Annotated in this window: 41 protein-coding genes, 1 tRNA gene and 3 pseudogenes; 15 read left to right on the top strand and 30 right to left on the bottom strand. The window is 71.4% G+C overall.

Going from position 1 to position 57671, the window contains the following annotated elements:
• Positions 1–102 precede the first annotated feature (102 nt).
• Entirely contained in the window at positions 103–663 is a 561-nt protein-coding gene (locus ACWZEH_RS30215) for an ATP-binding protein (RefSeq protein WP_456194231.1), read from the top strand.
• Here ACWZEH_RS30215 and pglX read toward each other — a convergent pair.
• On the bottom strand, positions 590–4207 hold the full coding sequence (gene pglX, locus ACWZEH_RS30210) for a BREX-2 system adenine-specific DNA-methyltransferase PglX (RefSeq protein WP_456194230.1): 3618 nt from the start codon (positions 4205–4207) through the stop codon (positions 590–592). The genes ACWZEH_RS30215 and pglX overlap by 74 nt on opposite strands.
• Positions 4204–8874, bottom strand: coding sequence for a BREX system serine/threonine kinase PglW (gene pglW, locus ACWZEH_RS30205; RefSeq protein WP_456194229.1), 4671 nt, complete (start codon positions 8872–8874; stop codon positions 4204–4206). The genes pglX and pglW overlap by 4 nt, the downstream gene beginning before the upstream one ends.
• 610 nt (positions 8875–9484) lie before the next feature.
• Here pglW and ACWZEH_RS30200 point away from each other — a divergent pair.
• The gene (locus ACWZEH_RS30200; protein WP_456194228.1) at positions 9485–9622 is read left to right on the top strand and encodes a DUF6408 family protein; all 138 of its coding nucleotides are present in this window, start codon (positions 9485–9487) and stop codon (positions 9620–9622) included.
• A 60-nt stretch (positions 9623–9682) separates the two neighbouring features.
• Here ACWZEH_RS30200 and ACWZEH_RS30195 read toward each other — a convergent pair whose 3' ends face one another.
• The 4 genes and pseudogenes from ACWZEH_RS30195 to ACWZEH_RS30180 all read right to left on the bottom strand — a co-directional run.
• Positions 9683–11797, bottom strand: a complete 2115-nt coding sequence (locus ACWZEH_RS30195) for a DUF2075 domain-containing protein (RefSeq protein ID WP_456199918.1) — start codon at positions 11795–11797, stop codon at positions 9683–9685.
• 202 nt (positions 11798–11999) lie between these two features.
• Positions 12000–13889: a DNA/RNA helicase domain-containing protein gene (locus ACWZEH_RS30190; RefSeq protein ID WP_456194227.1), complete on the bottom strand. Its 1890-nt coding sequence runs from the start codon at positions 13887–13889 to the stop codon at positions 12000–12002.
• Between the two features lie 251 nt (positions 13890–14140).
• Entirely contained in the window at positions 14141–15214 is a 1074-nt protein-coding gene (locus ACWZEH_RS30185; RefSeq protein WP_456199916.1) for a Kelch repeat-containing protein, read from the bottom strand.
• 132 nt (positions 15215–15346) lie between these two features.
• Positions 15347–15501: pseudogene (locus ACWZEH_RS30180) on the bottom strand (beta-glucosidase); the annotation flags it as partial.
• Between the two features lie 255 nt (positions 15502–15756).
• Between ACWZEH_RS30180 and ACWZEH_RS30175 the strand changes: the two are divergent.
• Positions 15757–17181: an MFS transporter gene (locus ACWZEH_RS30175; RefSeq protein ID WP_456194226.1), complete on the top strand. Its 1425-nt coding sequence runs from the start codon at positions 15757–15759 to the stop codon at positions 17179–17181.
• A 150-nt stretch (positions 17182–17331) separates the two neighbouring features.
• On the opposite strand, the gene ACWZEH_RS30170 is transcribed toward ACWZEH_RS30175, so the two are convergent.
• Positions 17332–17484: a hypothetical protein gene (locus tag ACWZEH_RS30170; RefSeq protein ID WP_456194225.1), complete on the bottom strand. Its 153-nt coding sequence runs from the start codon at positions 17482–17484 to the stop codon at positions 17332–17334.
• Between the two features lie 167 nt (positions 17485–17651).
• Here ACWZEH_RS30170 and ACWZEH_RS30165 point away from each other — a divergent pair, with 167 nt between their 5' ends.
• From ACWZEH_RS30165 to ACWZEH_RS30135, 7 genes are all read left to right on the top strand, one after another.
• A complete protein-coding gene (locus ACWZEH_RS30165; protein WP_456194224.1) occupies positions 17652–17780 on the top strand; it encodes a hypothetical protein in 129 nt (42 codons plus the stop codon).
• Positions 17781–17918: 138 nt separating this feature from the next.
• Complete coding sequence (locus ACWZEH_RS30160; RefSeq protein ID WP_456194223.1) at positions 17919–18698, top strand: hypothetical protein; 780 nt, start codon at positions 17919–17921, stop codon at positions 18696–18698.
• Positions 18699–18978: 280 nt separating this feature from the next.
• Positions 18979–19503: a hypothetical protein gene (locus tag ACWZEH_RS30155; RefSeq protein WP_456194222.1), complete on the top strand. Its 525-nt coding sequence runs from the start codon at positions 18979–18981 to the stop codon at positions 19501–19503.
• Between the two features lie 542 nt (positions 19504–20045).
• Positions 20046–20810, top strand: coding sequence for a hypothetical protein (locus ACWZEH_RS30150; protein ID WP_456194221.1), 765 nt, complete (start codon positions 20046–20048; stop codon positions 20808–20810).
• Positions 20811–21532: 722 nt separating this feature from the next.
• The gene (locus tag ACWZEH_RS30145) at positions 21533–22669 is read left to right on the top strand and encodes a hypothetical protein (protein WP_456194220.1); all 1137 of its coding nucleotides are present in this window, start codon (positions 21533–21535) and stop codon (positions 22667–22669) included.
• A 226-nt stretch (positions 22670–22895) separates the two neighbouring features.
• A complete protein-coding gene (locus ACWZEH_RS30140; RefSeq protein WP_456194219.1) occupies positions 22896–23246 on the top strand; it encodes an ATP-binding protein in 351 nt (116 codons plus the stop codon).
• A gap of 428 nt (positions 23247–23674) precedes the next feature.
• The gene (locus ACWZEH_RS30135; RefSeq protein ID WP_456194218.1) at positions 23675–24748 is read left to right on the top strand and encodes a hypothetical protein; all 1074 of its coding nucleotides are present in this window, start codon (positions 23675–23677) and stop codon (positions 24746–24748) included.
• A gap of 19 nt (positions 24749–24767) precedes the next feature.
• On the opposite strand, the gene ACWZEH_RS30130 is transcribed toward ACWZEH_RS30135, so the two are convergent.
• The 21 genes and pseudogenes from ACWZEH_RS30130 to ACWZEH_RS30030 all read right to left on the bottom strand — a co-directional run bounded on the left by ACWZEH_RS30130 (position 24768) and on the right by ACWZEH_RS30030 (position 50751).
• Positions 24768–25193, bottom strand: a complete 426-nt coding sequence (locus ACWZEH_RS30130; protein WP_456194217.1) for a hypothetical protein — start codon at positions 25191–25193, stop codon at positions 24768–24770.
• A gap of 723 nt (positions 25194–25916) precedes the next feature.
• Positions 25917–26001, bottom strand: a tRNA-Leu gene (locus ACWZEH_RS30125).
• A gap of 301 nt (positions 26002–26302) precedes the next feature.
• On the bottom strand, positions 26303–27526 hold the full coding sequence (locus ACWZEH_RS30120) for a sugar phosphate isomerase/epimerase family protein (RefSeq protein ID WP_456194216.1): 1224 nt from the start codon (positions 27524–27526) through the stop codon (positions 26303–26305).
• Positions 27527–27649: 123 nt separating this feature from the next.
• Entirely contained in the window at positions 27650–29116 is a 1467-nt protein-coding gene (locus ACWZEH_RS30115; protein ID WP_456194215.1) for an alkaline phosphatase family protein, read from the bottom strand.
• Positions 29113–30282 carry a metabolite traffic protein EboE gene (gene eboE / locus ACWZEH_RS30110; protein ID WP_456194214.1) on the bottom strand — a complete coding sequence of 390 codons (1170 nt, stop codon included), beginning with the start codon at positions 30280–30282 and terminating at the stop codon, positions 29113–29115. The genes ACWZEH_RS30115 and eboE overlap by 4 nt, the downstream gene beginning before the upstream one ends.
• A 3-nt stretch (positions 30283–30285) precedes the next feature.
• Positions 30286–31179 carry a TatD family hydrolase gene (locus ACWZEH_RS30105; protein ID WP_456194213.1) on the bottom strand — a complete coding sequence of 298 codons (894 nt, stop codon included), beginning with the start codon at positions 31177–31179 and terminating at the stop codon, positions 30286–30288.
• Positions 31179–32000: an EboA domain-containing protein gene (locus ACWZEH_RS30100; RefSeq protein WP_456194212.1), complete on the bottom strand. Its 822-nt coding sequence runs from the start codon at positions 31998–32000 to the stop codon at positions 31179–31181. The genes ACWZEH_RS30105 and ACWZEH_RS30100 overlap by 1 nt, the downstream gene beginning before the upstream one ends.
• A gap of 389 nt (positions 32001–32389) precedes the next feature.
• Positions 32390–33340, bottom strand: a pseudogene (locus tag ACWZEH_RS30095) (sugar phosphate isomerase/epimerase family protein); the annotation flags it as partial.
• Entirely contained in the window at positions 33337–34416 is a 1080-nt protein-coding gene (locus ACWZEH_RS30090; protein ID WP_456194211.1) for an SCO3242 family prenyltransferase, read from the bottom strand. The gene ACWZEH_RS30090 and the pseudogene ACWZEH_RS30095, both read right to left, overlap by 4 nt.
• Positions 34413–35588 (bottom strand): inositol-3-phosphate synthase, encoded by a 1176-nt coding sequence (locus ACWZEH_RS30085; RefSeq protein WP_456194210.1) that lies wholly within the window; start codon positions 35586–35588, stop codon positions 34413–34415. The genes ACWZEH_RS30090 and ACWZEH_RS30085 overlap by 4 nt, the downstream gene beginning before the upstream one ends.
• 132 nt (positions 35589–35720) lie before the next feature.
• A complete protein-coding gene (locus ACWZEH_RS30080) occupies positions 35721–39434 on the bottom strand; it encodes a ThuA domain-containing protein (protein WP_456194209.1) in 3714 nt (1237 codons plus the stop codon).
• A 265-nt stretch (positions 39435–39699) separates the two neighbouring features.
• The gene (locus tag ACWZEH_RS30075) at positions 39700–40698 is read right to left on the bottom strand and encodes a sugar phosphate isomerase/epimerase family protein (protein WP_456194208.1); all 999 of its coding nucleotides are present in this window, start codon (positions 40696–40698) and stop codon (positions 39700–39702) included.
• Positions 40699–40721: 23 nt separating this feature from the next.
• A complete protein-coding gene (locus tag ACWZEH_RS30070) occupies positions 40722–41939 on the bottom strand; it encodes a Gfo/Idh/MocA family protein (protein WP_456194207.1) in 1218 nt (405 codons plus the stop codon).
• An 80-nt stretch (positions 41940–42019) separates the two neighbouring features.
• A complete protein-coding gene (locus ACWZEH_RS30065) occupies positions 42020–43069 on the bottom strand; it encodes a substrate-binding domain-containing protein (RefSeq protein WP_456194206.1) in 1050 nt (349 codons plus the stop codon).
• A gap of 17 nt (positions 43070–43086) precedes the next feature.
• Positions 43087–44106 (bottom strand): ABC transporter permease, encoded by a 1020-nt coding sequence (locus ACWZEH_RS30060; protein ID WP_456194205.1) that lies wholly within the window; start codon positions 44104–44106, stop codon positions 43087–43089.
• Positions 44103–45620 carry a sugar ABC transporter ATP-binding protein gene (locus tag ACWZEH_RS30055; protein ID WP_456194204.1) on the bottom strand — a complete coding sequence of 506 codons (1518 nt, stop codon included), beginning with the start codon at positions 45618–45620 and terminating at the stop codon, positions 44103–44105. Before ACWZEH_RS30055 ends, ACWZEH_RS30060 begins: the two co-directional genes overlap by 4 nt.
• A gap of 325 nt (positions 45621–45945) precedes the next feature.
• Positions 45946–47127, bottom strand: coding sequence for an ROK family protein (locus tag ACWZEH_RS30050; RefSeq protein WP_456199915.1), 1182 nt, complete (start codon positions 47125–47127; stop codon positions 45946–45948).
• A gap of 194 nt (positions 47128–47321) precedes the next feature.
• Complete coding sequence (locus tag ACWZEH_RS30045; RefSeq protein ID WP_456194203.1) at positions 47322–48008, bottom strand: GntR family transcriptional regulator; 687 nt, start codon at positions 48006–48008, stop codon at positions 47322–47324.
• A gap of 184 nt (positions 48009–48192) precedes the next feature.
• Positions 48193–49140, bottom strand: a complete 948-nt coding sequence (locus ACWZEH_RS30040) for a beta-ketoacyl-ACP synthase III (RefSeq protein WP_456194202.1) — start codon at positions 49138–49140, stop codon at positions 48193–48195.
• A 140-nt stretch (positions 49141–49280) separates the two neighbouring features.
• A complete protein-coding gene (locus ACWZEH_RS30035; protein WP_456194201.1) occupies positions 49281–49436 on the bottom strand; it encodes an MFS transporter small subunit in 156 nt (51 codons plus the stop codon).
• On the bottom strand, positions 49405–50751 hold the full coding sequence (locus tag ACWZEH_RS30030) for an OFA family MFS transporter (protein WP_456194200.1): 1347 nt from the start codon (positions 50749–50751) through the stop codon (positions 49405–49407). The genes ACWZEH_RS30035 and ACWZEH_RS30030 overlap by 32 nt, the downstream gene beginning before the upstream one ends.
• 173 nt (positions 50752–50924) lie before the next feature.
• Here ACWZEH_RS30030 and ACWZEH_RS30025 point away from each other — a divergent pair.
• From ACWZEH_RS30025 to ACWZEH_RS30005, 5 genes and pseudogenes are all read left to right on the top strand, one after another.
• Positions 50925–51086, top strand: a pseudogene (locus ACWZEH_RS30025) (2Fe-2S iron-sulfur cluster-binding protein); the annotation flags it as partial.
• Positions 51087–51115: 29 nt separating this feature from the next.
• The gene (gene fdhD / locus ACWZEH_RS30020) at positions 51116–51964 is read left to right on the top strand and encodes a formate dehydrogenase accessory sulfurtransferase FdhD (protein WP_456194199.1); all 849 of its coding nucleotides are present in this window, start codon (positions 51116–51118) and stop codon (positions 51962–51964) included.
• A 236-nt stretch (positions 51965–52200) separates the two neighbouring features.
• Positions 52201–53403 (top strand): DUF4185 domain-containing protein, encoded by a 1203-nt coding sequence (locus ACWZEH_RS30015; protein WP_456199913.1) that lies wholly within the window; start codon positions 52201–52203, stop codon positions 53401–53403.
• 91 nt (positions 53404–53494) lie between these two features.
• Positions 53495–53683, top strand: coding sequence for a hypothetical protein (locus tag ACWZEH_RS30010; protein ID WP_456194198.1), 189 nt, complete (start codon positions 53495–53497; stop codon positions 53681–53683).
• A gap of 43 nt (positions 53684–53726) precedes the next feature.
• A complete protein-coding gene (locus ACWZEH_RS30005; RefSeq protein ID WP_456194197.1) occupies positions 53727–54554 on the top strand; it encodes an aldo/keto reductase in 828 nt (275 codons plus the stop codon).
• Positions 54555–54651: 97 nt separating this feature from the next.
• Here the strand turns inward: ACWZEH_RS30005 and ACWZEH_RS30000 are convergent, their stop codons facing one another.
• Complete coding sequence (locus tag ACWZEH_RS30000) at positions 54652–55581, bottom strand: class I SAM-dependent methyltransferase (protein WP_456194196.1); 930 nt, start codon at positions 55579–55581, stop codon at positions 54652–54654.
• Between the two features lie 217 nt (positions 55582–55798).
• Complete coding sequence (locus ACWZEH_RS29995; RefSeq protein ID WP_456194195.1) at positions 55799–57520, bottom strand: glycoside hydrolase family 6 protein; 1722 nt, start codon at positions 57518–57520, stop codon at positions 55799–55801.
• Between the last annotated feature and the right edge of the window lie 151 nt (positions 57521–57671).

Raw genomic sequence — 57671 nt, 5'->3', positions numbered from 1 at the left:
GCGTGTACAGCCCGTACCCGTCAGTGCATCGCTCCTGGTCAACGCTACGCAGAGTCCGTGATCGTTGACCCTATGAAGTCAGAAACTCTCCCGAATGGGCATATGCCGCAGCACCCCGCACCCAAACGCGAGTTCACCATGCGCTTCACCTCGACGTCGCGCGGCGCCCGCCTCGCCCGCCGACTCGTCTCGCACCGTCTGGACGACTGGGGGCACCCCTACACGACCCCGGTCAACGAGACGCTCACCCTCATCACGTCGGAACTCACCGCCAACGCCGTACGCCACGGCCACGTCCCCGGCCGGGACTTTCACGTCCAACTCACCCTGACCGATGACACCTTCCGTATCGAGGTGACCGACACCCGCGACGAGAAACAGGCCCCTGCCAGTCCCCCGGCGACCGACCCGCATTCCGAGTCCGGCCGGGGCCTACTCCTCGTCGCCGCCCTCGCAGACGACTGGGGCGTCACTCCTCGCCAGGCCGCCCCGGGCAAGACCGTGTGGGCGGAGCTGCACGTGCGGGCAAAGGGCCACCCGCTCACGCACCGGGTGGCCCCTGAACCGACGGATCTCGATCTGCTCCTGGCTACTGCTTCGCTGTTGCGCGACGACCTCGGGTCGCGGCCGGAGGACGCCAGCCACGGAGGTCGTCGTCGGTGAGTCCGTGCTCGCCCTGCTTCTGCTGGCGGTAACCGGCGAAGAAGTCCGCCGGGGAGCCGCTGTAGAGCATGTCGAACTCGTTGTGCCACTGGGACAGCCACGGCTGGAGTTCCAGCAGGCCGGCGAGGAACGGAGTGATCTCCTCGGTGGACAGCGCGGTGTTGGTGAAGTAGGTCGCCAGCGCCTGCGCCTGCTCCTTGTGGTCCCAGCCGGCCCACCCGTACAGCTCGGGGGTGGCGGCGTTGGTCTGCCCGTAGGAGATGAACCGCTCCTTGGGCACGTCCAGCTTGCCGCGCGCTCGCCAGTAGGAGGGGCGCAGGAAGTCGGCCGAGGTGTACTTCGGCGGCACGGGGATGGATTCCCGAATCTTCCGCTTGGCCTGCTCGTCGGGCGCGGCGTCCTCCTTACGCTGGAGGTCCCACACATCCTCCCAGTCGGCACGCTTCTTCAGCCCGGCGGGCTTGTAGCGCAGGGCGGTCAGGAACGGCACGTGCTCGCCGCTGATCAGCTCCGCGACGACCTGCACAAGCTCCTTGCGGGGCGCGTAGAGCTTGGCGACGGAGGCGAAGTCCTCGTCACGCGAGAGCGCGTCGGTGAGGCGGGCCAGGGTAAGCATGGTGGGCTGGCCGTTCTCGTCGAACCACAGATCGCGGTTCTCCATGCGGTCGAGCAGCCAGGAGCGCAGGGCCTTCTCCTGGAGGGCGTCCCAGCCTTCGGTGGCCCAGCGACGCTTGTACTCGGGGCGCTCGACCATGCCGATGGCACGGTTCGACTCGATGGCGTCGATGCGCTTCTGGACGACCTCGCGGTAGGGCGCAGGCCAGCGGGCGGGGATCTCCGTGATGGGCGTGGAGCCGTGCCGCCTGAACCACTCGTCGCTGGCCTCGCCTGCGGCCACGCGGCGCGCGAGGACGATCTCGAAGGCACGCTCACCGAGAGCGAGTTCAGGAACGGATCCCTCAGGAGCACGCAGGTCTTCGTTGTGCAGGGCGTAGAGGGAGTAGACCTGCCAATCCAACTCTTCCTGTGTAGCGATTATCTGGGCACGAAGGGACGTCCAGCGAGCATTGGCCTCGCGAAGAACGAGAGCGGTAGGGATCTTTTTCTCAATGAGGACAGGCGGAGAATTAGCGGAAAGACGCTGAGCGAGGGTGTCGAGGGAGAGGGCGAGGGAGGTGGGGTAGGAGGAGGGCAAGGGGAACTCTTCCAGCTTGGTGCCGGTGAACTCATAGGTCCATGACCAAGGCTGGTCAGACTGACCTCCACCAGACTCGGGGCTACCACCCTTCTTATGGCTCACCATTTTCAGCCAGAACCCGGTCGTGGAACTGTTGAGCAGCCCGAGCAACCGCAGGTGCTCCTCCTCACTCGCCCCCTCCCGCAACTTGATCACCGGAGCGGAACGGTTGAACACCTTCCCGCCCCGATCCAGCACGAAATGGTTGTGCGTAGCCACAAACGCGAAAGAAATGGCCCACGGATGCGCTCCCTGGTCCTTAGGGAGCTGATGCCACTCCCACCAAGGCCTGCCATCCCTGAAATATGTTCCGCCCGAGAAAGTGGCACGTCCTCCCAGCTCGGTCCGGTATGACCACAGCCAACTGGCTAGATTGGGAAACAGTTCCGGGCGAGTCAGGTTGCGTCGACTGTCATACGGATGAAAAGCTTCGTTCCCTTCTCCGAATTGGAAGTCGCGCACCTCGTCTCCCACAACAAGGCGTCGGACATATTCCGACTCAGCTTTGATTCTGGTGAATGCGCGCGGAACGGCGCTCATGGCATCGTCCGACCCCATGACACCGTAGAACCCGATTCGATGCAGATTCTGCTTCAGGATCGCCTGCCGGACCATGTTGATCTGCTCCAGCATCTCTTGGCCGCCATCGGCAAGGACCCATGGTTGTTTACTGAAGTACTTTTCGCGGTTCAAGTCATCAACCGACACCCACTGGCTCACCGAGCCAGGCTTGTCGATTTGCTCGACGATCGCCCTCCAGACCAAGCCCTCCTCGGCGTGCTCCGGAGCGGCAGGTTCACCTTGGACACTGCGGACGGTTCGAATGACTAGCGAGCGGCTGTCCCCACCCCTCCGCCTACCGATCAGGATGACTGTCGGCGTCCCATGCCCGGGGATATAGGCGCCCGAGGAGTCGATGACCTCAGTGAGCTCCACCGCGTGCCCGAAATACCCCTCGATGAGTTTCGTCCCGAACTCCCGTTTCATGAAGGAGTTGGCAGTGATCTGCCCGACCATGCCGTAGCCGCGACCCTCGGCGTCTCCGCGCTTGGCCAGTTCGAAGAACCGCTGAGCAAACGGAACCGAGAGCGCATACTTGCGTGCACAGGCCGAATATAGCTGTCGGTACAACTCGTTAAGTTTCTTGTCCTTTACCGTGATGTAGGGCGGGTTGCCCACCACCACGTGGTACCGCCCTGGTCGCAAAATCTCCGGATGTTCGTGCACGTCCTCTGTGGCGTATTTGAACTCGGCCAGCTCGTCTTCTGCGTCTTCGCCCTCAGTGTCGAACAGGTTTTCCTGCTGGGAGTGGCGGGCCTTTATCAGTGAGTCTCCGACCGCCAGGTGAATCGGCCACTCGTACTTCGACGCCTCATCCAGCTTCCGCACACCACTCGCCGCCATGGCCGCAACCAGCAGCCGGAACCGAGCGATGGCCACCGCGAACGGGTTGATGTCCACGCCGTGCACCGAGTTCAGCGCTTCCCGCACCCGCTCGTGCACGTTCTTGCCCGGCTGGTCCCCGGCCCACAGCCGCACGAGCCGCCGGAACGCGCCCAGCACAAAGTGCCCCGATCCGCACGTGGGGTCGATCATCTTCAGTTCCTCGTACCCGAACTCCCGCACCGCCGGGTTCATCGTCCGGTCGAGAATGAACTCCTCCACGAACTCCGGTGTCTGGAGCAGCGCATACGTCTCCCGCGCGGCCTCGCTGAGGTCCTGGTACATGTCGCCCAGGAACCGCGTGTCCCAACCCTCCGTACCGTCCTCGTTCAGCGGGTCTGTGAAGTTGTGGACGAGGACACCCGCCTCATCCCTCTGCCGCCAGAACTCGACCAGTTCCCGCGCACCGTCGTGCGACAGCGGAATCTGATACAGCGGGTTGTGCCGCTTGTCGAAGAGGAGCCGGCCCGCCTGGCCCTGGCCCAGCTCGTCGAACGCCTTCTCCAGCCAGCCGCGGTAGGTCGGGTCGTCGTCCGACTCCACGTACGCGTCGTACCGCGACTCCGCCAGCTCGCGCCGGTCGCCGTCCGCCCCCGTCAGGTACGGCTCGGGGATCAGCCGGTTGTCCTCGCAGAACCGCACGAAGACGGACCCCAGCACCCACGCCACCGCGACCTGCGTGACCCGCTCGTCCAGCCACGAGGTCCACGTCGCCGCCGTGCGCCCGAGCTTGCGCGCCTGGTCGTACTCAGCCCGCAGCCGCGTACCGACCTCACCGAGGGCCTTCACCTGCTTGCCGAGGTCGGCCTCGACCGCCTTGACCTGCTGCTTCAGGTCGTTCAACAGAGCCTTGCGGTCGATCATTTCGCGTCTCCCTCGACACCACTTGCCACAACCTCGCCGGACCCGCGGTGGACGTTGCCCACCCACGTGTCCGGAAGCTGGATCCACTCCCCCAGGCCGGCCTGGTACGGCACGGCCACCTGCCCGAGCCGGGGCTCGCGCGAGGGGTCGTTCTGCGGGACCAGGAGCCACAGCCCCCGCCCGCCCCGCCGGGCCGCCGACGCCAGCCGGTCCAGGACACCCATCGCGTCGTACCGGGCGAACACCCCGGCCTCCGTCAGCAGGACCGGACCCGCACCGTCACCGCCACCCAGCAGCCCGGCGATCCGGGGTTCGACCGAGCCCCACGCCGTGCGCGCGTACTCCGCGAACCGCACCGCACCCTTCGAGCCCGGCTCGGCGGCGTCCGCCTTGAGCAGGGTCTCCCAGGTCGGCTTGGTGCCCGGGGTGACCTGCCCGTGCAGGGCTTCCAGGAACAGCTCGGTCACCGACAGGGCCTGTGCGCCCAGCCGTTCGGCGCCCAGTTCCCGCACCGCGTCCCGCACGAGCTGCTGCCGTACGGTCAGCACCCGGTACCCGTCCCGGCGGGCCGAGGCGAGCAGGCGTTCCTCCGCGCGCACCGCGCCCGCGAGCTGCGGGTCGTCCGCGTACCGCGTCACCGTGCCCGTGCGCGTCGACTGCCGCCACGCGCCCGTCGTGAGGTAGCTGGACGCGTCCTCCACCCGCGTCGGCAGGTAGCGCAGGGTGCCGGTGTCCTCGCGCATGCTCAGTGACAGCTCGAAGCCCGCGTCGCGCAGCGCCTTGGTGAGCGGGCCGCCGGTCGGCAGTTCGTGGGCCGTGCCGCCGCGCCCGTCCACCACGACCAGCTCGGGGAAGCGGGCACGGACCCGCTCGTGCACGTCCTCGCCGGTCAGACCGGGCTGCCGGCCCTCGGACTGGCCCGGGATCCAGCGGACGAGTCCGGCCTGGGTGAGGCGCAGCGCCCGGACGAGCGACAGGTCGCGCGGGTAGATCTCCAGGCGCGGGGTGGCGGCGGCGTTCACGGACGCGGCGGCGGCCAGCTCCACCATGCGCCGCTCGTCCCAGTCGACGGCGCCGGGCGGGACGGTCAGCGCGCCCAGTTCGGCCAGGACGGTCGCGGCCGTCGGCAGGGTGTCCAGCCTGGCGAGCCGGTCGGCGGTCCTGCCGAGGCGGGTCGCGTAGTCGAGCAGGCCGGGTGCGGTCGGGGTGTCCGGGGCGTCGTTCTCGCGGACGTCGAGGGCGAGGAGGCCGGCGCCCAGGGACTCGTCGGTCGCCTTGCGGTTCGGCTGGTGCTGGAACTCGGCCTCCTGCGGCACCAGTTGCTCGGCCTCGACAACGGCGCGTACCGCCGCCAGGGCCATCGCGCGTCGCTGCTCGCGTCCGGCAAGGTGCGTGCCGCGCCGGACGGCGAGGGCGTCGGCGATCTCCACGGCGGAGGCGACGCGCCCCATGCTCACCAACAGGTCGATGATCTCGGCACGCAGTGCCTGGACGGCGGGCTCCGCCTTCCAGCGCTTGCGCTCGTCCTTGAGCAGCTGCGGGATGCGGCCGTGGCTGAGGCCGAGCGCGTCGGCGACGTCCTTCTGCTTCGGCCAGACGCCGATGCCGGGCAGGACGCCGTGCTCGTCGGGCAGGCGCAGCAGCAGCCGCACCATCTCCGCCTTGTTGCGGTTGGAGCCGTTCTTGTAGACGGCAGGCACGAAGACGGTGGCGAGGGTGTCGAGGCTGACCGAGCGCAGGGTGCGGGCGGACAGCGTGCCCGCCGACTCGCCCGTCGCGAGCTGCCCGACGAGGGCGGACTCGGCGGCGGTGAGCTGCTCCAGTTCTTCCTTCGCCTCCGCCCGGCCCTTCGGCGTGAGCGGGGAGACGGGGATCTCGCGCAGCAGCTCGCCCCATTCCCGCTGCCGCTGCTGGACCTCGTTGCGGGTCTTGGCGCCGAGGCCTGGGGCGTTGACCAGCTTGCGGCGGCTGTGGTCGAGGAGTTCGCCGACCGTCGTGATGCCCAGGCCGTAGAGGAAGGACTGGGCGGCGGGCGTGAGGCCGGAGACGGTGAGCGGGGTGTCGCGGGTGACCTCGGCGGCGAGGCGGTCGCGCTGCTGCTCGGCGGTCTCCGGCTCGGCGTCCGCGATCCCCGCGGCGGCGCCCTCGGCGGGTGCGGTCCCGTCGGCGGGGGCGGCGGGGCGGGTGCGGTGGCTGGAGGGGACGGTCTGCGAGGCGTCGAGGAAGACCTTGCGCCAGGCGTCCCGCATCGGCTTCAGCTCGGGGAACCGCTTGCCCGCGTCGCGGTGCAGGGCCTTCTGGAAGAAGGCGACGAGCCCGTCCCGCACAGCCGGGTCGAAGGCCTCGGCCGCGATCGTCGGGTGCGGCCACTCCTTCGCGTCGGTCATGCGGGGCAGGACGCTGCCGTCGCCCCACTTGGGCAGCTCGCCGGAGGCCATCTGGTGCAGGGTGACGGCGACGGCGTACCGCTCGGCGTGCGAGTCGTAGGACCCGCGCGTGATGACGTCGACGAAGGGGTCGAGGTAGCCGTCGGTGCCCGCGTCGGTGCTCTTCGCCGGGTAGCCGGCCAGCGAGAAGTCGATGAGGACCAGCTCGCGGGTGCGGTTGGGGCGGACGCGGACGGCGATGTTGTCGGGCTTGATGTCGCGGTGCCAGACGCCCTCGCCCTCCAGGAAGTCGACGGCACCGAAGAGGTAGTCGCCGTACGCCTCCAGCTGGTCGACCGGGAGGCGGCCGTGCTCGCGGAGCTGGCGGGCGACGGTCTCCTCGCGGCGGCGCGGGCGGGACGTGCCCTCGGCGCCCTGGCCGCCGTCGTCGCGCTCGTCGCCGACGTACTCCAGCGCCAGGACGGTACGGCCGCCGATGTGCAGCGGCTCGGGCTCGACGAGGCGGATGATGCCGGAGTGGGGGCGCAGGCGGCGCATGGCCTCGGCCTCGCGGACGAGGATCTCGCCGCGGCTGTCGGACAGGGCGACCTTCAGCACGGCCAGCGGGCGTGTCCTGCGGGTCTCCGCCTCCAGGTCGCGGACGAGGAAGGCGCGGCTGGTGGAGCCGGTGCCGAGGCGGCGGCGGACCTCCCACCGGCCGGCGAGCAGGTCGCCGGCGATGACCTCCAGCGGATCCTTGTCGGCGGTCGCCCCGGTCTCCTCCCCGGCGTGCCCGTCGAGGGCCGCGGCGGGGGCGGTGAGGGAGTCCTCGACGACCTCCAGCAGTTCCAGGAACTCGTCGACGCTGGAGAGCCGCTGGCCGGGCCGGTAGGCGGTGGCGGCCTGCACCAGGAAGTCCACGTCCTCGGACAGGCCGTCGACCAGGGAGCTGGGGCGCAGGCCCTCCCCCGCCTCCAGGCGGGCCAGCAGCTCGGCCTGGCTGGCGGCCGGGGCCTTGCCGGTGACCAGCAGGTAGGTGAGGACGCCGAGCCCGTACACGTCGAGGTGGACGGGGTCGGGGCTGAGCGCGGTGAGTTCGGGCGCGAGGTAGGCGTCGGCGTCGTCGGACAGGTGCAGGACGGACAGGGCGGTCGGCGCGAACCGGGTCATGCCCTGGCCCTGGGAGGAGTCGCCGCTGCGCTGGGTGGCGATCTGCCAGTCGGAGACCTGCAGCTGCGGGGTGAGCCAGGCGGCCTCCTCCCCGACCGCCCGGCCCTTCCCGCCGCGCGGGCGGGGGACGACGAGCACGGAGCGGGCGGCGAGCGCCCGGTGGTGGATGCGGCTGGCGTGCGCGGAGCGGATGGTCTCGGCGAGCTGGCGCACCAGCGCCATCCGGCCGAGGATGTCCAGCTTCCTGCCGTACTGGACCAGGTACTCGTCCAGCTTCAGGGTGTTCGGGTGGTAGTCGAAGATCAGCGCGGGTCCGGCGGCGTGGCCGGAGGGGAAGTACTGCTTGAGCTGGACGGCACCGGGGTGCTTGAAACGGCCGAGGACGGCGGCCTCGCGCCGGGCGGCGTTCTCGACGGACTGGCGCAGGGAGGCCTCGGAGCCGCGCTCGCTGAGGTAGATCCGCACGCGGGCGGCCTCGGGCAGGTCGCTGTGGCGGGCGAGGTAGTCCGCCCAGGTGGGCCCGGAGTCGAAGGACTTCCGCTCCAGCTCGTAGGGGCCGACCTTGTACTGGGCGTCGCTCTTGCGGATGCCGATCTTCTTGAGGGCTCCCGCGATCTCGCGGGAGCCGATCGCAGTGATGCGGCGGCGCTCGTCGGGCGGGGGCTGCTCGAGCATCTCGACCAGCTCGTCGACGGTGTGGACGCCGTTCTGGTCGTGGGCGGGCAGCCGGACGCGCAGGCCGTGGTCGGTGAAGCAGACGGCCTCGGCGACCCAGACCCGCCTGCCGCCGGGCAGCGCGAGCAGGCCGGCCAGCTCCTTGGCCTTTCGGTTGACCAGGTGCAGCGGGTTGCCGTGGGTGCGGCGGTGCCCGCCTGGAGTGGTCTGGACCCAGGTGCCGTTCTCGGAGGTGACCGAGCCGTGCCAGTCCTTGAGCTCGATCATGCAGACGCCGCCGGGGGCGACGACCAGCAGGTCGACCTCGCGGACGTGGCCGGTGTTGGCGGTGAAGGTGAAGTTCGACCAGGCCCGCCATGGATCGGCGTCCGGCAGCTTGCGGCGGATCGCCTCCAGGCCGCGGCGTTCGTGCTCGAACTCGGACTCGGTGACCGTGGCCCACCGGCCTTCCCGCATGCCTGTTCCCCGCTCCTCGTGTCCTTCAAGGGCCGCCGTTCCCCATGGTCAGGCCCTCGGGCAGATCCTAGTGGCTGCCTGTGACATGAGAAGAGGCGGTGAAGGACGGGACTACAGGACATACGGCCCGCATGATCACAAGGGGAAGCCGCGCTTCACACCGGCGTACGGCAATGACGGCGGTCCGGTTTTCCGCATATCGAGCCGAACCGGGCCAGGCTGGTCCGACCTCGCGCGTCGAGGACCGCCCCGCTCCCCACTGCCCTGGCCGTGCACGGCTCCGAGAGCGTGCGCGACCTCCACACAGTCGTTACTCCCGTGCTCTCGGCCGTCACCCGTGCGCCGCGGGAACCCGTCGACGCACCGGTGTGCGGGAAGGACCGCATCCGAACGCACTCCGGCGGTGGCCGAAAAGCACGAGCGCGCAACAGTGGTGCACTACCGTCGCTCCCGCTGCGCACCTTCCCGGAGGGTACGTCTGCGGTGTTCGGATGCCGGTTCCCGGCTGTGACTGACGAGTGGTCTCCGCTGCGTGTCGCACGCGGCGTGACTGCGGATGCCCGGAAGGGCGGTCCCGCCATTCCCAGCTCACGCCAAGGAGCGGACATCCATGAACCCCGTTGAGTACAAGCCCGCACGTCGTCACCGGCTTCGCGAGATCCTGGTCGACGTCGCCGCCGGTGTCGCCACCCAGCTCGTGGTGGCGGCACTGGCGGCACTGGCGGCGGCAGCGCGCCTGCTCTTCTGACGCAGGCCTGTGGCGGGCCCGGAGAGCCCGCCACTCCTCATGCGAGCAGTCCGCGCCGCGTCAGAACAGAAACAGGTCGGGCGAGTGCGGGCCCGTGCTCTGGCGCTTCCTGCGGGAGCGCCGCCCTCGGCGCGGCCGGGGCAGGTGCGGCACACGTGCTTCCTCCGGCAGGTTCTCCCAGGTGGGGCGCAGCCCGTGCACCTGGAGCCCGCCGGCCCTGTCCTTCAGGTAGCTCCGGGTCTCCTCGTCCGTGGAGTAGAGCACCGTCGCCCGGCTCGCCCGGGTCATCAGCACGTGGTAGGCGTGGCGGACCAGCCGGGCGAACTCCTGCTCGTCGACGCTGCCCGCCCTCACCTTGGGGTCGAACGAGCCGGGTACGGCGACGCGCTTGACGCCGGACTCCGGGTCCTTGCGCTCCTTGCCCCGGCGGAACACCCACCGGCCGTCCCGGCGCACCATGTCCTCACCCAGGATCACACCGCACCAGTCCCACTCGAGACCCTGAGCCGTGTACACACAACCGATCTGATCAAGCCCTTTCTCGTGCACGGACCAGATCCTGGACGGCGGCGCCCCGTTCTCGCAGACCGCGTCGCTGTCCGCGTTCCACGGTCTGTGCCAGTCACCGATCCGCACGTCGGCCTCCAGCCGTCTCTCCTTGCCGATCGGCTTCGTCCAGGGCCAGCAGTACCCCGCGACGAGACGGGCGGACGCCCCGGCCAGCGCTTCGGTGCGGATGATCCGTTCGAGTTCCTCCGGGCTGTCCGCCACCTCCACGTGCATCAGTCCGTCCGGCGTCCACTGCTCCGGTTCCTCGTCCGCCACTCCGAGCACGGCGCGCACCCAGCGGATGTAGGCGTCGCTGCCACCGCAGCGGAACTGTTCCCGGAGTCGGTAGCGGACAAGAGCGGCGCCGTGCCGTTGCGCCGCGTTCTCGATCAGATCGACGGTGCCGACCTCGTTCGGCCGCACGCACTGGCCCTCGTCGAGGAAGAACACGGTCAGACGGGACGCGTCGAGCAGCTCGTCGACCTGGGGCTTGGTCCCCTGGTGCTCGGGCTTCCAGAAGCGGTTGGTCGAGCGGTCCCGCAGGCGGTGTGCCTCGTCGCAGATCAGCACGTCCAGCGGCGGGTCCGGTGGGGTGACGAAGTTGCTGAAGTAGGTGAAGGTCTCCTTGAACTCCCGGTCCCCGTACCCGACGTGCTCCTGGATCGCGCCGTTGAAGGCTCTGCTGCCGCTGGCGTACTTGACCGTGTGGCCGCCTGCCTCCAGCTCCGCCTTGATCTGGAGGCCGATGGCACTCTTCCCGGTACCGGCACCGCCGGTGACCAGGAAGACCACGCGCCGCTCGTCCGGCACGAGGGCGGGGCGCCGCGGATCCGGGAGGACTTTGGCCGCGGTGTCCAGGATCTGGTCGGCGACCTTCTTCTGCCGGCCGCGCAGGGTGAACACCGTGTCCTCTCCGCGGGAGCGGATCATGGCGTCGAGCAGGGGTGTGTTGCGTAAGCCCATGCTCTGCAGCAGTAACTCGGCCGCGGACGCGCCGCCTTCCTCGGCGAAGCACTTACGGAGGTCGGAGATCAACTGATCGCGCCGGTCGTTCGTGTAGACGCGGGCGTAGGCGCCGGTCGGAGCGTCCACGTCGACCAGGGGCCGGACGGAGGCGTCGGTGGCGTTGTGCAGGTAGGCGAACCCGCCGCATTCGAAGTCCAGTCCGTGCAGCGGTCCCCTGCCGCCCGTGAACGCCTCGTAGTACTCGCGCAACTGCAGGGCGGGGTGCTTCTTCCTGCCCATTCCCGGTACGTGGACCAGCTCCGCGGTGGCCCGTTCCACCCGGGTGACCGTCGACCAGCGCTTCAGCTCGACCAACTGGACGGACGGTCGCCTCTCTTCCGGGTGATGGCCCACGAGGACGACGTCGATGAGCCTGGGGTCGCCGGGGCGGTCGGCCTCATCGAGGGTGGCGGCGCACTCGACGATCATCTCCACGTTCCCGCGCCCGGCGGCGACCAGGTCCCGCGCGAGGCTCACGAGGCTCTCGGCCCACGCGGAACGTTCCGACAGCGAGGCGTCGGCGCCTCGGAAGTGCCGCCATCTGGCGGCCAGGTGCGGCACCATACGGCGCCTCGAGTTCAGGGTCAGCAGATCCTGTGCTGCCAGCCTCAGCAGGAGCATGGACACGAGGTGGGTCCCCCAGAGCACGAGTGACTCGTGCGGGTGGGGGCATGTCCTCGCGTGAGGAAGCCCGTCGGGCCGCAATCAGTACTCGGGATCTTAGGGAGACCAGCCGTCCTACGGACGGTGACGACGCGGTGATCGACGCGAAGCGCGGCCATCATGGCCGGATCGCGTGCTCCGTGGCGAGGACCTGCCCCCGTCACACCGCGGAAGCTCGCCGTTCCAGCCGGCCGCCCGCCAGCTCCCGCAGTTTCTCCCGCGTCTCCGGGTCCGTCGAGTACACGATCGTGCCGACCATCCCCCGGGTCAGCAGCACCTTGTAGGTGTTGCGGATCAGCCGGTCGACGTCGTCGTCCGGGGTCGACCTCCTGAAGACCGGGTCCTTGGAGGCCGTTCGGTCCGTGACCCAGCGGTCGCCGCGCCAGAGCAGGTCGGGGCCGATGATGACGCCGGACCAGTCGTACTCGAAGCCCTGGGCGGTGTAGACACAGCCGACCTGGCCGAACCCGGCCGGGTCGGTGGCCCACAGGGCGGACGGAGGCGCACCGGAGACGGAGCGTTCGCCTCGCAGGTTCCAGGGGCGGGACCAGTCACCGATGACGACGTCGGCCGGAAGCGGGTTACCGGGCTTCGGTTCCGGAGACCAGGGCCAGCAGTAGCCCGCGGACATGCGAGCGCCGTAGCCCTCGCTTCGGCGGGCTTCCAGGAAGGCCTCCATCGCCTGAGGGCTCTCGGCGACGAACAGTCGCATGCGGTCGTCGGGCTCCCAGACGACCGCGCCGCCGGGCTCCAGACCCAGGAGCCGCACCACCCAGCGCAGATAGGCGTCACTGCCACCGCAGCGGAACTGGCTCTCCAGCGGCACGACACTGCACTCCAGGCCCTTGGCCGCCGCGGCCGCTTTTATCTCCCGCACCGTTCCCATCTCCCCCGGGCGCACCACCTGATGCTCGTCGAGGAGGAAGACGGGGACGCGGGCGACATCGATGAGTTCCTCTATCTGCCGTTTGCCCGTGCGGTGTGCGGCCGGTGTGTAGCGATTGGCGGACGTCTCGCGAATCCGGTGGGCCTCGTCGCAGATCAGGACGTCCAGGGTGTTCTTCTCGGTCGTCATGAAGCTGTTGAAGTACTTGAAGAGCTCCTGCACCTCGCGCTTGCGGGTGCCCGCGACCTTGCGCATCGTCTTGGTGAAGGACTGGGAGCCGGTGGCGTGCAGGGCGGGAACTCCCTGACGGTACAGCTCGCCGAGCAGGGAGAGCGCGATGACGCTCTTGCCGGTGCCGGGGCCGCCGGTGACGACCACGACTTCCTTGTGATCGGACTGCTTCGCCCTGCGTACGGCGTTGAGCACCATGCGGTACGCGACCTGCTGTTCGTCCAGGAGGACGAACTGCTCGCGCTCACGGACCTCCTGTGCCGCCACCGACATGAGCTGTCTGGACGGCACCGTCCTGCCCGCCTGAAGCTCGTCGGCGGCCCGGGCGCCCGGGTGCCGGCCGCTGAACCGGGCACGGAGGTGGTCGATGAACTCGCCGCGCCGCTCGCCCGTGAACAACCGGCCTTGCTCGTCGAGTTCGACCGCTCGCAGTCCGCTCACACCGAACTCGGTCGCGTTGTGCAGGAACGCCACGCCGCTGACGCGATCCGGGTGCTCGGCGACCGCTCCGTTGAAGTTGACGAGGTACTCGCAGTAGCGGCGTACCTGCTCGATCGGGTTGAGGACAGGATGCGTGTAGGCGTCGATCCGGCACAGTGCCGGATCGTCCTCGTCCGGCTCCGCCTGACTCCACTGCTTCAGCTCGACGACGACGTACGACGGCGCGCCCGTGGCCGGATGAACGCCGGCGAGCACGGCGTCGGCGCGCTTGCTGTTCAGCGGGAGCGCGTACTCCAGCATCATCTCCACGTCGCCCAGACCCGCGTCGTTGAGCGCGGCGGCCAGGACGGGGAGGCTGCGTTCCCAGGAACGGGTCTCCGAGGTGCCGGGCCGGTAGCCGTGCATGTGGACGAACTGGTCGGTGAGGTGCAGGAACAGCGAACCGTCGAGCGCCATGACGGCGACCGTTTTCGCGGACGCGCGGAACAGCAAGGACTTCCCCCAGGCAGCACGAAAGACTCGTGCGGGTGGGGGCATGTCCTTCGAGACTCCACCGGGGTGGAGCGGAAGCCCGTCGGGCCGCGTTGACGACGCGTCCGAGGTTACCTGGCGTCACTGACAACCGTGCAGGTGGCATGGAGCGAGAAGGGCCCCGGAGATGTCCGCGCCCCGGAGGGGGCCGGGGTCGTGCCAACAGTGACCGTGAAGGAGCCGGCCGGCCGCCCGGGGTGCTCGACAAAGGCTCACCGGTGGGCGGGACGGTAGGCGTCGTTGACGTCCACCGGGGCGGCGCCGCCCCGGACACCGCCACCGGGGATGTGGACGGTGCCGCGTACGGCGACGGCGGCCGTGCCGTGGCGCGGTACCGGCATGGGAGCCAGACGTTGCCAGCGGTCGCGCACGGTGTCGTACGCCTCGGTCTCGTCGAAGACCGTGTTCGGGTCGGTGCCGTCGTGCCGGCCCTCACCCCCGAAGGTGTAGATCCTCGTCCCCACGGCCGCGGCGGCGATGCCGCCGCGGGCGGTGGGCATCGGCGCCCGCTCGGTCCAGCGGCGGGTGCGCAGGTGCAGTGCGTAGACGGTGTCCCGCACGTTCACCTGCCCCCGGTCCCGGCCTCCCAGCACGTAGAAGGTGCCACCGACGACGGCCCCGCCCACGTGGTCCCGGGCCTGCGGCAGACTCGGCAGGGTCTCCCAGCGCCGCGTGATCACGTCGTACGCCGACACGGTGTCCACGGTGTCCTGGAGGCCGCCCGCGCCCGGCACGAGGACGCGCATACCGCCGGCGAGAAGGACCGTCGTCCCGTGCACCCCGATCGCGGCGCTGCCCCGTGCCACACCCGCGGGCAGGGGCGGAAGCCGTCGCCAGCGGTCGGCACGCGGAGAGTAGACGAAGCAGTCGCGGAGGGCCTGCCATTCGGCCCCGCCGGACAGCCCGCCGAGAACGTAGATCCTGTCTCCGACCGCCGCCACATTGGGGTGGTTCATCGCGACGGGGAGCGGGGCCGCGTCCGACCAGGTGTCGCGCCAGGTGTTGTAGACCTCCACCCGTCCGGTGGTGGTGACGCCGCCGGACGGGCCGTCCCCGGGGAGGATGCCGCCGATGACGTACACGTCGTCGCCGACGGCGGCGACGCTGTGCTCCTGCCGGGGGCCGCCGGCGATCGGTGCGCGCCGCTGCCATCCCCCGCAGTAGGGCCCTTGCGGTGCCGTGGGCGCCCCTCCAGGGGATGTCGGGTGGCCGGGATGCGCGTGGGCCCGGGCGGCCGGGGTCACCGCCAGGGCGGCACCGAGGAGCAGAGCTGTCCGCCGCTTCATGAGGAACTCCTTGTGACGTCGCCTGATGTCCACCCGGGGCAGGTGGCTTCGCCGTCGAGTGTTCCTGTCCGCGGAAGGGGCAACCAGGGGATGTGATCCCTGGTGTCGCGAGCACCTGGCTCGGCCGATCGGGCCCTCGAGGTGACCGGTCCAGGCCGAGCACAAGGGCTCGTCGAGGGTCGCCCGGTGGTGCAAACGCGGCCGCCGAGGCGTTCGGCGACGGCGGAGGCGTACGCGGCGAAGTGCCAGGCGAAGTGCTCGGCGGTGCCGCGCTCCGGCCGGCCCCCGACGGGGCGGGGAACGGGGAGCGACAGCAGCGGCGCGACGACGCACGGCCGGTCTCCCCTCACTGGTCATGGATGCGCGGCCCGGGGGCGGGCGGCGCCTGCCCGGTGAGTGCAGGGAGGGAGGGAGGAGGGGGCGGAGCCACGTATTTTCCACGGGCGCCGACAACCATGAGGTCTCACATCCTGACACGGCATTCCTGAGAAGTGAGATGCCTGAAAGCTTTGGGCAACCGTTCTCCGTGGAAAGACCGTGACATGCCCGCACCAGCCACCAGCACAGCCCAGGCACCCGCCAACTCCCGCTCCCGGGTCCTCATCGCGAGCCTCATCGGCACGACGATCGAGTTCTACGACTTCTACATCTACGCAACCGCCGCGGTCCTGGTCTTCCCCTCGCTCTTCTTCCCGGACAGCGACCCGACCACGGCGCTGCTGTCGTCGTTCGCGGTGTTCGGTGCCGCGATGGTCGCCCGCCCGATCGGCGCGGTCGTCTTCGGGCACCTCGGCGACCGGCTGGGCCGCAAGGGCACGCTGGTGGCGTCGCTCCTCACCATGGGCATCGCCACCTTCCTCATCGGCATACTGCCCACCTACGAGCAGGCCGGCTGGATCGCCACCGCGCTGCTGGTGGTGATGCGGCTCGCCCAGGGCTTCGCGCTCGGCGGTGAGTGGAGCGGCGCCGCCCTGGTCGCCACGGAGAACGCCCCGAGGAACAAGCGCGCCCTCTACGGCACCTTCCCGCAACTGGGCGCCCCGCTCGGCTTCATCATCGGCAACGGCCTCTTCCTGGTCATCGGCGCCCTCCTGCCGTCCAGCGCCGGCGCCGACCCCTCCCAGCCCTCCGAGGCTTTTCTGACCTGGGGCTGGCGCATTCCGTTCCTGTTCTCGGCGGTGATGGTCGCGATCGGCCTGTGGGTGCGGATGCGCCTGGTCGAGGCGCCGGTCTTCTCCAGGACCCGTGAGGCGGGGCTGGTGCGGAAGCTGCCGCTGGCCACCGTCTTCCGCAGTCACGGGAAGCAGCTGGTCCTCGGCACCTTCTTCATGCTGGCGACGTACGTGCTCTTCTACCTGATGACCACGTTCTCGCTCAGCTACGGCCGTACCGCCGAGGACGCCGCCGTGCCGGGCCTGGGGTACAGCTACACCACCTTCGTCCTGATGATGATCTTCGGGGTGCTGTTCTTCGCCGTGTTCACCCTGGTCTCCGGCCCGCTCGCCGACAAGTACGGCCGCCGCTCCACCCTGATCTGGGTCACCTCCGCGATCCTGGTCTTCGGGCTGGTGTGGGTACCGCTGATCGGCATGGGCACGCTCGGCGTGGTGCTGTGGCTGGTGCTCGGGTTCACGCTGATGGGCATGACCTTCGGCCCGATGGGCGCGCTCCTGCCCGAGCTCTTCCCGACGAGCGTGCGCTACACCGGCTCGGGCATCTCGTACAACGTCAGCTCGATCCTCGGCGCGGCCGTCGCCCCGTTCATAGCGGTGGCGCTGTGGGAGGCCGGTGACGGCTCGCCGTGGCTGGTCGGCGTCTACCTCTCCTCGATGGCACTGCTGACCCTGGTCGCGCTGATCGTCGGCAAGGAGACGAAGGACGTCGCCCTCGACGAGGGCGAGGCCCCTGCCGGCGCCGGCACCACCGCCGACCGGGACGGGTCCCCCGCCTCCACCATGGCCCCCTGAGCCGTACGCGTCCCACCGTGTCCCCCTCCCCCGCGCGGGGAGGGGGACACGGCGCTGTCTTCACGGCTGCTCCGTGACCACGGCGAAAGGGCCGTCGAGGGCGGCTCCTGCTTCGCATCGTGGGAGCGGGCGGCCGAAGAGCGGGCGGCCTCAAGCGAGGGGTGTCCGGGGCTCCACGTCCTCCACTTGCGGGAGCACCTCACTCGCGAGGAGTTCGAGGTGGTCGAGGCCGGTGAAGTCGGCCGGGAAGGACCCAGCGGCTGCCGACACCTGCCGCAGCAGTGGAGCGAGCTGCTGGCGCACCCGGAAATTACCCAACAGAGTCCAGAGGCTGGTCAAAGTCCCCTCGTGACCACGCCCTGCGGCTCGCCGTTGACCGTCACGGCCGGATCGGCCTCCACTACACGCACGGACATGTCGATAGGTGCGGAGCGGGCGTTGGCCGTTTCGGCTGCCGAGAGGTGCCGGACGTGGGAGGAGCCGTCGGCGAACGGGCGGACGATGTGGGCCAAAAGACGGGTCAGCTCATCGTCGAGACCGTGCTGCGGTGGGGTGCCGTCGGGGCCGAAGGAATCGATCTCGCGCAGGGAGGTGGCTGATCATCGGCCCGGCCGTCGGGATGTGCCCGTCAAGCCCTTGACCGGATGCCGCTTCGACGGAGGATGGGGGAAGAGAGCGGATCTGCGTGGTGAAGTATGGGCCTCTGATGACTCCGACAGCAGGGAGCGTTTCCTCCGATGCCCGCACAGCCCGCACGCTCTGAGCGCAGCGGTCCTGAGACCGCCTCGGTCATGGATGTCCCGCCGTTCAAGCCTTCTCTCGTCAGAGCGGTGTTCAGGGACATGACCCCGATGCACGTCTCCCGGCCGGCCGCGTGGGCCGCCGCGTCGGTGACGCGGACAGTGCTGACGGAGATCATCGACGGCGCGAGGAGAGCGGCGGCGGAGGAGGCCCGGAGGAAGCTGATTCCCGGGGACCTTCTCTCGGCGATCGACCGGAACGTCGAGCTCGAGGTGGGGAGCAGGTGGTACGACCACAGCCCGACGTTTCGAGGCCTGACCGGTGTCCTGTACGACGCCGAGGGGGTCGTCGTGCCTTCTCGTAAGCGCAGCGGGTCGCGCAGACCGAGTGCTGTGGTCGGCGCCCACAGGTTCGAGGCCGGGGTCAGGAAGCTGCTGCGGAGTCAGGGGGTGACGGCCGTCCCGGCGATGGTCCGCGACCTGGACGGAATCGCGAGCGTGTTCCTGACGGACCTCGCCCGGGACGCGGCCATGGTCGTCCGCGAGGGCGGGGTCAGACGTTTCGGTACGGTCACCCTGGCGATGCCGGGCGAACCGGCCCCACCCCCGCTCCTCAAGGATCCCCTCCTGGCCCTGTCCACCCGCAGGGGGGACGGGCGGACCATCGGCGGGGACGACGTCCTGGCCGCCACCACGATGCAGTTGTTCGGCGGCACCCTCAGGCAGCGGGCCCTCACCGAAGCACGCGCGGCGACACAGAACACCTCGGCCGGCTGAGCGGGTGCGACCCACATCACCGCCCGCACCCTCATCCGCTACCGCGGACTCGCCCCATGAGAGGGCCGCCAAGGGCTGCCCCGCACCTGTTGGTCACGCGTGGGACGAGCCCGCACGGCTCAGTCGCCACCGGGCACTTGGCTCCTCGGCCGTACACATCCCAGCTGACGCGGGGGCCCGCACGCCGCCTCCGGGCAATGCACAGGCGTCCCGCCCCGTGCCTGTCCTGTCCTGACCGCTGCCGTCCATGCCGGGACCGGCTCGACGGAGGGGCAGCGGAGTGCCGGACGTGTACGAGATCATGCTGGACGCTGAGCTGAGCAAGGCGTTCGACGTGTGGTCCGGCTGTCTGGACGCCCGGACCTGCGAAGACCCCCAGGCCCGTGCACGACTGCGTTCCGCCCTGCGATCGGCCCGCGAGGCGGCTGCCGCGGACGATCCCGAGTCCGCACGCGCCTTGGTGGCGGAGATGTACGACGACGCGCGAGAAGCCGGCCTTCCCTGGGCTCCCGTGCTGCCTGGCCCCTGTGCGGCGGACCGGGAGGCGCGCGACTACGCCAAGGACGAGTTGCGGGAGGTGCTGCCGGTGCACCTGCGTGACGAACTCGACGGCATCGCGATCTTCCTGAGCGTCACGGGCCGCCGCCTCCGGAACGCCCCCGGTCTGGACACCGCCACCCGCCAGGACATCCTCTACCTCACGGCCCGCGCCGGCATGGCCCTCGACCTCGCCCAGTCGACAGCAGCACGACGGGAACTCGAACGCCTCGAAGGAATCGCGCGACGCTGTGGCGTGGAGCCCTGAGAGCCGAGCGACAACGGCCGCGAGCTTTCCCCGGCCGCCACGACCGAAGCCGCTCGGAGAGCATTCACCGGACAGCCCTGGAGCAGCAGGACCGGCATCGCAGGGCGCCGACTGCGATCACACGGGGTACGAGCAAGCGGCCTGGGGCCGCACCCCGCGCTGGGGGGGCGGCCCCCGGTGCGTGTGGTGAGGGGACTGCTTCGGCAGCCCCTGCTTCCTGGCGGGCCGGCCGCCCGCCGTGGCCCTCCTCAGTCGGCCTCCCGCACGCGGGCGGCGGTCCGCCCGGTGAGCTCGCGGACGCCCTTGGCGGCGTTGTCCGAGAGCTCGCCGAGTACACGCTGCTCTCCATTCGAAGATCCTGCCCAGGGGGTCGGTGCTTCGCCCGCCGCCCCGCCGCACCGATCTCTCCGCCTCGCGGAAGGCGGGGTTGGTCTGATGCCCCATCGTGATCCGCGGGTGTGCAACCCCGTGTGGATGCCGGCTGTCTGTAAGGCGCTGGAGGGATGAGCCTCCGGTGCCTTTCCGTACAGATTGGGGACCAGGTGGGAAAGCAGGTCTGGAGAGTCGTCGTGGCCGGTGGTGCGGCGGCGGCGTTCACGGCCGTGGCCGCGGTGCCGGCCGGGGCGGCCGAGGGTGGGGTCTCGTTCAGCCGTGTCCAGGTGAACGGCGGCAAGCCGATCGTGATCGGGGTGTCGGGGGAGGTCGCGGCGCCCGCCTCCTTCCGGATGGCGACCACTCACAAGTGGAAGTGGCCGGCGGTGTTCCTGTACCGCAAGGGTTCGGGTGACCGGCTGTGGCACGCCATCGAGACGAGCGACTGCATCAAGGTGAGCTCGGGCGTCTGCGACTTCAACGAGACGATGTACTTCGACCCGAGCGTGTGGGACATGCACAACAGCGAGGCCGGGGCCTGGAAGGTCGGGGCCGAGGTGTACTTCAAGGGCGGCGGTGGTGACGTCGACGCCAAGGGTCTGACGGTCCACGTCAAGCGCGACTCCCGCCTGACCGTCAACGCCTCGCCCGAACCGGTGTCCAAGGGCAAGACCGTCACCGTGACCGGAAAGGTCACCCGGGCCAACTGGGAGACCAGGAAGTACGCCTCCTACGGAGGCCGCCGGGTGACCCTGCAGTTCAAGCCTGCCGGCACCACCTCCTACACCACGGTGAAGAAGGTGTACGCGAACGGCTCGGGCAACCTCAGGACGACCGTGAAGGCGTCCAAGACGGGTACGTGGCGATGGCTGTACTACGGCAACACCACCACCGGATCGTCGAAGTCGTCCGGGGACCACGTCGTGGTGAAGTGATGTCCGCGGTACCGGCGGGCCGGCAGGGGCCGCGTCGGCCGTAACGGCTGCGACGGTCAAGGCGTCGGGTCCGCCGCGATCGGGCGGACCCGACGCCTTGCGCCCTGGCCGACCGCGAGGGTCCGTGCACGGGCCTCAGTGCGACGTGAGCCGGCGCGCCGTGCGGACCATGAGGCCGGTCACCGCTCCGGTGGGCGGGGCCGGACCTCGATGAGGCGGACGAGGACCACGGCCCTCAAGGCCGTCCCCGCCGTACGGGGTCGGACGTGTTCGACCCCGTGGGTGTACCGGCGGAGCCGGGCTGGTGAGCTCGGACGACCGTGGAATCGACCGTCCGGAGCCTCATGGCCTCCCTGCGGCTCGATGTCCGATCAGGCGACGCGGGGCCGGCGCCGACTCGCCCTGCCCGACGGCAGCGGCGCCGTGGTCGACTGACGAAGTCCACGATGCCCCCGGCAGTTCCCGCGACATCGAGCGCTTCGGCGACGGCGGGGCCGAGCGCGCACGCGTGCCTGCCCTCGTGTGTGCGACGCCCACCTGTACCCGCGCCCCCGTCTCCCGACCCGGCGCCGATCGCGTGACGAGACGTTAAAGTTGCGCCTCAAGGGGAGGACGTCGAGTGGCCGTTGTGCCGCTCGCCGAAACAACGCGCGGAGAAACGGCAGCCGGGGCCCAGGCCTCGCAGTTCGGCGACCGCGGAACAGTCTGGGGGGAAACGCGCCATGACGGACGCGCCGACGCACGCTGCCGACACCGACACGAACGAAACCGGCGACGCCGCCGACCGGAAGGTCGTCGAGCAGGAGCAGGCCCAGATCAAGGACTTCGTCAAGGGCCTGAGCGCGGACGACATCAAGTCGGGCAACTGGTTCACCAAACTCGCCGCTCACGCCATGAACGCGTACACCGAGAAGGTCGACTGGCAGTACTTCCAGGACCGGTACGCGGGTGTGCCCGCGGACGCCGTCGTGGATCAGCGGATCAAGATGGCGGCCCGGTACGCAGCCCTCGAAGGCGGGCTCTCCGCCGGGGCGTACACGGCGACCGTCGCCGCCACCATCGGGAGCCTCGGGGGTGCGTCACCGGTGACCGTCCCCGCGGCCGTGGCGACCGTGATGGTGGACGTCGCGTTCGTCACCCAGCTCCAGCTTCGCCTGGCCTACGACATCTCCGTCCTCTACCGGGTCCCGATCGACGTGCACGACCCCGAGGACCTGTGGAAGCTCATCCGCGTGGCCTTCACGATCAAGAGCGGGGAAGCGGCCAACAAGACCGTGTCCAAAGCGATCCCGGTCATGGTGCGACCGCTGGTCAAGCGCTTCTACTCGAACACGGTGCTCACCGCCGGGAAGGCGCTCCCCGTCGTCGGGAAGCACCTCCTGCAGCGCAACGTCATCAAGATCGGCATCCCCCTGGTCGGCGTCCCCCTCGCCGTCCTGCTGAACCGCTACACGACCCTGCTCGCCGGCCGGCACGCGCGGGCCGTCTTCCGGAACGAGGCGCGGGTGATCGAGCTCGCCGAGGGGCTGAGCCGGAGCAGCCGGCACCCGCAGTTGATGCTGTGGGTCGCGTGGCTCGTCATCAGGGCGAACGCGAAGGCCAAGATCGCCGATGACGAGGCGCTGCTGATGCGGCATCTGGTGAGGCTGGCCCGGGAGCGGCACGGGGTGGTCGACGAGCAGTTCGCGCACGTCGTCGACATCGACCCGGCCGAGGTGTGGAGGCGCGTGGACGCCGAGCCGGGCGATCTCGACGACGTCCTCGACGCGGCGGAGCGCGTGGCCACCGTGGACGGTGACGTCACCTCCCGTGAGAAGGCGGTCCTCACGGAGCTCCGGGAACGGTGCCGCCGGGGCTGAGCCCGTCGTGCGGCAGCGTTCTCGCGCCACTCCCCCGCCGTGGCCCGGCGGCCGTGTACAGTGCACGGCCGTACAGGCGTCGCTCCCGGTGGCACGCCCGCCCGGCCGCGAAGATCGGGACAACACAGCCCGACCTCACGTCCTCGTGCCGCCGCTGACGTACAGCGCGGACCCGTACAGGCGTCGCTGCTGGTCAGCTGCCGGTCCCGCCCATCACGCTGACGGCATGCGCAATCCCTCCCTCCGGCGGCCCCGGCTGCTGCCTGCTCCTTCCACGCCTCCCACCGCATTGGCGATGACCTTCACCGCGACCCCGCGAGGTGCCCGCCTGGCCCGCCTGTTCGTCGCCCACTGCCTGGACTCCTGGGGCCACCCCTACACCGGCGACGTCAACGAGACGCTGACCCTGATCACCGCCGAGCTCTGCGCCAACGCCGTACGGCACGGACGCGTCCCCGGACGGGACTTCCACGTCCGGCTGGCCGCCGAGGCGGACGGCGGGCGACTGCGCCTGGAGGTCTCCGACACCCGCGGGGAACACCGGCCCGCCGTCGCCATTCCCCCGTCTGGCCGGTGACGAAGGCGAGGTCGGCGAGGCTGTTCCACTCCTCCTTCGCATACGTCCCCTGAACCCGGGAGCGGGGGAACGCTTCTGACCTTGCGGGAGGGTGACGGTCCCTGGGAGTCGGCCGCCCGGGCGTACCTGTCGGTCAGGGCGGCAGGGTCGGCGGGCGAGTAACGGTGTTGTCTGCGACGCCCGTTGAGGTCCCTCTCTCCCACCCCACGCGTACAGCACCGCAAACCCGGATTCATGCTTCCTTTTCACAGGCCAGCCACAGGAAACCGGTTTGCGGGCGGTGACGCCGACGGGCCATACTCCGACTCCCCCCACCTGTGCCGGTCCCGTGTCCCCCTCTCCCCGTGAAGGACTCTGCCCTGATGGGTGTGCTCGTGCGTGTGCAAGGCTCCCTGGCCGTCGCGGTGCCGCGGGGCGGGATGTGACCGGTGGAGATCACTCGTATCGTCGTCATCGGACTCGTCCTCGCGGCCTCCGCCCTCTTCTACCGCCGGGTGATGGGGGAGCCTTCTCCTTCCCGGAGCTCGTCCCGCAGGGCCGAGGCGCTGGGCTTTCTTCCGCAGTCCGCACAGAACACCCTGCTGACAGCGGCCGACGCCGAGTTGGAGCGGGCCGGGGCGGAAGCCGCCCGTGGCCGCTGGGAGAAGGCGGCGCGGTTGATGGCCCGGACGCGGGAGCAGCGTGACTGGGCGCGCCGTTCGTACTACGCCGACGTGCTCGGCACGCACCGGGCCGCGCAGCCGGACGGCTGGCTGGACGCGTGGGAGGCGGCGGCCGGGCCGGACGACCCGGACGCGGCGCTGGTGCGGGCGCGGGCGACGGTGTCCCTGGCCTGGCATCTGCGGGGCGGCGCCTGGGCGAAGGACACCAGCAAGCAGCAGTTCGCCGGCTTCCACGGCACACTGCGAAGTGCGCCGCGTCTCAACGCCCGCGCGGCGGAGCTGAACCCGGACGACCCGTCGCCGTACGTCGCCGAGATCTGGACCGCGCTCGGCCTGGGCCACTCGCACGAGAAGATGCGCCGGACCTGGGCGGAGGTCACCGCCCGGGATCCGTACCACTACGGCGCGCACCGTGCGGCGCTGCAGTACTGGTGCGCGAAGTGGCGTGGTTCGGAGGAGCTGGCCGTGGCCTTCGCCCGTGAGGCGGAGGCCACGGCGCCGCCCGGCAGCCTGCTCAGCACGCTGCCGCTGATCGTCTGGTACGAACACCGTGACATCCACGCGGATCCGGACGAACTACTGGAGCCCTACCTGCTCGACATGGTCGACGCGGCCCTGGCCGACGTGGCCGCGGCCCCGCCGGACCACCCGGACGCGGCGTCCGTACGTCACCTGTTGGCGTACTTCCTGACCCAGCAGCGCCGTCACGACGAGGCGTTGCAGCAGTTCCGGCTGGTCGACGGCTACGTGAACGCCGCTCCGTGGCGGTACTACGACGATCCGGCCGCCGTGTACTGCCTGTGGCGGAACCGGGCGGTCAAGGGCGCGAGACGGGGCTGAGCACCGATGCGGTGGCACGTCACCGGGGGCGCCGGCCGGCGATACTGCGACGGCCGCGACGCACGGATCCCGGCCGGACCCGCGTGACCCACATGTACCCGGCCAGACCGATCGATCCGCGCACCGTCGCATCGGCCCATGCCGGCAGAACGCCGCCCCCGGTGTTCCGTCCCAGGCTCCAGAAGAGGAGCCCACTCAGTGCGCCCGCCATGACGACGGCGCTTCCGTACCGGACGAGTGTCGTGCGGCCTCTGCCCAGCCAGGACGCCAGGAGCCCGGCCGGGATCTGCACCATCACGTGGAGACTCGCGCAGGTCAGCGGCACGGCGAGGAGGAGGACGAAGGGGGCGTCCGCGGTGGGGTCGCCCGGCGGGGCCGCGTAGGCGGAGTCCAGCATCCACAACGGCGGTACCAAGAACGTGATCAGGAGTACGACTCCACTCACGTGCATGGCACCGAGGTGCCTCAGCACCGAAGCCTGAGCCCTGACACTGCGCCCCGCTGAGGCCGGACCATCGGTTCCCTCGTCCACGGTTCCCCTCCAGCCGCCCTGTAAAGGGACACGCCCGAGTACGTCGCGCTCGTAGGTCAGCGTCTGCCCGACGGCGTCGGCACGGCGGATCAACTGGCCGACGGCATCCCCCTTGTACCACATGGCCCGGTCGTCGAAGTCCGTCTCACGGACGCACTGACGATCCAAAGGTAACGGAAGCGCGGAGAGCTCTCCGCGTCAGGCAGTACGTTCCGGTCACTGCCGGTAGTGCACAACAGTCGTGTCGCCGACAAGAACGCAGGCAGGACCGATGGACACCTCGCACACGGACCCGGGGCGCGTTCGCGCGCAGACCGGGGCACATCGGCGTCTCCACCGGTCCTGGAGCGCTTCACACCGCGCCGGGGCACCGGGACGGCACGCGATCGGGCAGGCCGTCGCCCGCCTCCGTACCCAGGAGATCACCCTGAGGCTCACGCCTCCGCGACCAGGGCCCTGCCCGCGGACACGCCACGAGCAGAAAGGGTCCGCATCGACCGACAGGCAACCGATACCTGAGAAAGGAAGGAGGCGACGGGAAGAAGGGACCGGAACGCAGAACACCCTCCCCGGCCAGGGGCCGAGACGGGTACCGATCACCCCTGCCCGAAAAAAGGGGGCCGTAGGGTTCTTGTGTGTCCGAGGGGGGACTTGAACCCCCACGCCCGTTAAAGGGCACTAGCACCTCAAGCTAGCGCGTCTGCCATTCCGCCACCCGGACCAGGTGCATGTCGCCCTGTCAGGGGTGATCCCTGCTGCGACGTGGACAACCATACCAAGGTTTCGCAGTGCCTTTCACCTGCGTTTCCGTGCCTCCGGACGGAGGGCCGGACCGCGGCGGGTCCGGCCCTCCCGCCCTCGTCACGACATGGGCCGGCACTCCGGGAAACCGCCCGGCAGCCGCTCCCCCACCGGGCCCCGGGGCGCGGCACGGCGGGCCCCGGTACGAGGGCTTCGTCCGCACGGGCCGGGCGGTCCCACCCACGGTTCTGCGGGTGGGACCGCCCGGTCCGTGGTCCCGGTCAGCAGCGCCGCTTGCGCAGGGCCGCCAGGTTGTCGTAGCTGATCTTGGCCTCGCGCAGCGACTGCGCGGGGTCGGTGGCGCTCGGGGCGGTGTCGTCCTCGACCATCGGGTTGTGGTAGTTCCGCTGCCCGACCCGGGAGAAGAACGTGGTGTAGTCGATGACGCCGGTTCCGAAGGGCACCATCTCGTAGCCCATGCCGTTGGTCGTGCTGACGACGCCGTCCTTGGCGTGGAACAGCGGGTAGCGCTTGTTGTTGCGGGCGACCAGGCCGGCCGGGTCGAAGACCTTCTTGCGCGTGGAGCCGTCGTGGGCGGTGTACGTGTGGAACTTGTACTGGGCGACGTGCGCCCAGAAGATGTCCATCTCCAGCCAGACGGCCTTGGGGTCGGTGACCTCGAGGAAGTACTCCAGCTTCCGGATGCCCGAACTGCGGGTCGGCCGGCCCTGGTCGTCCAGGGGGCCGCCGTCGAGCAGGAAGCCGTAGGCGCCGTCGTGGTTGTGGGTGTAGAGCTTGATGCCCTCGCGGCGGGCGATCGCGCCGAGGGCGTTCCACTTGTCGGCGGCCACGTCCCAGTCGGCGCGGTGGGAACTGCCGGTGGGGTCGCCGCCGGTGCCCATGTGGTCCAGGCCGAGGATGTTGGCGATCTCGAGGTGCTTCTTGAAGGTGTCCAGGTCGGCCGTGGTCAACGGCCAGGAGGACGGGATGAAGCCGTGGTTGCCCTGGGCGCGCAGGCCGTAGTCGTCGAGCCAGGAGCGCAGCAGCCTGGCGCCCGCGACGGATTCCAGGCTGGCGCCGCCGGGCGCGTTCGCGTGCTGGTTGTAGCCGGCGAACTCCACCTGGCGGTAGCCGTGACGGGCCAGCTGCCTGAACACCTCGCGGAAGCCGGAGGGCAGATCGGTGGACAGGGGGTCGCGGCCGGTGGCGTCGCGGACGGTGTAGAGGATGATGCCGCGTTTGTGCGGCGGGACGAGCACCTGCCCGCCGCGGTCATGGCCGTGCCCGTGGTCGTGCCCGTGTCCGTGGTCTCTGCCGCGGTCCTGGGCCAGGGCGGGGGCGGCGCCGAAGACGGGGGCCGCGACGGCTCCGGCGGCCACGGCGGTGCAGGTGGTGAGGAAACGGCGCCGGTGCACGCCCAGGGAGCGGCGCAGTGCCTCGTCCGGGGCGTCGGTGGCCGGGGTGGGGGCGGCCTCGGTGCGGGAGGGGTCTGAGTACGGGGTCACGGGTGGCCTGCCTTCTGGGTCGTGGCCGGTTCCGGTGCCGCCGGGACCGGCCGTTGTCAGTGCCGTGTGTTTCACTCTCGGTAGTTGGATGCCGGCTCTTGGAGGGGCGTACGTGGTGGTGCGTCAGCCGAGTCCGGCGAGCTGGAGCAGGAGTTGCTTGACATCGGTGGCCGCGACGCGGTCTCCGAGGGCACGAGGGGTGGAGCAGATGAGGAGCGGACCGTCGTCGTCGCTCGCCGGAAGGCGGCCGTGGCTGCCCCGAACAGGTGACGGGTCGAGGGGCACGACCGCCATCCGGTAGCGCATGCCGAGTTTCTTGCGCGCCAGTGCGGTGGCCGCCTTCACCTTGACGTACGGGTCGAGGGGGTCCATGAAGAGCTCGACCGGGTCGTAGCCGGGTTTGCGGTGGATCTCGACGAGCTGTGCGAAGTCGGGTGCGCGGTCGTCGTCGAGCCAGTAGTAGTACGTGAACCAGGCGTCGGGTTCGGCTACGGCGACCAGTTCGCCGGCGCGCGGGTGGTCGAGGTGGTGGGCCTTCTTGCCCTCGTCGTCGAGGAGCTGGTCGATGCCGGGCAGTCCTTCGAGGGCGGCCCTGGTGGCGTCGAGGTCCTCGGGGCGGCGCACGTAGACGTGGGCGATCTGGTGGTCGGCGACGGCGAAGGCGCGTGAGGCCATCGGGTCGAGGTACTCCATGCCGTCCTGCGTGTGCACCTCCAGCAGGCCCGCGCGGCGCAGCGCGCGGTTGATGTCCACGGTCCGGTTCACGCGGGTGATGCCGTACTCGGACAGGGCGACGACGGTACGGCCCTCGGCGCGGGCGTCGTCCAGCAGCGGGGCCAGGGCGGCGTCCAGGTCTGCGGCCGCCTTCAGGGAGCGCGGGTCGTCGGGGCCGAAGCGCTGCAGGTCGTAGTCGAGGTGAGGGAGGTAGCAGAGCGTCAGGTCGGGGTGGCGGGTGCGGTTGACGTGGCGGGTCGCGTCGATGATCCACTGGCTGGAGACGAGGTCCGCGCCGGGGCCCCAGAAGTGGAAGAGCGGGAAGGTGCCCAGCGTGTCGGTGAGTTCGTCGTGCAGGGCCGGGGGCCTGGTGTAGCAGTCGGGTTCCTTGCGGCCGTCGGCGTAGTAGACCGGGCGGGGGGTGACGGTGATGTCGGTGTCCGCGCCCATGGCGTACCACCAGCAGATGTTGGCGACGGTGTAGCCGGGGTGTGCGCGGCGGGCGGCGTCCCAGAGCTTGTCCCCGGAGACGAGACCGTTGTGCTGGCGCCACAGCAGGACGTCGCCGAGTTCGCGGAAGTACCAGCCGTTGCCGACGATGCCGTGTTCGGAGGGGAGGCTGCCGGTGAGGAAGGTGGACTGGGCGGCGCAGGTGACGGCGGGCAGCACGGTGCCGAGCGGGGCGCGGGAGCCGGTCCGGCCGAGCGTCTTGAGGTGGGGCATGTGGTCGAGGAGGCGGGGGGTGAGGCCCACGACGTCGAGGACGAGGAGGGGGGTGGGGCCGGTGGCCGCGGGTGCTGGGGCGGGTTCGGCGGTGGGGTCTGCGGTGGGGTCTGCGGTGGGGTCTGCGGTGGGGTCTGCGCGGTCTGCGGTCATGGGAGTTCCTTCAGGCCTAGGTCCGTCAGCAGGTCGCGGGCGAGGGTGAGTTCGGCGGCGATACCGTCGGCGAGCTGGGCGCGGCCCCTGGGCCGCAGCTCGGGTGGGAGGGCCTGCCAGGTGTAGGTCTCGACCTCCAGGTGGCGGGTGAGCGGCTGCGGGCCGCCGACGAGCCGGGTCAGGGCGGTCTTCAGTACGGGCAGCGTGGAGGTGAGGGGCGCGGTGGGAGCCGCGTGCAGGGGGACGTGGAAGTGGGCGCGCCAGGGCGCTCCCTCGGGGAGGGTGTCACCGGCCAGGGCCTCGTCGAGGTCGTCGGTGCCGCGCAGTCCGGCGGCGGTGGACGTGCGGGTCTGGTGCAGGAAGCGGGGCTCGGCGAAGGCGCGCAGGGCCTCGCGGACCTCGGGCAGATGGGGCTGCTCGGCGTGCAGGGCGGCGGAGAGCTGGGACTTGACCACGGGGACGCCGGCCCGGGTGAGGTCGTCCAGGGCGGTGTCCGGATCCTCGAAGGAGGTGGCGAGGTGGCAGGTGTCGACGCAGATGCCGATGCGGTCGTGGCCGATCGCGGTGAGCGGTTCGATGGCGTCGTGGGTGGTTTCGACGACGCAGCCGGGTTCCGGTTCCAGGGCGATGCGGATGGAGCGTCCGGTCAGTTCCTGGAGTGCGTCGAGGCGTTCGGCGAGGGTGCGCAGGGCGGTGCGGGAGGTTTCGGCGTGCCGCGCGTCGTGGACGGTGCGCCAGGCCAGCGGCAGGGTGGAGATGCTGCCGTCGGGGACGTCGTCGGGGAGCAGTCCGGCGAGGAGGCGGGCCAGGGAGGTGGTGTGCTCCAGGCGCTCGGGGTCGGCCCAGTCCGGTGTGTAGACGCGGTACTTGACCTCCTCGGCACCGAACCCCTCGTAGGGGAAGCCGTTGAGGGTGACGACCTCGAGTCCGCGCCGGTCGAGTTCGCAGCGCAGGCCGCGCAGGGCGGACGGGTCGGTGACCAGGGCGCGCGCGGCGTCCTTGGCGAGCCACAGGCCGATGCCGAGCCGGTCGCGGCCGAGCCGGCGGCGGACGGGTTCGCAGTGGTCCCTCAGCTGGGCGAGGACACCGTCGAGGGTCTCGGCGGGGTGGACGTTGGTGCAGTAGGCGAGGTGGACGGTGGACCCGTCGGGGTGGCGGAAGCGCATGGCTCACGCCTCCGCGGCGGCGACGCCGGCCGTCCGCGGGGGCTCGTCCCTCGGTACGCCGCGCTGGATGGAGTTGCCCTCGTGGGTGGCCTCGGGGGCGGCGACGTCGAGGGCGAGCCGGCCGCCGAGTCCGTAGAAGGCGACGGGGTTGCGCCACAGGACGCGGTCGACGTCGTCCTCGGTGAAGCCCTCGGCGAGCATCAGGTCGGCGACCTTGCGGGTCTTGAGCGGGTCGCTCTTTCCCCAGTCGGCGGCGGAGTTCACCAGGACCCGCTCGGGGCCGTGGGCGCGCAGGATCGCGACCATCCGTTCCTCGTCCATCTTGGTGTCGGGATAGACGGAGAAGCCGAGCCAGCAGCCGCTGTCCTTGGCCTCCTTGACGGTGGTCTCGTTGAGATGGTCGACCAGGACGTGGTCCACGGGCAGCGCGGACTCCCGGACGACGTCGAGGGTGCGGCGCAGTCCGGCGAGCTTGTCGCGGTGCGGGGTGTGCACCAGGGCGGGCAGGCCGTGGTCGGCGGCGAGCTGGAGCTGGGCGGCGAGCGCGGTGTCCTCGGCGGGTGTCATGGAGTCGTAGCCGATCTCGCCGACGGCCACGACGTTGTCCTTGACGAGGTACCGGGGCAGCAGGTCGAGGACGGGTGTGCAGCGCGGGTCGTTGGCCTCCTTGGGGTTGAGGGCGATGGTGCAGTGGTGGGCGATGCCGTACTGGGCGGCGCGGAAGGGTTCCCAGCCGAGGAGGGAGTCGAAGTAGTCGGTGAAGGAGGCCGGCGAGGTGCGGGACTGGCCGAGCCAGAAGGCGGGTTCGACGACCGCGCGGACGCCCGCCCCGTACATGGCCTCGTAGTCGTCGGTGGTCCGCGACGTCATGTGGATGTGGGGGTCGAAGAGGCGCATCAGGACTCCTTGCCGTGGGGGTCGTCCGTGGTGTGACTCGGGGTGGGGGAGGCAGAGCCGGCGGCGGGGGCGGTGGCGGGCTCGGCCGGGGCCAGGGCCAGGGTCCGTACGCGGTGGAGGTCCTCCGGGACGGGGCGGCCGGCGGCGGTGCGCTCGTCGGCGTAGTCGCCGAGCATGCGGGCGAGTTCGCCGTCGCCGCGGGCCCGCCGGGCCAGGTCCGCCACCCGGTCCAGGGCGACGCCGGTGAACAGGCACTTCAGGACGGCGTGCCGCCAGGCGTGGGTGTCGAGGTGCCGGGCGCAGTAGGGACCGACGGCGGCGGCGACGAGCCGGGTGTCGTTGGTGCGCAGGGCGTCCTCGACGAGCGGGCGGGCCTCGGGGCCGGACACGAGGTGGGGCAGGGCGTGCAGGACCGCCCGGCGTTCGTCGGCGGTGCCCTGGTGGTAGACCCGGGTCAGCGCCTCGGCGTCGGCGTGGGCCGCGTGCAGGATCAGGACGCGGGCGGCGTCGGCGTGGGCGGTACCGCAGCGGCGGCCGGCCTCGGCCAGGCGCAGCTCCCACCCTGAGACGGGGCCGTGGGTGCCGGGGTGGGCGGCGGCCTCGTCGAGGGCCTGGTCCAGCCAGGCGCGGGCGGCTCCGTCGAGACGGGCGGAGAGGAGACGGTGCAGTTCGGTGGTCGGGAGGGCGGCAGGGGTGGCGGGGTTGGTGCCGTCGGCTGCCGGGGTTCCCGGTGCTGCGGTCCACGGGGGCCGGGGGGTTTCCCCGGGCCCGGTGGTGGGGGGTGCCTCCGGGGTGGCCGGGGTGGCGTGGGGGCGGTTCACGGGGTGCTGCTCCCTTCGGAGGTGGCGGAGGGATCGCCGGGCGGGGGTGCGGGGGCGAAAGCGGCATCGGCGACAGGGGCAACGGCGTCGGCGTCGGCGGCAGGGGCGGCGTCGGCGGCAGGGTCGGTGGCCGTGTGGGCACCGGAGGCGTCGAGGGAAAGACCCGTGGCCGTGTGACTGTCCGGGACAGTGCCGGCGCCGCCGGTGCCGGTGCCGGTGCCGGTAGCGGTAGCGGTGTGAGCGCCGGGGACAAGGCCGGTGGCCGTGTGGTCACCCGGGGCACCGCCCCCGGCACCAGAAGCAATGCCGGTATGCACCCCGTCAGAAGCGGCGGCGATGCGAACACCGGAGACACCGGGAACAGAGCCGGTGGCCATGTCACCACCCGGGGCACCGCCCCCGGCACCGGAAGCGGTGCCGGGGGCGGTGTCAGCGCCGGTGGCGGGGGCGGTCGCCGCGGTGCGGGCCGCGGCGTGGAGGAAGGGGAGGGAGTGGGCGGCGAAGTGGGGGCCCGCGTGGGAGTGGCGGGGCAGTTCGACGACGGTCAGGCCCTGGTATCCGGTGGCGGCGAGGGCCGCGAGGACGGGCGGGAAGTCGATCTCGCCGTCCCCGAAGGGCAGGTGCTCGTGGACACCGCGGCGCATGTCCTCGATCTGGACGTGGCGCAGCCAGGGGGCGGCGTCGCGGACGCAGTCCGCCGGAGGGAGGGGTTCGAGGCACTGGCAGTGGCCGATGTCCAGGGTGAGGCCGAGGAGTTCGGGGTCCCCGAGGGTGCGGCGCAGGTGGTGGAAGTCGGCGAGGGTGGCGAGGAGGTGACCGGGTTCCGGTTCGACGGCGAGGGGCATGCCCGCGGTGGCGGCGGCGTCCAGGACGGGGGTGAGCGCCTCCGCCAGGCGCTTCCACGCGGTGTCCTCGTCCGTGCCCGCGGGGACGGTGCCGCTGAAGCAGTGCAGGGCGTGCGCCCCGAGGTCGGCGGCGACCTCGACGGCCCGGACGAGCAGGTCCACGCGGCGGGCACGGTCGTCCGGGTCGGGGTCCAGGAGCGAGGGGCCGTGTTTGCGGCGCGGGTCCAGCACGTAGCGGGCGCCGGTCTCGACGGTGACGCCCAGGCCGAGTCCGTCCAGGCGTCGGGCGACCCGGCGGGTGCGGGCGGCGAGGTCCGGGGCGAGCGGGTCGAGGTGCATGTGGTCGAGGGTCAGCCCGACGCCGTCGTAGCCGAGGTCGGCGAGCAGGGCGAGGGCGTCGTCGAGACGGAGGTCGGCGAGGCCGTTGGTGCCGTAGCCGAAGCGGAGGGGAGGCGGGGGCGGGGGCGGAGAGACGTCGCCCGGGTTCCGGCTCACGTGATGCTCACCTTCCTCATGCCGGACCTCCTCGCGAAGATCCGGCCGGCCGGGGCCAGGGCCGCGACGAGCAGGGCGGTGCCGGCCGAGCCGGAGCGGGCGGCGAGCGCGGCCTGGAGCGGGATCGTGGCCCGGATGCCGCCGCCGACGGCGCGTTGGGTGAGCGGGGGCGAGGGGTTGAGCGCGGCGTGGAGGTAGGGCCGGGCGGCCGTGGCGGCGTAGGCGGCGCCCAGGGCGGTGGCGAGGACGCCGGTGGCCCGGGGCGGGCGCCCGGCCCGGCCGGGGCCCGGCAGGCCGGGGGCGGCTGCTGCCCGCCGGCCTGCCGGGAGTCGGGTGCGGCGGTGGGTGACCAGCCGGGTCAGCGCCCCCGTCGTCGCGAGGGCCGCCAGCGGGGCCAGGACCGAACCGCCGGTGGTCTCCCGGCGGGAGACGGCCGTGACCGCGAGGGTGTGTGTGCCGAGCAGCGCGGCCGAGGGCAGCGCTGCCTGGGCGCCGCCGCCGGTGGCGGCCGCGCCCAGGAGCAGGTCCAGTCCTCGGGCGGCGGCCATGGCCGCGGGCCCGGCGGGCGTGTGCTTCAGCGCGAGGTCGTAGGCCCAGACGGTCGCCGCCAGGGGGGCGGCCACCGCGAGGGCGGGGCGTCCCGCGCCGGCGGCGAGCGCCAGTCCGGCGCCGGTGAGGGCACCGGCGGCGGTGAGGGCGGCGGCCGGACGGATGCGGCCGGACGGAAGCGGGCGGTGCGGGCGCTCCGCGGCGTCCTCGGTGCGGTCCGCCCAGTCGTTCAGGGCCATGCCGGCCTCGTACAGGCACAGGGAGGATCCGATGGCGAGCAGGGTGCGGGGGCCGGGGCGCGCGCCGGCCGCCGCCGCGCCGGCCAGGGCGTCGCCGGGGACGGTGAACAGCGCGGGCAGGCGCAGCAGTTCGGCCCAGGCGCCCACGCGGGCGGAGCGGGTGCGGGGCGCGGGGCCGGGGAGGGGGGCGGTGGCGTCCTCGGGGGCCGTCCCGGGTGCCGGGTCGTCCGCCGCCGTCGGCCCGGCCGGAGCGGGTGTGTCCTGCGCCGGGGCGCCCGCGCGGCTCACCGCTGCGCCCCGCGGCCGGGGGCGTCGTCCCGCAGCCGTCCGGCGAAGCGCCTGAGCTCCGCGTACTGTTCGGCCAGCGAGGACGGGCCGTCCCCCACCGGGTCCTTGAAGTAGAAGCCCAGTTCGCCCAGCGGACCGGACAGGCCCCTCTCCCGGGCGCGGGCGACCAGCCGGGCCAGGTCGAGGACGAGTGGCGCGGCGAGCGCCGAGTCGCAGCCCTGCCAGGTGGTCTGCAGGACCATGCGGGCGCCGAGGAAGCCGTCGAAGGCGATGTGGTCCCAGGCCGTCTTCCAGTCGCCGAGCGCGGGCACGTCGTCGATGTGGACCTCGCCCTCGGGGGTGGTGCCGAGGGTGTCGGCGAGGACGCGTTCCTTGCCGGCGTTCTTGGCGGCGGCGGCCGCGGGGTCGGCGAGGGCGGCGCCGTCTCCGCCGCCCAGGAGGTTGGTGCCGGACCAGGCGCGCACGGCGAGGGCGCGTTGCAGGAACATCGGGCCGAGTACGGAGCGCAGCAGGGTCTGCCCGGTCTTGCCGTCGCGGCCCGCGTGGGGGACGGGGGCCGTCGCCGCCTGCTCGGCGAGCGCCGGGTGGTGCAGGCCCGCGGAGGGGGTGAAGTTGACGTAGGGGCAGTCGGCGCGCAGGGCGGCCGCCGCGTAGAGGGAACTCGGCGGCAGGGCGCCGTCGGCGGGAGCGGGCTCGGTGGAGGCGACGTTCACCACGACGGCGCCCGCGAGGCCCTGGCGGCGCACGAAGTCGCGCATGTCGGCCGCGAACACGTCGATCAGTTCGTCCTCGTGGCGGCCCGGGCCGCCGTCCGTGTCGCCGGGCAGGGGGCCGCCGGGCCTGATCTCCTGGTCGGCGGCGACGAGTTCGGCGTGCACGGCGGAGGGCAGACCGTGCGGCAGGACGCCGCCGGCGGCGAGGTGTTCGGCACGTTTGGGCAGCGGGCAGTCGACCGTGTCGTGGCCGCCGAAGACGAGGGACGACAGCGGCGGCAGGCCGCACGAGGTGAAGCCGGGGGTCTCGGTGACCATGCCGGTCGGCGGATGGAGTCCGGCGGCGACGGCGGCGCAGCCCGCGATCGCGGTGGTGGCCACGGATCCGCGTGCCCCGATGAGCCAGACGCCGAAGCGGGGAGCCGGGGAGGGGGTGGGGAGGGACGGTTCGGCGGACATGGGCAGCCTCCTTGTCGTACGCGAACCGGGTGCGAGCGCCGGAGGGGGACGGGCGGGGTGCCGGGCGCGGGGCCCGGCGGGGACGGCGGGCGGAGGTCCGGCGTCCTCCGCCCGCCGCCGTTCTGGTCGCCCTTAGGAGGGCAGTTCCTTCAACTGGATGTTGCGGAAGGAGACCTGGTCGCCGGCTCCGTGGTTCTGGAGGCCGATGTGGCCGTCGGTCAGGCTCCGCTCGGGGTCCTTGTTGGTGAAGTCGTTGATCTTGACTCCGTTGAGGAACACCCTCAGGCGTTCGCCCTGGACCTTGATCTCGTAGGAGTTCCACTGGCCGGGCGGACGCAGGACCTGGTCACGGGCCTTGATGTCCGCCGACTTGAACGAGTAGACGGAGCCCGTGGTGCGGTCGGGCGCGTCCGTGGCGTCGATCTGGATCTCGTAGCCCTTGTTCACCGCGGACCAGGGGTCGTCGGAGGCCGGGAAGCCCACGAAGATCCCGGAGTTGTCGTCGCCCCGCATCTTCCAGTCGAGCTTGAGGGAGTACGACTCCAGCTCCTTGGCCTGGTACCAGAGCAGACCCATGCCGCCCTTGGACTCCAGGGTGCCGTCCTTGACGTCGAACGTGCCGGGGCCGGCCTGCTTCCAGCCGTCCAGGGTCTGGCCGTTGAAGATCTTCCGGTAGCCCTTGTCCGGCTTGCAGTCCGCCTTGACCTGGCCGGTGGCGTACTGCAGACCGCCGAGCAGATGGGTGCGGAAGGCCTCCTCGGCGTAGGACTCCTTGGTGTGGCCGCCGCCGGTGTAGAAGGAGCGGCCGCCGCCGTAGCTCTGGCACCAGGCGATCGGGTGGTCGCCCTTCATGGTGCCGCCCTCGTAGGTCGTCTCGTCGAGGGTGGCGAGGACCTTGGCCTGCTCGCGCGGGTTGGTGCGGTAGTTGTACCACTCGTCGGTGCGCTCCCACGCGTCGTCCAGGTGCGCGGTGGACGGGTGGTCGTGGTCCTCGACGCGCACGGTGGCCTTCTGGGTGGCCGGGTGCGAGTCGAAGTAGGCGCCGACGAGACCTCCGTAGAACTCCCAGTCGTACTCGGTGTCGGCGGCGGCGTGGATGCCCATGTAGCCGCCGCCGTTGCTGACGTAGCTCTCGAACGCCTTCTGCTGGTCGGCGTTCAGGACGTCACCGGTGGTGGACAGGAAGGCCACCGCGTCGTACTTGGCGAGGTTGGCCGTGGTGAACTGTCCGGCCTCCTCGGTCGCGTCGACGGTGATACCGGCCGGGCCGCCCAGTTCCTTCAGCGTGGCGACGCCCTCCGGGATGGAGTCGTGGCGGAAGCCGGCGGTCCTGGAGAAGACGAGGACCTTCTTGCCCTTCTTGAAGGGCTCCTTGGAGAACTCGAAGTCGTCCACGTCGTACAGCGCGCCCTCGCCGCCCCGGAAGACCAGGTAGATCTCCGTGGTGTTCCTGGGCAGCTTCCGCAGGGGCACGTCGACGTCCTGGAACGTCTCCCAGCCACCGGTCGGCGGGATGTACGCCGAGCCGTGCAGCTTGCCGTCGGGCGAGCCGGTGCGCAGTTCGACGAAGCCGCCGGCGCCGCCGGAGGAGGCCCGCACGGTCAGCTTCCTCTGCCCGTCGAACCGGTAGGGGCTGAAGGAGATCCAGTCGCCGTCGTTGATGTCGCCGACGGTCCTGCCGCCGTTGGCGCCGGTCTTGTCGATCACGGACACGCCCGACTGGGTGGTGAAGTGCTCGGCCTGGCGGTGCAGCGGCTGGAGCACGGTGCGGGCGGTGCCGGTCAGGGCCTCCTGGCCGTTTGCCCCGCCGTCGGTGTAACTGGCGCCGACGACACCGTAGATGTTGGCGTTGGGGTCGTGACCGCCGTCTCCGGCGGGCGGCTTGAGGGTGCCCTCACAGCCCGTCTCGCTGGTCAGCTCGTGGGCGTGGGAGTCGTGGCCGAGGCTGTAGACGACCTTGACCTTGGAGCAGTCGACCTTCTCCTCGGGGTCGGTGACCTTCACCTTGAAGGGAACCGGTTCGCCGAAGGCGGCCAGGCTGCCGTTGCCCGGGACCTCGATCCTCACCTTGGGCTCGGTGTTGCCGACCACGATCCGGGCGCTGGCGTTGCCGGTGTTGCCCTCGGGGTCCGTCGCGGTGAAGGTCGCGGTGTAGGTGCCGATCTTCTTGTACTTGTGGGTGGGGGTGAGCCCCTCGCCCTCGGTGCCGTCGCCGAAGTCCCAGCTGTAGGTGAGGTCCGGGGAGTCGGCGTCCTCGGCGGAGGCGGTGAACTTGACCTTCAGGCCGGCCGCGCCGGAGGTCTTGTCGGCGCTCACCTCCGCGATCGGGGAGAAGCCGTCCTCGGCGTTCTCGATCCGGTACAGCGCGGAGTTCTCGTCGCCCTGGAACCAGGAGACGCCGTAGTCCAGGACGTAGAGCGCGCCGTCGGGGCCGAACTCCATGTCCATGATCTGGGTGCCGGTCCACGGGAAGTCGTTGATCTTCGCGACCGTGCCGTCCTCGGTCTGCTCGATCCGCTTGATCCAGCGGCGGCCGAACTCGCCCGCGAAGAAGTCGCCGTCGTACGCCTCGGGGAACTTCACACTGGAGTCGAGCTCGGGGTCGTAGCGGTAGACCGGGCCGGCCATCGGGGACTCGGAGCCACTGCCGAACTCGGGCACGGAACCGCCGTCGTAGGGGATCCAGGCGGCCTGGGCGGGTGGCAGGTCGACGAGGCCGGTGTTGTGCGGCGAGGTGTTCTTCAAGGCGGCGCAGTCGAACTTCTCGCCGGAGGCGCCGGTGGCGAAGTCGTAGTCGACGTAGGCGTCGTTGTCTCCGGTGCAGAACGGCCAGCCGAAGTTGGCGGCCTCGGTGACCTTGGCGAACTCGACCTGTCCCGCCGGGCCCCGGTCCGGGTCCGCGGCGCCGGCGTCGGGGCCGTAGTCGCCGACGTAGACGGTGCCGGTCTCGTCGTCGACGCTCATGCGGAACGGGTTGCGGAAGCCCATCGCGTAGATCTCGGGACGGGTCTTCTCGGTGCCGGGGGCGAAGAGGTTGCCCTTGGGGACGGTGTACGAGCCGTCCTCGGCGACCTTGATGCGCAGGATCTTGCCGCGCAGGTCGTTGGTGTTGCCGGAGCTGCGGCGGGCGTCGAAGGCCGGGTTGCGGTTTGGCCGCTCGTCGATCGGCGTGAAGCCGTCGGAGGAGAAGGGGTTGGTGTCGTCGCCGGTGGACAGGTAGAGGTTGCCCTCGGCGTCGAAGTCGATGTCGCCGCCGACGTGGCAGCAGGTGCCGCGGGAGGCCGCGACGTCCAGGACCTTCTTCTCGCTGGCCATGTCCAGCGTGCCGTTGGGATTGAGGACGAAGCGGGAGAGGCGGTTGACGCCGTCGAACTTCTCGAAGTCCTCGGCGGTGCCGGTCTCCGGGGCGTCGCCCGCGGGGGTGTCGAGCGGCGGGGCGTAGTAGAGGTAGACCGCCCGGTTGTTCTCGAAGTCCGGGTCGATGCCGACGCCCTGCAGGCCCTCCTCGTCGTGGCTGTAGACGGGGATCCTGCCGGCGACCTTGGTGACGCCGCCCTGGTCGGTGAGGCGCAGCGTGCCGTCGCGCGAGGTGTGCAGGACGCTGCGGTCCGGGAGCACGGTGAGCGACATCGGCTCGCCCGTCTCGGGCTCGCCCTTGGCGAGCGGTACCTGCTGGAACTGTCCCTCGGCGGCCACCGGTTCGTCGTGTTCCGGGTGGCCGGGGTGGGCGCCGGCGACGGTCGCCGGGGTCCCCACTGCCAGCATCAGGCCGGTGACCAGGGCGAGGGCGGTGCGAAGTCCGGTACGCCTCGTGGTGTGGGTGGATGTGAGTCTGCTTCTGTGCACGAAGTCCCTCCGGGAACGGGGTGGGGCCGTACGGAACGGGTGCGAAGGCGTGCGGTGCGGGCGCCGGGGTGCGCCGTCACCCCGGAGGCGTGGGTGTCCTGAACACTTCAGGGACGGTAACCGCGTTCGTCCGGGGCGAACACCCCTTGGACCGGGGCTGCTCGAACTTCTCCCCGACGCAGGACAAAGCGGGATCCGGGCAGGTCGGACCGGGGACCGGCGGACATTCCGGTCCCCGTCCCCGACCTGTGGCCGGGCGTGCGGTTCAGCTGTTGAACGCCGCGTCGAAGGAGGCCGACGGCGGGTCGAAGTCGTACGCCTTGAGCCGGGTCAGCGCCTCGGGGGCACCCTGGAGCCGGTCCATGCCGGCGTCCTCCCATTCGACGGACACGGGGCCCTGGTAGTCGATGGAGCGCAGCATGCGGAAGACGTCCTCCCAGGGGACGTCCCCGTGGCCGGCGGAGACGAAGTCCCAGCCGCGCCGGGGGTCGCCCCAGGGCAGGTGGGAGCCGAGGCGGCCGTTGCGTCCGTCGAGGCGCTTGCGGGCCTCCTTGCAGTCGACGTGGTAGATCCGGTCGCGGAAGTCCCACAGGAAGCCGACCGGGTCGAGGTCCTGCCACACGAAGTGGGAGGGGTCGAAGTTGAGTCCGAAGGCCGGTCGGCGGTCGACCGCGTCCAGGGCACGGACGGTGGTCCAGTAGTCGTAGGCGATCTCGCTGGGGTGGACCTCGTGCGCGAACCGCACGCCCTCGGCGTCAAAGACGTCCAGGATCGGGTTCCAGCGCGTCGCGAAGTCCTCGTAACCGCGGTCGATCATCGATTCGGGCACGGGCGGGAACATGGCCACCAGGTGCCAGATCGCCGATCCGGTGAACCCGATGACGGTGTCGACGCCGAGGAGGGCCGCGGCGCGCGCGGTGTCCTTGATCTCGGCGGCGGCCCGCTGCCGTACGCCCTCGCCCTCGCCGTCGCCCCAGATCCTGGCGGGCAGGATGGCCTGGTGGCGTTCGTCGATGATGGCGTCGCAGACCGCCTGGCCGACCAGGTGGTTGGAGATCGCCCGGACCTTGAGGCCGTACTTGTCGAGCAGCTGACGGCGGGAGTCCACGTAGGACGGGTCGGCGAGTGCCTTGTCGACCTCGAAGTGGTCGCCCCAGCAGGCGAGTTCGAGGCCGTCGTAGCCGAATTCGCGGGCGAGCCGGCAGACCTCCTCGAGGGGCAGGTCCGCCCACTGGCCGGTGAACAGCGTGAAGTCGCGGGGCATGCGTGTCTGCCTTTCTCGGCTTCTCAGGCGGCGATCGGTGTGTAGACGGAGTTCTTCTCGGCGCTCTCCTCCACGGCCGCCAGGACGCGCTGCACCTGCAGCCCGTCGGCGAAGGAGGGTTCGGGGGTGCGGCCCTCGGCGACGGCGTGCACCAGGTCGTGGGCCTGGTGCACGAAGGTGTGCTCGTAGCCGAGGCCGTGGCCCGGCGGCCACCAGGCGTCCAGGTAGGGGTGGTCGGGTTCGGTGACCAGGATGCGGCGGAAGCCCGCGTGGGCGGCGGGCTCGGTGCCGTCGTGGTAGGAGAGTTCGTTGAGCCGTTCCAGGTCGAAGGCCAGCGACCCCCGCTCGCCGTTGAGTTCGATGCGCAGCGCGTTCTTGCGGCCGGTGGCGTACCGGGTGGCCTCGAAGGAGGCGAGGGCGCCGGAGGCGAAGCGGCCGGTGAACAGGGCGGCGTCGTCCACGGTGACCTCGCCGGTGCCGGCGCTGTCGACGGCGGCCAGACCGCTGGTGGGCGCGGCGGGCAGCGGCCGCTGCCGGACGAACGTCTCGGTGAGCGCGGAGACTCCCGCCAGCCGCTCCCCCGCCAGGTACTGGGCGAGGTCGACGATGTGCGCGCCGAGATCGCCGAGCGAGCCGGAGCCGGCCTGCTCCCGGCGCAGCCGCCAGGTCAACGGGAACGCGGGGTCCACCAGCCAGTCCTGGAGGTATGTCACCCGTACGTGCCGCAGGGTGCCGATGCGGTCCTCGGCCACCATCCGCCGGGCCAGCGCGGTCGCGGGGACCCGGCGGTAGTTGAAGCCGACCATCGCCAGCCGGCCCTGCCGCCGGGCCCGTTCGGCGGCCTCGGCCATCGCCTCGGCCTCGGCGACGGTGTTGGCGAGGGGTTTCTCGCACAGGACGTGCTTGCCCGCGGCGAGGGCGGCCAGCGCGATCTCGGCGTGGCTGTCCCCGGGGGTGCAGATGTCGACGAGGTCGACGTCGTCCCGTTCGACCAGGGCGCGCCAGTCGGTCTCGGTGTCCGCCCAGCCGTGGCGGTCGGCCGCCGCGCGCACCGCGGTGGCGTCCCGGCCGCAGACGACGGCCAGTTCGGGGCTCAGCGGCAGGTCGAACACGCGGCCCGCGGTGCGCCAGCCCTGGGAGTGGGCGGCGCCCATGAAGGCGTAGCCGACCATGCCGACGCGCAGTGGTGGCTTCCCCGTCTCTGCGCCGTCTGCCCCATCTGACTGCTGCGGCTGTGCCATACGGATGTCCTCCTCGTCGTCGTGGCGGGCGGGGGTGGGCCCCGCCCGGTGGGCTGGTCAGGCCCGTGGGGCGGGGCTCCTCACTTGAAGCCGGTGGACATGTACTGGTCGACGTTCTCCTTGTCGACGACGGCCGAGTAGCAGGTCAGCGAGGTGGGGATCTCGAACTCGGCGAGGCCGCCGACGCCCTTGCCCTGGCCGAGGGCGCGGGCGAGGTCGATCGCGGAGGCGGCCATCGACGGCGGGTAGAGCACGGTCGCCTTGAGGACGCCGTCGTCCGCCTTGATGGCCTGGAAGGCGGAGAGCGCGCCCGCGCCGCCGACCATGAGGAAGTCGTCGCGCCCGGCCTGTTCGATGGCGCGCAGCGCGCCGACGCCCTGGTCGTCGTCGTGGTTCCACAGCGCGTCGAACTTCGACTGGGCCTGCAGGAGCTGGGCCATCTTGGCCTGGCCCGACTCGACGGTGAAGTCGGCTGCCTGGCGGGCCACCTTCTTGATGTTGGGGTAGTTCTTCAGCGCGTCGTCGAAGCCCTGGGTGCGCTGCTTGGTGAGCTCGAGGTTGTCCAGTCCCGCCAGTTCGATGACGCGGGCGTCGGGGGTGTCCTTGAGCTTCTCGCCGATGTAGTGCCCGGCGTTCAGGCCCATGCCGTAGTTGTCACCGCCGATCCAGCAGCGGTACGCCTGCGGGGAGTTGAAGATGCGGTCGAGGTTGACGACGGGGATGCCGGCGCGCATCGCCTTCAGCCCGACCTGGGTGAGCGCCTTGCCGTCGGCGGGGAGCACCACCAGGACGTCGACCTTCTTGTTGATGAGGGTCTCGATCTGGCCGATCTGCTGGGCGGTGTCGTTGGAGCCCTCGGTGACCTCCATGGTGACGTCCGAGTACGTCGCGGCGCGTTTCTCGGCGTTGTCGTTGATGGCGTTGAGCCAGCCGTGGTCGGCCTGCGGTCCCGCGAAGCCGATGGTGACCGGCTTGCCGGGCTTGTCGTCGGCGGCCGGCCGGTCGCTCGCGGCCGGCTCGGCGTCGCTGGGCTCGTTGCTGGTGCAGCCGGTGACGAGGACTCCGGCGGACACGGCGGCGGCTCCGAAGAGCAGCCCTCTGCGGCTCGTGAGAGGTGTCGGCTCTGGCATGGCGGTGAACCCTTTCGTCAGGTCGTGCTCGCGGTGCGGCGCTGGACCAGCACGGCGGCGACGATGATCGCGCCCTTGGCGATCTGCTGGACGTCGCTCTGCAGGTTGTTCAGGGCGAAGATGTTCGTGATCGTGGTGAAGATCAGGACGCCCAGCACGGAGCCGACGATGGTGCCGCGGCCTCCGGTGAGCAGGGTGCCGCCGATGATCGCGGCGGCGATGGCGTCGAGCTCGTAGAGGTTGCCGTTGGTGTTCTGGCCGGAGCCGGACAGGACGATCAGCAGGAAGGCGGCGATGCCGCAGCACAGCCCCGACAGCAGGTACAGGTACAGGCGTTGGCGGCGGACGTCGATGCCGGCGAGCCGGGCCGCCTCCGCGTTGCCGCCGACGGCGACGGTGCGGCGTCCGAAGGTGGTCCGGTTGAGGACCAGCCAGCCGATGACGGTGACCGCCGCGAACACCAGGACCAGGGGCGGGACGCCGAGGACGTAGGCGTCGCGTTCGCCGAGGTCGAGGACGCTGTCGATGGTGACGACCTGGGTGCGCCCGTCGGTGATCTGCAGGGCGAGGCCGCGGGCCGAGGCGAGCATGGCGAGGGTGGCGATGAACGGGACCATCCCGCCGTAGGCGATCAGCACCCCGTTGACCAGCCCGCAGCCGACGCCGACGAGGACGGCGGTGAACAGGATGCCGGCGAACCCGAACTCCTGGGTGGCCACCGTGGTCGCCCACACCGAGGCCAGGGCGACGATCGCGCCGACCGACAGGTCGATGCCGCCCGAGGTGATGACGAAGGTCATGCCGACGGTGACGACACCGATGACGGAGGCCTGGGTGAGGACGAGCTGGAGGTTGCGGGTGTCCAGGAACTCGTCCGGTCTGGTGATGCCGCCGATGAGGACGAGCGCGGCGAGGACGCCGAGCAGCGACAGGGTGCGGACGTCGGCGCGGAACAGCACGGTGCGCCAGGCGGGCGGTCCGCCGGCCGAAGGCGCCTTGTCGGTGCTGTCCCGCGGCGGGGAGACGGGCTGCGTCATGACGCCGGGCTTCCTTCCATGACGAGGTCGAGTACACGGTGTTCGTCGAGCTCCCGGGCGGGCGCCGTGTGGACGACGTCCCCCTCCCGGAGCACCAGGACGCGGTCGGCGAGGCCGAGTACCTCGGGCACCTCGCTGGAGACGAGCAGCACGGCGAGGCCTTCGTCGGCCAGCCGCCGTATGACTGCGTACAGTTCGGCCCGGGCGCCGACGTCGACGCCGCGGGTGGGTTCGTCGAGCAGCAGTACCCGGCAGCCGCGCAGCAGCCAGCGGGCGAGCACGGCCTTTTGCTGGTTGCCGCCGGACAGGGTGCGCACGGGCACGTCCGGGTTGTCCGGCCGCAGCGAGAGTTCGCGGGTGGCGGCGCGGGCCGCGCCGAGTTCGGCGCCGCGGTCGATCCAGCCGGCGCGCGAGAAGCGGGACATGGCGGAGAGCGACACGTTGCGGGTGACGGACTCCAGCATGAGCAGGGCCTGCGCCTTGCGCTCCTCGGGAGCCAGTCCGATCCCGGCGCGGACGGCGGCGCGCACGCTGCCCGGCCGCAGGGGGCGTCCGTCGACCAGGACCCGGCCGGAGTCCGGTTTGCGGGCGCCGTAGATCGTCTCCAGGATCTCGGAGCGACCCGAGCCGACGAGGCCCGCGAGCCCGACGATCTCCCCGGGGCGCAGGGCGAGGTCGAGGGAGGCGAACTCGCCGGTGCGGGACAGCCCCTCGACGGTCAGCACCGGCTCGGCCACCGGCGGGGAGGCGGGGCGTTCGGGGAAGACGTACTCGACGTCGCGGCCGGTCATCAGGGCGACCACCTCGCGGGTCGGCGTCGACTCGGCGGGCAGCCCGCCCGCGACGGCGCGGCCGTCCTTGAGCACGGTCACCCGGTCGCCGATGCGCCGGATCTCCTCGAGGCGGTGCGAGATGTAGACGACGGCGACCCCGTCGGCGGTGAGGTCGGCGACGATGCGGAAGAGGTTGTCGACCTCGTCCGGGTCGAGCGCGGCCGACGGCTCGTCCATCACGATGAGGCGTACCTCGTGCGAGAGCGCCCGCGCCATGGAGACGATCTGCTGCTGGGCGGCCGACAACTCCCCGACCGTGCGGCCCGGTTCGATCTCGGGGTGGCCGAGCCGGGTCAGCAGCTCGGCCGTCGCTTCCCTGGCGGTCCTGGGGCGGACGACGAACCCGGCGGTCGTCGGTTCCTGACCGAGGTGGACGTTCTCGGCGACCGTCATGTGTTCCACCAGGTCGAGTTCCTGGTAGATGGTGGCGATCCCGAGGCGCATGGCGGCGATCGGCGAGCGCAGGGTGACGGCTTCGCCGCGCCAGTGGATGGTGCCGGTGTCGGGCTGGTGGGCGCCGGCCAGCACCTTGATCAGGGTGGACTTGCCGGCGCCGTTCTGGCCGAGCAGGCAGTGCACCTCGCCGGCCTGGACGTCGAGGTCGACGCCGTCCAGGGCCCGGACGCCGGGGAAGGACTTGGTGATGCCGGACATGCTGAGCAGCGGTGGTTCGGGTGCCATGCGGATTCCCCTCGGCGGGCGTGCGGGCCGGTGACAGGGCGATCCCCTTGCGGGGAGGGTGTTTTCGGGCAGGCCGGGGCGCCGGGACGGTGCGGCGCTGGGTGGGAGGGACGGTGCGGGGTGTGGGTGGCGCGCGGGTGGTGCGGGGCCGTACGTCGGGCGGGGTGGGGGTACGTGGTGCCGGTGCGCTGTTTTGTGGGTGGATGCGGTGGGCCGCTCTGCGCGGTGGAGGGCAGAGCTGTCGTGTGCCGTGGAGCCGGGCTTGCTGCTGCGTGCGGTGGAGCCGGGTGCCGTGCTGACGTGCTGCCGTGCTGACGTGGGCTGTTTACGCGGGTGAGAACAGGTGGTCGCTGATGAGCCGGGCCGCGCCGATGACTCCGGCGGTGGGGCCCAGCTCTCCCAGGACGATGGGCAGGTTGCCGGTCGCCAGGGGCAGCGACTGGCGGTAGACCTGGGTGCGGATGGCGGCGAGCAGGGTGTGGCCGAGGCCGGTCACCCCGCCGCCGATCACCACCAGGCCGGGGTTGAAGAAACTGACCAGGCCGGCGATGACCTGGCCGGTACGGCTGCCGCCCTCGCGGATCAGGTCGATCGCGGTGGCGTCCCCCGCGGCGGCCGCGGCGGCGACGTCGACGGCGCTGAGCGTGCCGTTCGTCTCCAGACGGTTCGCGAGTTCGGCGGAGAGCTGCTGCTGGGCGGCCTCCAGCGCGTCCCGGGCGAGGGCCGCGCCGCTGAAGTGGGCCTCCAGGCAGCCCCGGTTGCCGCAGGCACAGGGGCGGCCGTCGGGTACGGCCTGGATGTGCCCGATGTCGCCGGCGCTGCCCGTCGTACCGCGGTAGACCTCACCGCCGACGACGATGCCGCAGCCGATGCCGGTACCGATCTTGACGCAGAGGAAATCGGGGACGGTGCGGGCGACGCCCGCGTGCTGCTCCCCCATCGCCATCAGGTTCACGTCGTTGTCGACCATGACCGGGCAGCCGAGGTCCTGGCTGAGTGCCTCCCGTACGGGGAAGCCGTCCCAGCCGGGCATGATCGGCGGCGCCACCGGGATGCCCTCGGGGAACCGGACCGGGCCCGGGACGCCGATACCGGCGCCGTCGAACCCCTCCGCGAGTCCCGAGGCCCTCAGCTTCGCCGCCATGGACAGCACCTGCTCGAAGACCGCGACCGGTCCGTCGCGGACGTCCATGGGCTGGTTGATGTGCCCGAGGATCTCCAGTTCGGCGTTGGTGACGGCGACGTCGACCGAGGTCGCGCCGATGTCGACGCCGAGGAGCCGCAGGTGCGGGTTGAGGCGGATGTTGTGGGAGCGCCGGCCGCCGCGCGAGGCGGCGAGTCCGTCGGCCACGACGAGTTCCGTCTCCAGGAGCCGGTCCACCTCCACGGCCAGCTTCGACCGGGAGAGGTCGACCTGGTCGCCCAGCTGGGCACGGGAGTTGGGGCCACCGTCGCGCAACAGCCTGAGCAGCCGGGCCTGGTGGGCGTTCGCGGGCCGTGCCGTCATGCGTCTCACGAACCCCTCCCCGCCTCGGTCGGCCTCTGCGCGCCGGTTTCCGGCCACGTGTGTGGCGTGCTTTCGAAGGGAACGTAGCAGCGGCTGCCGGAGGTGGGAAGAAGTCGCGCAGGAATTGCCCCCTACTTTTTCCACTCACAGGACAAAGGGGCTCACGCGGAGCCACCCGCCCCGGGTACTCACCGTCAGGACTTCGGGGACTTCGCCTGTTCGAGGTACGACCGGCGGGTGCGCTCGGTGTGCTCGCGCATGAGCCGCTCGGCCAGCCGCTCGTCGCGGTTCACGATGGCGGTGATCAGATCGCGGTGCTCGGCCCAGGACCTCCCGCCGCGCTGCCGGGCGACGGGGGTGTGGTACCAGCGCACCCGGCGGCCGACCTGGGCGGCGAGCTCGGCGAGGACCGCGTTGCCGGCCAACTCCATGATCTTGGCGTGGAAGCGGGCGTCGAGGGCGACGGCCTCGTCCACGTCGTCGGAGGCGACGGCCCGCAGGCCCAGTGCCACGATCCCGTCCAGGGCCTCGACGCCCGCGCTGTCGGCGTTGAGCGCGGCGAGCCGGGCGGCCTCGGCCTCCAGCAGCGTGCGGACGGTGAGCAGCTGGTCGGCCTCCGCCTCCGTCGGCTCGTGCACGAACGCGCCCTGGGCGGGGCGCAGGTCGACCCACCCCTCGGTGTTCAGCCGCTGGAGCGCCTCGCGCACGGGCTGCCGGGAGACGCCGAGCCGGCCGGCGAGTTCACTCTCGACCAGATGCCGGCCGGGCCCCAGGGTGCGTGTGGTGATGAGTTCGAGCAGTGTCTCGTAGACACGGTCGCGCAGCGGGCCCGGTCGTTCGATCCTGGGCACCGCCCCCTGGGGCAGTCCGGTCGGCAGCATCGCGGTCCCCCTCCTCGGCAGGCCCCCGCCCGGCCGCAGGGCCGGGCGCACGGCACCGCCGACAGTGATTGTCTTTCGTCTACAATCTACGGCGTACAGGCGCCGGACAGAGGGGAGTTGACCGCATCACACCCGTACGAGGGGCTTCCGCCCGAGGGGCTGACGAAGACCGTACGGGGAACCGTCAGGGGCAGCGGACGACCTGCCCGGCGTAGGAGAGGTTTCCGCCGAAGCCGAACAGCAGGACCGGGTCGCCGGACGTCACCTCGCCCCGCTCGACGAGCTTGGCGAAGGCGAGCGGGATGCTCGCGGCCGAGGTGTTGCCCGACTCGGTGACGTCCCGGGCGACGACCGCGTTGACCGCGCCGATCTTGAGCGCGAGGGGTTCGATGATCCGCAGGTTGGCCTGGTGCAGCACGACCGCGGCGAGGTCCTCCGGGGCGTACCCCGCCTTCTCGCAGGTCTGGCGGGCGATGGACGGCAGCCGCGTGGTCGCCCAGCGGTACACGCTCTGGCCCTCCTGCGCGAACCGCGGCGGTGTCCCCTCGATCCGCACCGCGTTGCCCATCTCCGGCACCGAGCCCCACAGCACGGGCCCGATCCCGGGCTCCTCGGACTCCCCGGTCGCCTCGACGACCGCGGCGCCCGCCCCGTCGCCGACGAGCACGCAGGTGGTGCGGTCGCTCCAGTCGGCGACCTCGGACATCTTGTCGGCGCCGATCACCAGCGCGCGGCGGGCGGATCCGGCCCGCACCGCGTGGTCGGCGGTGGCGAGCGCGTGGGTGAATCCGGCGCACACCACGTTGATGTCCATCGCGGCGGGGCCGGGGATGCCCAGGCGTGCGGCGACCCGGGCCGCCATGTTGGGCGAGCGGTCGATCGCGGTGGAGGTGGCGACCAGCACCAGGTCGACGTCGCCGGGGGTGCGGCCGGCCGCCGCCAGCGCCTTGGCCGCGGCGTGCGCGGCCAGCTCGTCGACGGGCTCCTCGGGGCCCGCGATGTGACGGGTGCGGATGCCGACCCGGCTCGTGATCCACTCGTCGCTGGTGTCGACCATGCCCGCCAGGTCCTCGTTGGTGAGCACCCGGGCGGGCTGGTAGTGGCCGACGGCGGCGATGCGCGAGCCGATCATGGATGGGTTCCCCTCGTGTGGCGGTTGCGGGATTCACCAGTCTGATCAGTGACTCGCGGGTACGCCGACAGGTGATGCGACAGGATTCGGGCGCCACGCTTGTCGGCTTCGGTCAGGCCCCCGGAGGCCGGGGCGCGGCGTCACCCGGTGAACAGCTGGGTCGCCTTCCGTACGAGTTCGTACAGGCCGTAGGCGAGCGGGACGCCCACCCACAGCCACGCGAAGACGATCAGCCCGCGGCGGTCGGGGCCCGCCGCGGCCGTGTCAGGCGGACTCGTGCTGCTCTCGCCGCTCATCGGCGGCCTCCTTCGTCTCGTCGGGGCGGGAAACGTGGTGGCGGGGGTGCACGGGACGGACGAGCTCGTTGGCGACGAAGCCGACCACCAGCAGCCCGATCATGATCATGAAGGACAGTCCGTACAGCGACGAGCCGTGCCGTCCCGCCTCCTCCTGCCGGTCGGCGACCCAGTTCACGATGAGCGGGCCGAGCACACCGGCCGTGGACCAGGCCGTGAGCAGCCGCCCGTGGATCGCGCCGACCTGATAGGTGCCGAAGAGGTCCTTCAGATAGGCCGGGACGGTCGCGAAACCTCCTCCGTAGAAGGAGAGGATCACCAGCGCGCACAGGACGAACAGCGGCTTGGAGGAGTCTCCGAACATCGCGATCAGGGCGTACATCAGCGCGCCGACGCCCAGGTAGAGGCGGTAGATGTTCTTGCGGCCGATCAGGTCGGAGGTGGAGGACCAGCCGATGCGGCCCGCCATGTTCGCCGCCGACAGAAGGGCGACGAAGCCGGCCGCGGCGGTCACCGACACCGGTGTGGAGGTGTCCGCGAAGAAGTCGGTGATCATCGGGGCGGCCTTCTCGAGGATCCCGATGCCCGCGGTGACGTTCATGCAGAGCACCAGCCACAGCAGCCAGAACTGCGGGGTGCGCAGGGCGGCGCGGGCCGAGACCTGCGGTCCGGTTCCGGTGAGGGCGGCGGGAGCGCCGGCCGCCGGCCGCGCGGTGTGCGGCACCCGCACCAGCAGGACGCCGAGCAGCATGAACACGGCGTACGTCAGGCCGTGGACGAGGAAGGCGAGTGCGATGCCGACGTTGTCGCCGCCGAAGGACTCGAGCATCTGCGCCGACCACGGCGAGGCGATCAGCGCGCCACCGCCGAAGCCCATGATCGCGATGCCGGTGGCCATGCCGGGCCGGTCCGGGAACCACTTGATCAGGGTCGATACGGGCGAGATGTAGCCGATGCCGAGACCGATGCCGCCCACGAAGCCGTAGCCGAAGACGATCAGCCAGTACTGCTCGGTGGCCGCGCCGAGGGCGGAGAGCAGGAAGCCGGAGGAGAAGCAGATCAGGGCGACGGTCATCGCCCAGCGCGGCCCCCTGCGTTCCACGAGGGTGCCGCCGAAGGCGGCGGACAGGCCGAGCATGACGATGCCGAGCTGGAACGGCAGCGCGCTCTGGGTGCCGCTGAGACCGAGCGCGGACTCGAGCGGCGGCTTGAACACACTCCATGCGTAGGCCTGGCCGATGGAGAGGTGGACTGCGAGCGCGGCGGGCGGTACGAGCCAGCGGCTCCAGCCCGGGGGTGCGACGGGAGGACTCATGAAACCCGGACGATAGGGAGATCACCAGCTTGTGAAAACCCACCGCTCGATCGTATGCGGTGAACGGTATGCGGTCTGCGGCGAACGGTCGGACCGACCGGTTTCCCGGCGCGGGCCGCGCGGCGGGGGGCGAAGGTCGACCACGCTCTGTGAGCGTGCGACTCGAGTCGGCGTGCGGATACCGCGGAGTGGGCTGCGGCCTCACGCCGCACGCGCGGGACCACGTGCAGGACAATGAGATCGTGAAGGTCGCGTCACCGCACGACGATCCGGTGACGCACGGCAATCTGTGCGGCGAGGGCCGATTCGGCTGTCAGCACGTACGGAACCGGGACCGGCCAGGGACCGACCAGGGACTGGGGACATGGGACGAGTCACAGAACGACGCAAGGTGGTCCGCATCCGGGACGGGGTGGTGTCCAGCCGCCCGGACACGCTCGTCACCGAGGAACCCCTGGAGATCCGGCTGAACGGGAAGCCGCTGGCGATCACGATGCGCACCCCGGGTGACGACTTCGCGCTGGCCGTCGGCTTCCTGGTGAGCGAAGGGGTCCTGGCGACGGCAGCCGATCTGCGGAACGTCGTGTACTGCGCGGGCGCGAGGGCGGACGGGGTGAACACCTACAACGTGGTCGACGTGCGGACCGCGCCCGGCGTGGTGATCCCGGACATCACGCTCGAGCGGAACGTGTACACCACCTCGTCCTGCGGCCTGTGCGGCAAGGCGAGCCTGGACGCGGTGCGCACCACGACCCGCCACCCCGTCGCCGACAGTCCGCCGCTGCGCGTCACCCCGGAACTCCTGGCGGGGCTGCCCGACCGGCTGCGCGCCTCCCAGCGGGTCTTCGACCGGACGGGCGGCCTGCACGCGGCGGCCCTGTTCGACGAGGACGGGGAACTGCTGGACGTCCGGGAGGACGTCGGCCGGCACAACGCGGTCGACAAGCTGGTCGGCCGCGCCCTGCGGGGCGGGGGTCTGCCGCTGTCCCGGACCGTCCTGATGGTCTCCGGCCGTGCCTCCTTCGAGCTGGCGCAGAAGGCCGTCATGGCCGGGATCCCCCTGCTCGCGGCCGTCTCGGCGCCGTCCTCGCTGGCCGTGGACCTGGCGGCGGAGACGGGGCTGACGCTGGTCGGGTTCCTGCGGGGCAGCTCCATGAACGTGTACGCGGGTGAGGACCGCGTAGCCCTGCGGGCCCCGGCCGCCCAGGGCTGACCGCTCCCCCGCCGCACGGCGACGGCCCCTCCCTCCACCCCGCGGCCACCGCGCCACGCTCGGGGGCGTCGGGGCGTCGGGGCGTCAGGCGCCATGGACCCGCTCCGCTCCGGCCACTAACGTCCCTGAGCGTGCCCGACGACGCAGCACCAGCACGCGCGGGAACCCGCGTACAGCCACCGCCACCGACGCGACCACAGCCACAGGCGCCGGCGCGACGGGGAACAGGGGCCTGGATCGGCCTGGTACTCGTACTGGCCCTGGCCCTGCTCCTGGGGACCGTGCTGGTCACGGGCCTCCCGGACCGCGACGACGGGCGGCCGGACGGCGGGGCCTGCACACCGCGCACCGTCGCGTCCTGGACCGAGGACGACGCCCTCACCTCCGAGTTCGCCCGCTACGGCGACGACGGCGCCCGCACCGACGACTGGACGGGCGGCGACGGCACGCACTCGGTGCGGCTGCCCGACGGCCGGCTGCTGTGGCTGTTCTCCGACACGTTTCTGGGCCGCGTGCACAGCCCGCCCAACCCGGTCGGCGAGCCGTACGCCTGGCGGGACACGAGCGCGCCGATGGTGCGCAACTCGGCCGTCCTGATGCGCGACGGCCGGCTGGAGTCCACGCTCCCCGCCCCGCTCTTCCCCGATCCTGCCCCGGACCGGTGGCGCTGGCCGGTCGGCGCCCGGGTCGAGCCCCGCTCCCCCGGTTCCGCGGAGCAGGTCGTCCGGGTACTGCTGTGGGTGCGTACGGCGGGGCGGTCCCCGTGGATCTACGGGGTGCCGACCGCCACCGAGGTCGCCACGCTCTCCCTGCCCGACCTGCGCCTGGAGTCGGTGGAGACCGTGCTGGACCAGCAGAACGTGCCCGATCCGTCCCGGAGGGTGCTGTTCGGCACCACCCTGGTCGAGGAGGACGGGTGGACGTACGTCTTCGGCGGCGACGACGGCCGGGCCGTCTCCCGCGAGGCCTCGCAGGCGTACGCGGCGCGGGTCCCGGAGGGCGGGCTCGGCGACCCGGCGGCCTGGGAGTACTGGAACGGCACGGTGTGGCAGACCCGCGCCCGCCCTCACCCGGTGCTCGGCGACGGGCACCGCACGGGTGTGGGCAGCGCCTTCTCGGTGGTGCGGGAGGGCGGGACGTACGTCCTGTTCACGATGGCCACGGGCGTCGAGGGACTGACCACTGTGGCGGCGTACTGGTCCTGCTCCCCCGCCGGACCGTGGCACGGCCCGGCGAAGGAGTTCAGCCCCGCGTTGCCGCACGGCGGGACCGGCGCGTACAACCCGCAGACGCACCCGGAACTGAGCGGCGACGGGCGGCTGGTGCTCAGCTATGACGTGAACCTGCTCGAGCAGTCCGGTGCCGCGGTGCTGCTCGGCCGGAACGTCTCCCTGTACCGGCCCCGGTTCGTGACGCTCCGGCTGGGACCGGGGCGGTGACCCCCTCGGCGACCGCCCCGCCGACGGGGAGATCCGGTGGAGATCACGGCACCGGACCTTGCTCGGAGCCGGATTCCCGTCCGGCCCTTCGGTGAACCGGTGCGTCCTCGTCGGCAACGACCGACCGCGCATCGCCGCCCCGGGCACCCTGGACCGGGAGCAGGCCGAGGCGCTGTACCGCGCGCGGGGTCCGCCGTACGGCGGTGTCCGACGGCCCGGTGACGCGCTCACCGTGCGTGAGATGTGCTGTCCGGAATGCATCACGGGCGGTGATCGTTGACCATGGTAGTTCCACCGGACACCGACCGAAGGATCGAAAGCTCGTGAGCATGGTCCCCCCGATCACCCTGAACAACGGCGTCACGATGCCCCAGCTGGGTTTCGGCGTCTGGCAGGTACCGGACACCGAGGCCGAGACGGCCGTCGCGGCGGCACTGGAGGCGGGCTACCGCAGCATCGACACCGCGGCGGTCTACGGCAACGAGGCGGGTACCGGCAGGGCCGTCGCCTCCTCGGGCATCCCCCGCGAGGACCTCTTCGTCACCACCAAGCTCTGGAACGACGACCAGGGGTACGACACCACCCTGCGTGGTTTCGACGCCTCCCTGTCCAAGCTCGGCCTGGACTACGTGGACCTGTACCTCATCCACTGGCCCATGCCGGCCCGCGGCCGCTACGTCGACACGTACCGGGCGTTCGAGAAGCTGTACGCCGAGGGCCGGATCCGTGCCATCGGCGTGTCCAACTTCCTGCCCGAGCACCTGGAGCACCTGCTCGAGGAGACGTCGGTCGTCCCGGCCGTCAACCAGATCGAGCTCCATCCGCATCTCCAGCAGTCCGCCGCGCGGGAGTACCACGCGGAGCGGGGCATCGCCACGGAGGCCTGGTCGCCACTGGGCTCGGGCAAGGGCCTGCTGGAGGTCCCGGCGATCGTGGCCATCGCCCGCAAGCACGGGCGCACGCCGGCACAGGTCGTCCTGCGCTGGCACCTCCAGCTCGGCAACGTCGTCATCCCCAAGTCGGTGACACCGTCGCGGATCGAGGAGAACATCGACGTGTTCGGCTTCAGCCTGGACACGGAGGACCTCGCGGCGATCAGCGCGCTGAACGAGGACCGCCGCCTGGGATCGGACCCGGCGACGGTGAACTGACCCCGGGCCTTCCCGGCCTTTTGGAACAGGACACGGCGGTCTCTCCCTGCGCACGGGGAGGCCGCCGTCCGTATGGCGCTGCCGGCCCGGACCGGCCCTACACCGGGCGGACGGCCGTGTGCACCGTGTGAGCCGTCAGGAAGAAGACGTCGCAGCGGTGGTGCAGGCTCGCCCCGTCGGCGGGGTCGAGGAGGCGGTCCACGGTGGCGCGGTCCTCGGCGTCCAGTTCCCCGGCGAGTCTGTCGCGGGTGCGGGTGAGCGTCGTGACGACGTGTGCCCGGACACGGTCGGTGGCCGGGGCGGGGAGGTCGAGGAGGAAGGTGCGGGAGCGGCTGTGGTGCAGTCCGGCCGCGGTCAGCAGGGCCGGCCAGTCCTCGGTGTGTGCGACCGAGCCCGGCAGTTCGGTGCGCATCCGGGTGAACCAGTCGGCCTCCACCGCGTCGATACGGCTCTGGAGCCCCGGCCGGCCGATGCCGATGTCGCGCGGCAGGTACCGGGTGGGCAGTCCGCCCTCCAGGACGGCCAGCGTGCCGCCGGGCGCGAGCCGGGCGGCGTAGGCGGTGAGCGCGGCGCGCTGGTCGCCGAGGTGGTGGACGCTGCGGCTGGCCCACAACAGGTCGGCCGGGTACTCCAGTTCGTCGAGCACATCGGGGAGTTCACCGGCGAGGGTCCCGAAACGGTCGCCGGCGCCGTGCCGGGCGGCGCGGTCCGCGGCCCGTTCGAGCAGCGGGGCGGAGCCGTCGACGGCCACGATGCGGGCGCCCTCGAAGACCTCGGCGAACAGGCACGAGATGACACCCGGTCCGCTGCCCGCGTCCACGATCAGCCCCGGTTCGGTCACCTCCTTCGCGAGCCAGCCGAGGGCCCGTTCGTACAGGGGGGTGAAGATTTCGGCCTCCGATTCGAGCAGGGAGGCCATCTCCGCCCAGTCGATCCCGGTGTCCGTCGCGCCGTGGCCGTGGTGGTGGCCGTGCCGGTCGTCGTGCCGGTGCCCGGGGTGGTGCTGGTCGTGGTCGTGCTGCGCCATGGGGGTCAGCCTCTCCGCTCGGATGCGGCCAGAGTGCGCCGACGCGCCCGGCGGAGGCCAGTATTGTTGCCGCTCCGGCAAAGCGGTTTCCCAAAATCGCCCTACGGGCGTGAGCGGTCCGCCGGGGCCGGGCACGCGGCCCGGTCCCCGGCGGACCGGGGTCGATCGGTCAGTCGGTCAGTCGGTCAGTCGGTCGGTCGGTCGGTCGGTCGGTCGGTCAGGGCAGCGGCGGGTACGCGTTCCGCATGAGCTCCTGGAACTGCGCCGAGAACCAGTGACCGGAGACCGGGGCGTCCGGCAGGGCGCCGGTGAGGTTGTGCCCGTTGCGCGGGGTGCCCGTGTAGGTCGGGTCGCACATCCGGTCGAAGCCCTTGCCCTCGTCGTTCGGGATCTCCTCGCTGGCCCCGTCGGACTCGCCCGGGGGCTTCATCCACACGTAGGCGTCGATGCCGTTCTCGGGTGCTGTCTGCGGGCGTTCGCCCAGTCCGGCGCCCGACTGGTTGCACCAGTTGCCGATGTGGATGCGGCGGTCGTAGCGTCCGCCGTCGACATAGGTGTCGACGCTGGTCGTCGCGCCCGGTCCGGTGGGCCGGTCACTGCCGCCCCAGCCGTTGCGGGAGGTGTCGATCAGCATGCCGATGTTCGTGTCGAAGCCGGTCGAGACGAGCTCGTTCCGGAAGGCCTGGGCGAAGCCCAGCTCGTCGACGTACCGGTTCCAGTCGACCCACCCGGACTCGCGGACGGACTTGCCGGCCACGGAGTCGTTGACGGTGAAGTTCTCCTCCTTCAGCGCGCTGTAGTTGGCGGTGTTGGTGATGAAGCCGTGGACGTCGGACGGGGTCGCGCCCTCGGCGGTGGCCGCGTCGTGGAAGACGTCGGCGGAGGCGCCGAAGTTGTCGTCCCAGCCGATCCAGCCGTGGTGGCCGGCGTCGACGTAGTTGTACACGTTCCCCACGTCGCCGAGCTTGTTCAGGGCGTAGCCGACGCCCTTGACGTAGTTGCCGTTGGCCTTCATCACGTCGCACTCGGGCGTGGCGGTGGCCCGGCTGCCGGTGTTGGTGACGAGGTTGGGCAGGGAGTCGATCTCGACGGTGGTGACGATCCGCAGCGGGGCGTACTTCTCCTCACCGAGGATCTCGGCGATCGGGTCGATGTACTCGGTCTTGTAGCGGTCGATCTCCGTCGGGCCGAGTTCGCCGTTGGAGGCGAGGGCGGCGCAGTCACGGCCGGGCAGGTTGTAGATGACCAGCTGGACGACGAGTTCGTCCGAGCCCTTCTGCGCGAGCGCCTCGTCGAGGTGGTCGCGCAGGCCCATGCCGCCGTTCACACCGTTGATGGCGGCGATGCGGTCCATCCAGACCCCGGTGGGCTGGTCGGCGATGCGGTCGCCGCCCGGCTCGGCGGCGGCCTTCGCCGACCACTCGGGGTTCACGTACACCTTGGCACCGCTGTACGGGTTGTTGACGCGGTCGCCGGGACCGGGCGGATCGGTCGGGTCCGTGGGGTCGGTCGGGCCTCCGTCGTCGACGTTGCACGTGACACCGTCGAGGGTGAAGGTGGCGGGAATCGCGTTGGTGCCGCTGTAGGTGCCCTGGAAGCCGAAGCTGGCCGAACCACCGGTCGCCAGCGTGCCGTTGTAGGACTCGTTGGCGGCGGTGACGTTGCTGCCGGACTGGGTGACCTTGGCGTTCCAGCCGCTGGTGACCTGCTGGTTGCCCGCGTAGGACCACTTCAGCGACCAGGACGACTTGGCGGCACCGAGGTTGGTGACGGTCACGGCGGCGGTGAAGCCGGTGCCCCACTGGTTCTGCACCTGGTAGTCGACGGTGCAGGGGACGGCGGCGGCGCCGACACCGTCGGGGACGACGGCGTACGCCGTGCCGGTGGCACCGGCGACCAGCGCCATGGCGGCGAGGAGCGCGGTTCTCGTGCGACTCATGAGTGCGGGTTTCCTATCCGTTGGGGGTGTACGGGTCGCGCTGTCCGAAGAGGGTTGTCCCTAGGGGAGGTTGACGGTCGGCAGTGATCTCACCGGGGCGCGCGTGGGTCGCGCGTCCGGTGCCGTACGGCGTGGGCGTGGGCGTGGGCGT

Source organism: Streptomyces yamdrokensis, from assembly GCF_053890455.1.
Note: the sequence above shows the minus strand (reverse complement) of the source record. Positions and strands in the feature narration are given on the sequence as shown.

Bases quoted from the DNA above. Each gene is read 5' to 3' on its own strand.
- ACWZEH_RS30185 (WP_456199916.1), bottom strand. From the start codon at position 15,214: ATGAAGCGGCGGACAGCTCTGCTCCTCGGTGCCGCCCTGGCGGTGACC.
- fdhD (WP_456194199.1), top strand. From the start codon at position 51,116: ATGGGACGAGTCACAGAACGACGCAAGGTGGTCCGCATCCGGGACGGG.
- ACWZEH_RS29995 (WP_456194195.1), bottom strand. From the start codon at position 57,520: ATGAGTCGCACGAGAACCGCGCTCCTCGCCGCCATGGCGCTGGTCGCC.
- ACWZEH_RS30055 (WP_456194204.1), bottom strand. From the start codon at position 45,620: ATGGCACCCGAACCACCGCTGCTCAGCATGTCCGGCATCACCAAGTCC.
- ACWZEH_RS30030 (WP_456194200.1), bottom strand. From the start codon at position 50,751: ATGAGTCCTCCCGTCGCACCCCCGGGCTGGAGCCGCTGGCTCGTACCG.
- ACWZEH_RS30070 (WP_456194207.1), bottom strand. From the start codon at position 41,939: ATGGCACAGCCGCAGCAGTCAGATGGGGCAGACGGCGCAGAGACGGGG.
- ACWZEH_RS30140 (WP_456194219.1), top strand. From the start codon at position 22,896: ATGCGCAATCCCTCCCTCCGGCGGCCCCGGCTGCTGCCTGCTCCTTCC.
- ACWZEH_RS30215 (WP_456194231.1), top strand. From the start codon at position 103: ATGCCGCAGCACCCCGCACCCAAACGCGAGTTCACCATGCGCTTCACC.
- ACWZEH_RS30065 (WP_456194206.1), bottom strand. From the start codon at position 43,069: ATGCCAGAGCCGACACCTCTCACGAGCCGCAGAGGGCTGCTCTTCGGA.
- ACWZEH_RS30195 (WP_456199918.1), bottom strand. From the start codon at position 11,797: ATGCTCCTGCTGAGGCTGGCAGCACAGGATCTGCTGACCCTGAACTCG.
- pglX (WP_456194230.1), bottom strand. From the start codon at position 4,207: ATGATCGACCGCAAGGCTCTGTTGAACGACCTGAAGCAGCAGGTCAAG.
- ACWZEH_RS30115 (WP_456194215.1), bottom strand. From the start codon at position 29,116: ATGACCGCAGACCGCGCAGACCCCACCGCAGACCCCACCGCAGACCCC.
- ACWZEH_RS30035 (WP_456194201.1), bottom strand. From the start codon at position 49,436: ATGAGCGGCGAGAGCAGCACGAGTCCGCCTGACACGGCCGCGGCGGGC.
- eboE (WP_456194214.1), bottom strand. From the start codon at position 30,282: ATGCGCTTCCGCCACCCCGACGGGTCCACCGTCCACCTCGCCTACTGC.
- ACWZEH_RS30105 (WP_456194213.1), bottom strand. From the start codon at position 31,179: ATGCGCCTCTTCGACCCCCACATCCACATGACGTCGCGGACCACCGAC.
- ACWZEH_RS30085 (WP_456194210.1), bottom strand. From the start codon at position 35,588: ATGTCCGCCGAACCGTCCCTCCCCACCCCCTCCCCGGCTCCCCGCTTC.
- ACWZEH_RS30200 (WP_456194228.1), top strand. From the start codon at position 9,485: ATGAACCCCGTTGAGTACAAGCCCGCACGTCGTCACCGGCTTCGCGAG.
- ACWZEH_RS30000 (WP_456194196.1), bottom strand. From the start codon at position 55,581: ATGGCGCAGCACGACCACGACCAGCACCACCCCGGGCACCGGCACGAC.
- ACWZEH_RS30160 (WP_456194223.1), top strand. From the start codon at position 17,919: ATGCCCGCACAGCCCGCACGCTCTGAGCGCAGCGGTCCTGAGACCGCC.
- ACWZEH_RS30045 (WP_456194203.1), bottom strand. From the start codon at position 48,008: ATGCTGCCGACCGGACTGCCCCAGGGGGCGGTGCCCAGGATCGAACGA.
- ACWZEH_RS30145 (WP_456194220.1), top strand. From the start codon at position 21,533: ATGACGGACGCGCCGACGCACGCTGCCGACACCGACACGAACGAAACC.
- ACWZEH_RS30175 (WP_456194226.1), top strand. From the start codon at position 15,757: ATGCCCGCACCAGCCACCAGCACAGCCCAGGCACCCGCCAACTCCCGC.
- ACWZEH_RS30060 (WP_456194205.1), bottom strand. From the start codon at position 44,106: ATGACGCAGCCCGTCTCCCCGCCGCGGGACAGCACCGACAAGGCGCCT.
- ACWZEH_RS30040 (WP_456194202.1), bottom strand. From the start codon at position 49,140: ATGATCGGCTCGCGCATCGCCGCCGTCGGCCACTACCAGCCCGCCCGG.
- ACWZEH_RS30050 (WP_456199915.1), bottom strand. From the start codon at position 47,127: ATGACGGCACGGCCCGCGAACGCCCACCAGGCCCGGCTGCTCAGGCTG.
- ACWZEH_RS30075 (WP_456194208.1), bottom strand. From the start codon at position 40,698: ATGCCCCGCGACTTCACGCTGTTCACCGGCCAGTGGGCGGACCTGCCC.
- pglW (WP_456194229.1), bottom strand. From the start codon at position 8,874: ATGCGGGAAGGCCGGTGGGCCACGGTCACCGAGTCCGAGTTCGAGCAC.